This is a genomic window from Kosakonia sp. 1610, from assembly GCF_050435845.1.
Taxonomy (GTDB): domain Bacteria; phylum Pseudomonadota; class Gammaproteobacteria; order Enterobacterales; family Enterobacteriaceae; genus Kosakonia; species Kosakonia cowanii.
In genome coordinates this window covers 57,672-109,161 of sequence record NZ_JBNDKZ010000008.1, presented here as the reverse complement: position 1 = coordinate 109,161, position 51,490 = coordinate 57,672, and the positions used below count along the sequence as shown (strand labels likewise).

Genomic DNA, 51,490 nt, shown 5'->3' with positions numbered 1-51,490 from the left:
CTTTTTCTTTCTACAGACCTTACCGTCTGCGCCACCACAATAATCCCATCACCACCACGCCCGGCAGCCATACCCACATCAGCTCAGAGAGGATTACCTGATGCCCGTAGGGCGTGGTATAGCGTGACAGGGCGAACGGCGCGACTTTGATCACCTGCCACGGCGCGAAAAAGCGTTCATCAGTCCAGGGCCAGAGCCAGCCAACCCCTTTCCCGCCGGTAGTGATGGAGTCCAGCAAGCTGTGCGACAGCAGAGAGAGGGTTAAAAATGCCCAACAGCGCGCGAGGCTTGCCTTAAAGCGCTTATGCCCAAGCCAGGCGACCAGTAGCGGAACGACAAAGGCGAAGAGCAGGGAGTGGGTAAAACCGCGGTGGCCGAGAACATCGCCGTAGGCAACGCCGAATTTAAACGCCAGCACATCGGCGTCCGGCAGCATGGCAAGTCCCATTCCCGCCAGCAGCAAACCCCGAGGGATGACTTTACTGCCGAGCCCAAGCCCGAGACAGAGCGGGACAGCAGCGTGAGTGACGATAGTTGGCATAAAGTATCTCCCTGAGAAAAAAGGGATTATAGCCAAAACGCGCCCTCTTCACGCCTGATTTGCGCGTCAGGCGGATTCACGCACGATGAGCTGCCCTGAGAGGGTTATGCGCTGCGTCTGTAACTGCGGCTCCTTGAGCTTGCGCATCATCAGCCCGGCGGCCTGGCGTCCGCTCTCTTCACTGGCGGAGGAGACATAGGTAAACGCTGGCGAGGTGAGATTGATGTGCAGCATATCCTCAAAGCCGACCAGCGCCACCTGCTGGGTCAAAAAGAGATCTTTACCGACGGTGCGCCCGGTGTGATGAATGCCGCTTATCGAGCCAATCATCGCATCGGGTGAGTGGCAGAGCAGGGCGGTGATGGTGTTGTGCTGTTCCAGCAGCTGACGAGTCGCGCGGCTGGCGGCCTCCGTGTCGCCGTGGCAGGCGGGCGTCGCGCCGTCGCGCAGTACCAGGCCGTGCTGCGCCATGGCGTGGCGAAAACCGAGCAGCCGCTGCTGGCGGATCACATCTCCCTCAATACCGCCGATATAGGCAATATTGCGATGACCGCGTTCAATCAGGTAGCGGGTCGCCAGCGCGGCGGCCTGGCGGTTATCACGCATTACCAGATCGCAGGGCTCCTCCAGCAGCGATTGCGAGACCACCACCAGCGGCAGCGCGCACTGTTGCAGTTGCGCGGGCAGGGTGAGCGATCGCGTGTCGCAAGAGAGGTAAATGACGCCAGCCACGCCCTGCTGTTTAAAAGAGAGCAGGCTGCGCTCGAGGTGCTCGCCATCATTCAGCGGCTGGCCGAGAAAGACCATAAAGCCGTGCTTTTCCAGCTCCTGCACGATGCTGGCCATTACTTTGATTGAGAAGCTGTCGCTGAAGTCGCGCAGGATAAGACCGATAAGATTGGAGGTGTTGGCGCGCAGATTCGCCGCCGCGACGTTATGCACATACCCGAGTGCGGCAATCGCTACCTGCACTTTTTCGATGGTCGCGTCGGAGATTTTCCCTTTCTGGCGCAACACCAGCGAGACCGTAGAAACGGAGACGCCCGCGTGCTTTGCCACATCAATAATGCTGACTTTCTTCAACGCTGCTCCCTGTCGTTTACGCTGTTCAGCCGGGCCTGACACGCCGGTGCGTGCCAGGCCGTTATCTTATGCTTTGCCGATCTGTGTGGACATGCTCTGGGCAATAAATTGTGCCCTTGCGCCAAAAATGACCTGGATGCCGCTGTCGCCGACAAACACCACGCCGCGCGCGCCAAGATTATTCAGCCCATCTTTATCCACTCTCTTGCTATCGGCTACTTCCAGACGCAGACGGGTGATGCAGGAGCCGACGGAGGCGATATTCTGCTCGCCGCCCAGCAGGCCAATGATTTCACCGGCCAACTCGCTGTCGGTTTTATCATCTGCCGTCGCCGTTACGTCCGTGCGACCCGGAGTTTTGACATCAAAACGACGGATCACAAAGCGGAAGGTGAAGTAGTAGATCACCGCCATCGGGATACCGACAATCACTGCGTTAAGGTAGTTGGTTTGATAGCCGTTAAACGACGGCAGGATGCCGAACGACAGGTAGTCGATAAAGCCAGCGGAGAAGGATTTGGCGATATGCGCATGTAGCAGATACATCGACATATAGGCCAAGCCCGCCATGATGGCGTTAAAGACGTAGAGGATCGGGGCCACAAAGATAAAGGTGAACTCAACCGGCTCGGTGATGCCCGTCAGGAAGCAGGTCAGCGCGGCGGAGAAGAGAATACCGAAAGCGATCTTTTTGTTACGTGTATGCGCTTCGTGGTACATCGCCAGACAGGCCGCTGGCAGCGCAAACAGCATCAGCGGGAACTCGCCCTGCATAAACTTACCGGCGTCGTGGTAGCTGTCGCTGCTGAAGGATTTCACACCCTCTTCCAGCATTTTGAACCAGATTGTCTGATCGCCGTGGATCACCTGGCCTGCCTGAGTGGTGTAATCGCCAAATGAGTACCAGAACGAAGGGTACCAGATATGGTGCAGGCCCAGCGGGATCAGCGCGCGTTCGACCAGACCGAAGATAAAGGTCGATGCCGCCTGGTTATCGCCGTTGACAACTACTGACAGCGCATCGATACCGGCCTGAATATGTTGCCAGACATAGGGCAGCAGCAGGCCGAGTAAGAACGAGAGAAACGCGGTGGCGATGGCGACAAAACGCTTACCAGAGAAGAAGCCGAGAAACTCCGGCAACTGCAAAGTATGGAAGCGGTTATAGCACCAGGCAGCGAGAATACCGCAGATAAGGCCGCCAAAGACGCCCATCTGTAAGGTCGGGATGCCGACCACCATCGCGTATTTACCGCCCTGCGAGGCCATCTCCGGCGTAATGCCAAGCATGGTGCCGATAGTAATGTTGGTGATGAAGACCGAGACCGCCGCCGAGAGGGCAGCGATGCCCGATTCCGAGGCCAGACCAACCGCAGAGCCGATGGCGAAGAGCATGGGCAGGTTATCAAAGATGACGCCACCGGCATTCATCATTAACGGCAGGTGGAATTTATCGCCGAAGGCCAGTAACAGGCCCGCAGCGGGTAGCAGCGAGATAGGCAGCATTAACGCGCGACCAATCATCGACAATTTAGAGAGCGATTTAACAAATCCAGATATCAGACTCATGCTGACTTCCCCCGAAGTTGCGCGTTTTGCGCGTTATTTTTGTTAGTAGAACGTTTTAGTAGAACGTTCTACTTATCGTGAGATAACTCTTAAAACGCCGCAACAGAAATTTGGTGTTCAGCAAGAGGAATTGGTGATTCTTTGAGGTTGATCGGTAATTGACCGTTATCGGTGGAGGGGCATTGAGTGGGCATTGCCGGATGGCGGCTGCGCCTTATCCGGCCTACGCGGATCGGATCATCATGGGAGATCGTAGGCCCGATAAGCGCAGCGCCATCGGGCAGGCTTGCCGCAGAGGGTAAGCGGGGAAAGCGTAGGCCCGATAAGCACAGCGCCATCGGGCAGGCTTGCCGCAGAGGGTAAGCGGGGAAATTGTAGGCCCGATAAGCGTAGCGCCATCGGGCACAAGAGGTTACGCGGTGACGGTGACGCTCTGCCCGTCGAAGGTCACGGTTTGCCCGGCGACAATTTTGCAACGCTTACGCGTTTCAACCACGCCGTCGACCTTCACATAACCGTCGGCGATAACGATCTTCGCTTGCGCGCCGCTCTCGCTCCAGCCTTCCAGTTTCAGCAGATCGCACAGCTCAACGTGCGGGTGTTTACCAAGGGAAAATGTTGCCATCTTAATTGCCTTTTACATCGTGATATTCTTCACACGCCTGCAGCGTGTTCTGGATCAGGGTTGCCACGGTCATTGGACCGACGCCGCCGGGAACAGGCGTAATGTAAGCGGCACGCGCAGCGGCCTCCTCAAACACCACATCACCCACTACTTTGCCGTTTTCCAGCCGGTTGATCCCGACATCGACAACAATCGCGCCCTCTTTAATCCACTCGCCGGGAATAAAGCCCGGTTTGCCCACCGCGACGATCAGCAGATCGGCGTTTTCCACATGGTGGCGCAGGTTTTTAGTAAAGCGGTGCGTTACGGTGGTGGTGCAGCCAGCCAGCAGCAGCTCCATACTCATCGGGCGGCCAACAATGTTCGACGCGCCAATCACCACGGCGTTCAGACCGAAAGTGTCGATGTTGTAACGCTCAAGCAGGGTGACGATCCCGCGCGGCGTGCAGGGACGCAGACGCGGTGCACGCTGACACAGACGTCCGACATTGTAAGGATGAAAGCCGTCTACGTCTTTATCGGGCGCGATACGCTCAAGCACTTTAACGTTGTCGATGCCCGCAGGCAGCGGCAGCTGTACCAGAATGCCATCGATTGCGCTGTCGGCATTAAGCTTATCAATCAGCCCCAGCAGCTCGGCTTCGCTGGTGGTTTCCGGCAAATCGTAAGAGCGGGAGATAAAACCAACCTCCTCGCACGCTTTGCGTTTACTGCCGACATAAATTTGTGAGGCCGGGTTGCTGCCAACCAAAACGACGGCCAGACCGGGCGCGCGAAAACCGGCGGCAACGCGGGCACGAACTTTTTCAGCAACCTCAGAGCGCACCTGCTGCGCAATCGTTTTACCATCAATAATTTTTGCTGCCATCAGAGAGAAGATCCATCTGTTAAATTGCCTAAAGGGGATGCGCGCTATTCTGTCAGAAGCACGCCGCGCTGTCAGTTACCGTTTGCGGATTTCACTGGCCAGCCTGGAGGAGGCAGAGGGTTCCGTTCATGAATTAACAAAAAAGAAACAACTCATCACCCCTAGGAAACGTAAGGTTAAGCCTGCATCTATGCGGTATTCGCCGCTATTTCATAAGCCCTCAATAAAATATGGCAGGGCTGTTTCTTAGCTCTTCTTAAGAAACCACTTAGGGGAAATGCAGCATTTGTGTCTATTTAAAAATTTGCGACAGGGATAATTTAATAGCGCAGCAAGAAATAATGATAATTACATAACTTTAATTCGTTTTGCTTGACCTGGGGGGCATACGAATGAGGAGTACTTCGTAATATTTTCATGGACGAGAATATCTTTCGGGCAGTTAATGCCTTCAGTCATCGGCGAAATTCAACAGGATGATGAACATCGCCAGACTAATTATAAGGATATGATATGAACACCAGACCCATAGTTATTTCGCTTGCAGCGAGCATGATGCTGTTATCCGGTGTAGCGCAGGCCCGCGGGCCAGTCGTTATTCCGGGTGGTAATATTCATTTTGAAGGTGAACTGGTACAACTTGCCTGCGCAGTTAGCGTGCAGTCAAACACCCAGACCGTTGCCATGGGCCAATATCATACGACCTTGTTTAGCAATGTCAGTGATACGACGCCTCTGGTGCCGTTTACACTCACGGTAAATGACTGCGATCGCAGCGTTGCCACGCAGGCATCTGTCGCTTTCGCAGGCAAGGCTGATGATGTCGATCCGACGTTGTTAGCACTCACTGCGGGCGATAGCGGCGCCAGCGCGAAAGGGGTTGCTATTGAGATCCTCGACAGTAATTCCCAAAAGCTGAAACCCGACGGTGCAACTTACTCTGTTGCGCAAAACCTGGCGACCGGAAGCAATACGTTGCAGTTCGCCGCCCGCTATAAAGCAACCTCGGCAGAAGTGACGCCGGGTTCGGCCAATGCTGACACGATGTTTATTATGAAGTACGAATAAGGAATGGGGGACAGGAGGCTACACTCTCAGGGATGAGTTCTTGTGGACATCTGTTTATTTTGTCTTGAATATTCTTATTACAAGAAAGTTGACCATGCAGAATTTATTACGAATGGGTATTGCGGCTATATTTATTATTTCCAGTGCCGTAAGTGCGGAAGGTGGGATTTCTTTAGGTGCCACGCGTGTTATATATCCGGCCGAGGCGAAACAGACTTCTCTCGCGGTAAATAATAGTGACAAGAAATCCCGTTTTTTAATTAATTCATGGGTTGAAAATGAGCAGGGGCAGAGAGTAAAAACATTTGCTGTCACCCCGCCATTATTCGTTAGTGAACCGAACAGTGAAAATACGTTACGAATTATTTATGTCGGCCCACCGCTGCCCGGCGATCGGGAATCGCTGTTCTGGCTCAATGTCAAAGCGATCCCCTCAGTGGATAAGGAGACCATGGCGGGCAAAAACGTGCTGCATCTGGCGATTTTGTCCCGCATTAAGCTCTTTGTGCGCCCCTCAACGCTCGTCGATCCGGCAAGAGATGCCCCGGCGGCACTGAGCTTTGCCCACGAAGGGAACACGCTGAAGATCACCAATAAGTCGCCCTACTATATTTCGCTGGTGAATGTGCATATCAACCAGCGGAAGTTAAACAACGTCATGGTTGCGCCAAAAAAGAGTACGCAGGTGGCGTTGCCGCCCGATGCCCGGGGCGATCTCACTTTTCAGACAGTCAATGACTACGGTGCCGTTACGGCAGTAAGAAGGGTTAGCCTGCGTTAGACGGGCGAGTGGTAAACATTTATGACCATAAAATATCCTCCGCGCCGGTTCGCGCTCCCCATGCTGGCCGCGCTATGCCCGCTGGATCTCTATGCTGAACGCTACTTCAATCCAGCGTTCTTATCTGACGATCCCGGCTCGGTGGCTGATTTGTCGCTGCTGGAAAAAGGGTTTCAGCGCCCGGGCAGTTACCGCGTCGATATCTGGCGCAACGATGAATTTATTACCACACAGGATATCCGCTTTGAGCGTGAGGCCAACAGCGCTGCTGGTAAAGCATCGGGCGGGTTAACGCCCTGTTTCTCAGCAGCGCTATTAGCGCGCCTGGGCGTCAATATGGCTGCATTTCCTGCGATGAAGCTCCAGCGAGATCGCGACTGTATTGACATAAGCCAGGCTATCCCCGGGGCACAAACTGCCTTTACCTTTTCAACGATGCGGCTCGATATCGGCCTGCCGCAGGCCTCAATGCATCTTCACGCCCGCGACTACATTCCGCCTGAATCATGGGATGAAGGCATTCCCGCCGCGTTGTTTAATTACAGCTTTAGCGGTAACCATGGCACGCAGCGCGACAGCTATTTTGTGACCCTGCAGAGCGGGCTGAATTATGGCCCCTGGCGGCTACGTAACAGTGGTGCCCTGCGCAACGCAGGCACCGGCAACCGACGCTGGGAAAACATTGCCAGCTGGCTACAGCGGACGGTTGTACCGCTGAAAAGCGAGCTGGTGATGGGGGACAGCAATACGCAGAATGCACTGTTTGATAGCATTGGTTTTCGCGGCCTGCGCCTCTTTTCAGCGGACGCCATGTACCCCGATAGCCAGCAGGGCTATGCGCCCACCGTACGCGGCATTGCACGAACGCCGGCGAGACTCACCATTCGCCAGAATGGCTATGTCATCTATCAAAGCACGGTTGCCGCCGGGCCTTTTACCATCACCGATCTCAATCCGACCTCCTCCAGCGGCGATCTTGACGTTGTGCTGGAGGAGAAAGATGGCAGCGAACAGCGTTATAGCGTGCCCTATTCGACGTTACCGCTGCTGCAGCGTGAAGGACGTATCAAATATGATGTGGTGGCCGGGCGCTATCGCAGCGGCAACCGTCAGTACGCTTCGCCCTTTTTTACCCAGGGGACGATCGTGGCCGGTCTGGCTCATGGTTATACCCTTTACGCGGGTACCCAACTTGCCAGCGATTACACGGCGTTTGCCAGCGGTGCAGGCGTGAATCTGGGCGATCTGGGGGCGCTCTCACTCGATCTTACCCATGCGCGCAGCCGCCTTGCCCGCGACCACAAAGAGCAGGGTGAGTCGCTGCGCTTTATGTACGCCAAATCCCTCAATCAACTCGGCACACACTTTCAGTTTCTGGCATGGCGCTACTCGACGCGCGGTTTTCATACGCTAGACGAGGTGGCGTATCCGGCCCGCGAAAACGCCGTCGGCGAAGTAAAACCATCAGGCGAAGAGAGCGCGAACAAAAAGCGGCGCTTGCAGGCCAATGTCACGCATAGCTTCACCGATTATGGATCGCTCTATCTCTCCGGCATGCAGCAGACCTATTGGGATAAATCGCGTAGCCGGCGCTGGTTGCAGCTTGGCTATGCCGATGGCTGGCGAGGGATGAGCTACGCCCTGTCATGGTCGTGGAGCTACGCTTCCGGCGACCGGCGGGCGGAACGTATCGCAGCGCTCAATATCTCGGTTCCCTTTAGCGCCCTCGGCTTTGGTGCGGGCGGCAGTGCGGCGCAAAACGTCTACGCCAGCGCCAACTTCAACCGCAGCAGCAGCGGGCAGTCCAGCTGGCAGACCGGCATTGGCGGGACACTACTGGAGGAGGGCAACCTCAGCTACAACCTCAATCAGGGGAGCAGTAATTCCCGCGGGTATAACGGCAGTGCCAATGCTCACTGGCAGGCAGCATGGGGCAGGCTTAATCTCGGCTACAACTACGATAAACAGCAGCGTGACTATAACTGGCAGTTCGGTGGCGGCGCGGTAGCCCATGCCGATGGCCTCACATTTGCCCAGCCGCTTGGCGATACCAATGTGCTGATAAAAGCGCCGGGCGCGCAGGGGGTACGCATTGAGAGTCAGCCCACAATTACGACCGACTGGCGCGGTTATGCCGTCGTACCTTATGCCACCGTTTATCGCCATAACCGCGTTGCGCTCGATACGGCTACGCTCAGCGATCACACCGATATTGAGAGTAATGTCGGCAGCGTCGTTCCTACCCAGGGGGCATTAGTGCGCGCCAGCTTCACCACCCGCATTGGTGTACGTGCGCTGCTTACCGTCATGCGCGGCGACCGCGCGGTTCCCTTTGGCTCGCTGGTCACTGAACGCGGCAGCGGCGTCAGCAGCATGGTGGGCGAGGAGGGACAGATCTTTTTAAGCGGATTACCGCTGCGTGGAGAGTTACTGGTGCAGTGGGGAGCGCGCGATCACGAACGCTGTTTCGCCCCGTACACCTTGCCGGAAGCCAGCCTGCAGCAGCCCATCACCCTCGCCAGTGCACACTGTGTCAGTAAAGGATAACGCGATGCGACCGATTTTTGCCGGCGTGTTATGGCTTGCGGCAACGCAGGCCTTCGCCGCCAGTTGTTACAACGCCAAAGGCACCCCTACAGATATTAGTTACGATTTGTCGGAGAGCTTCGATAGCAACAGTAACCAGCTTAATAAAGTGGTTATGCGATCGGAGAAATCAGCGTGGATCGGCGTACGGGCAATCTGCCCCGCGGGAACCCGACAAACCCATACCTACCGAAGTTACGTGACCCGTTTCCCGGTGGAATTTACTGCACACGGATACCGTTATCTGCAAATCTCCCCGCATTTGCAGGCGGCAATGCGCATTAGCGATAGCTACGCCGGTGAGTTTTATCCACCGGGTAACTATATCCGCATGGGGCAGGAGCCGAATGTGGCGAAGCATCGCCCGTTTGGCGTGATGGACTCGCAACTGCTGCTCAAGCTGCGGGTGACCGAACGTTTTATGGACCGAGTGACTATCCCGCAGCAGACTCTTTTTACCGTTTATGTCACCACCGGGGTAAACGATCCGCTGATCACGCCGGTCTATACCATCAGCCTTGGCGGCGTGGTGGAAGTGCCGCAGCGCTGCGAGGTGAATGCCGGGCAGGTGGTGGAGTTTGATTTTGGTGATATTCGCGCCGCACTGTTTAGCGAGGCCGGCGCGGGGAATCGTCCGCGTGGTGTGACGCCGCAAAGCCAGACGGTTTCAATCAGCTGTACCAATGTTCACGCCCGGGCGCACATCTCGGTGCGGCTCGAAGCGGAGAAGTCGGACAACCACATTCTGCTCTCAGATAATCCGGATCTGGGCTTTGTGGTCGCCAATGAATCGGGCCAGCCTTTTATGCCCAATAATATTTTCAGTGTTATCCCGCTTCAGCTCGATAAGAATGCTGCGGCACAGGTCGGTATTCGTGCCTGGCCCGTTAGCGTTACCGGCAAGAAACCGGCAGAGGGGCCCTTCAGCGCCCGCGGATTTTTACGCGTGGAATATAATTAAGGAGCCGTAATGCCCCGGTTTTTACACTTTTTCTTGCTGCTCGGCTGCGGGATCAATGTTGCCGCTGCGCAAAGCAACATTGAACTGCGCGCGAGGGTTATTCACGCCGGATGTGCGGTGGAAAGCAGCGATAACCACAAAACCGTTTCGTTAGGACGCTGGCCGGTCAGGAAGTTGCAAATGGCAGGGAGTATCACCACCCCGGTCGCCTTTTCGTTGAAACTGAAGGGGTGCCCGCCGGGAAGTGTTTCGATAACCTTTTCGGGAAAAGCCGCCAGCAATCCTGCATGGTTAGCGCTCAGCGACGATAAGATGGCACATCAGGTGGCGATCCAACTGCGCGACCACGATCTGTCGCCTTTAGATCTTGAGGCACCCAGCCAGGCCATTAGCGTGGATGGTAATGGCAATTCGCTTTTGCAGTTCTTTGCCAATTACATTGCGCTGGTGAATAACCCTACGCCTGGCATTGCTAAATCAGATGCCACGTTTACCATTAATTATTATTAAGCTTTCTTTTTACGCGAGTGTTTATAAAAGGCCGCAGCTGTTGCGGCCTTTTTTATAAGAGTTCATGCGCCTTGGCATAATCAATCAGCTCAACGATAGTATGAACGCCCAGTTTAGAGAAGATATTTGATTTATGGGCGCTGATGGTTTTGTTGCTGAGAATCAATTGTTCCGCAATCTCTTTGTTCGAAAAACCGTTAGCCAGGTAGCGTAATACCGTGACTTCGCGATTAGAGAGCGGCATATCCCGCGTTTCCCCTTTACGTTTTCCAGGGTGATTAATGTAATTGAGCGTTTCGGAAGGAAAGAAAGAGTATCCGGCAAGAATCATCTTTACCGCATTATAAATATCGTTGAGATCTTTTCTTTTACTGACGAAACCATTCGCGCCTGCGCGGATTGCACGTGCGGCATAAAACGACTCTGATTTTGAAGAGAGAAAAAGCACGTTGACATCTTCGCGTACTGCTTTGATTTTTCTCAATAAAGTAAAGCCGTCAGTCTTTGGTAATTCAATATCCAGAATAACCAGATCAACTTTATTAGCGCGAATAAAATCAAGCGCGCTGCGGCTGTCATCTGTTTTCAGAACGACTTTTACATTCTGGCTTTTCTGTAACAGAACTTCTATCGACATCCTGACGATAGGATGTTCATCCATAATAATGACGGAAGCCGGTTTCATCTTTTTTAGCCTCTGATTGTTTTTTTATGCCTCGTCTACGCAGGTGTGCCACAGACGTTAAGAAGAGTAATTGCCGTTGACGTTTTCTGTGACGAAGATAATTTTCATGGGAAAACCGGTAGCATCCTGGTGTCTGCCAGACTATTTCCCCTCGCAGACTGCGAAGGGGAGAAATAATCTATTCCGTATTAACGCAAGAGAAATGGCGTGCGAGTTAATGCGCTAGATCAATTATACCTGGTAAATATGTATGGAGAGGTCTTATGAGTTAGCGTGAGTTATTTGCCGACAGGAAATCCTGAAGAGTAAAAGAGCATAAAAGATATTTGAATCTATCTGTTATCAATTTTTATTGTTTTAGTGAATTATCATTTTTACGGCGAGCAAAACAAAATAACAAACTGATTGTTTTCAGCGTGTTAAGAAGATGAGTGGCACATTATTCGCGGCCTGAGTGGGTAAAGCATTGTGGAGAGCGGATACCAGAGAAAGCCAGGGGCTCTCTCTGGTACCAGGATTAGTTTGAATTGTTATTGTCTTGTGAAAAAATCACTGCCGAACTGCGCGTTCTTCTCTCTTTTTACCCTGAAGGCAAGATGAGGAGTGGTTTTATTCATAGCGTCTGGTGATGCCTGTTAAGGGTCAGACGATGCAGGAGATGAATAAGACTCTGTCGATCGGGAAGGCCAAGCAGCTTAAGTTGGGTATTGAGTCGGTAAACAACGCGGTGATAGGGAAGGTTGAGTTGTCGTGCGATGCGTTTCATGGTTAATCCTCGCGCCAGAGAAGAGAGAATTTTCCACTCTGTGGCCGGAAAGAGCGGAGCGTGAATACTTCTTTCAGGAGGCACCAACAGCGCCTGGCGGAACGGAACAACGGAGAGATCGCGGGCAATAACATGAAAAGGGCCCGCGGCGCGCAGAAAGCTCATTTGCGCCGGATCGTCTTTTGACGTTAAGAGATAGATATGCAGGCCGCGATTACATAAGTTGGGCTGCCGCAGGGTTTCCAGCGCCTCCAGCCGGGAGGTAGTCAGGGTCTCCATATCGACAATTAAGTGCGACAGATAGGGTTCGCAAAGCTGATGATTTGCCATCTCAAGCGATGGAAAGACCGCATTGCGTTTACCGGAGAAGAGGCAACTGCGCCAGGCATAACTCAAGTAGTGATCGGTGGAGATTAGCGTCTGGCTAATCATATATTCCGGTAGTGCGAAATTGAGCTGCTGAACGAGTTGTTCCAGCGTATCGAAAAGGGGAGGCGTTGCGCCCCGGTAAGGTAGAACCCGATGTGTCGGTTTATCGCTGCGATGTTTTTCTCTACGGATACGTTTTCGCATTTTTCCCTCGCCAACGTATTTTATTTTTCGGCTAAAACGCCCTGTCCATTGAGGCTTTGTCAGCAGCAAACCCACGCTGCATGTCCTGTTTTATGCCCTGTTAAGAGCAACATTTTTACAATCTGATTCATGCAGAAACAGGTACAGATACTTAAAGCCATCTGCGACATTTCCCAAGAAGTGGGGCAGGGTTAAGGCGGGGACGTAGGCGTAACGGCGCATAAACTGGCGGATTGCCGGGAAAACGCGCAGGCGCGTTCACTTCGCAGGCAACCAGCCTAAAATACATTGACTCACCTGGTGCTCACCGTATAATTCCAGGCGTTTCCACCGTAAAGGTGGTGACATTCGCGCAATGCGCCCTTAGCTCAGCTGGATAGAGCAACGGCCTTCTAAGCCGTAGGTCACAGGTTCGAACCCTGTAGGGCGTACCATTTAAAATCAGTATGTTACGCTAATTTTAATCCAGCCTGATTTCCTCCTTGTGTCATGTTTGTGTCATCGCTGCCAAAAATGGCGTCAATTTTCCGTGCATGCTCGGTGAGATGATTCGGCGCGAGGTGTGCATAACGCCTGACCATTTCGATAGACTCCCAGCCGCCCATTTCCTGCAGAACAGACAAAGGCACGCCAGACTGTATCAGCCAGCTCGCCCAGGTGTGCCGGAGGTCGTGAAAGCGGAAATCTTCAATCCCGGCTTTCCTCAGCCCGATGTTCCATGCCTGGTTATCGTCAACGCGCATTTTCCTGACCGCCGGCGTTACCGTTCCGTCTGGCCGGTGCTTTGGCTTGGTGTGAACGAAAACCCACTTCGAACTTTTCCCGATCTGATCCCTTAACACCCTGCATGCGGTATCATTCAGAGCGACGCCGATAGCCTTGCCCGCTTTTGCGTTCTCTGGATTTACCCATGCAACCTTTCTCTGCATATCGACCTGCTGCCACTCCAGATCAAGAATGTTGGAGCGGCGCAGGCCGGTAGCCAGGGCAAAGATAACCACCGGCTTTATGCTTTCCGGCATGCACTCAATCAGCCTTTCGGCCTCATCTCGCGTGAGCCAGCGTATGCGTTTACTGACAGGCTTCTTTGTCTTGATGACCGGAGCGGTCTTAATCCAGCCCCAGTCATTCGCCACAGCACGCAGCAATCCGCGCATAAAGGACAGGTGCTGGCTCTTTGTTGCCTGGCTCACCGGCTTCGCTACGTATGGAGGCGGCTCCTTTCCTTTCCGCACCGCAGAATCACGTCGCGTTTGCCAGATGCGAAGATGTCGGCGGTTGATCATCTTCGAGACCGCATCATTAACCTGTTCGGCAGTAATGGTGGAGATGTCACGCCCGGCGAAGTGTTGCAGGAAAAACTCGATCTTAGTCCTGTCATCGTCCAGGGATCGCTTATCTTCCTTCTCGCGCAGCCATCTGATGCAGCACTCCTCAAACGTCCTCGCCGGTAAATCACCAATCTGATCCACCCGCCACGCTTCAGCCTTTAACTTGTCGTGCAGCTCCTGCGCTTGCTTTTTGTCCCCCGTACCAAGAGATCGTCTAATTCTTTTCCCTGACGGCGTAACGAAATGACAGTGCCAGACGCCGCCCCTGAGGGTGATTGACATAAAAACTCTCCTTTATGTTCACCCGCGCTCGCTGCAACAGGATCGCGCCGGGCGTGTAAATACGCAATACAGGCCGCATCGGTTGTGCGGTATTTGTTCCCGATCTTCTGCCCGGCCAGCTGGCCGGAATCAATCAGCCGGTAGATGGTGCGAGGAGACACGATCAGGAATTCCGCCGCCTGCTGCGCGGTGATTGGCTTTTCAGAAACCATGGTTTACTCCAGGCAAAAAAGAAGCCGCCCGCAGGCGGCAAACATCAAGGGATGATAGATAGGTCTTATCGGTGCTCAGCACCCAACAGGCGACTCAGTGAATCGCCTGTAAGTTGCGTCATTTCAACAAGCCAAGGTCGTAGTTAAGGTGCTCAAGGCATTCACGGTCCTGCTCAAAGCAGTAGTCATATTGCGCTTCCCATCCGTGGTATTCCCGCACAAGTTGCCACTTCCAACCACCCGCGTGCAGAACCCGGCGCACCTTCCTTTTTACCAACCGATCAATATCGAATATCACTCCGCCGCCACTGCCTATCCCATTGCGTAAAACGTCCAGATCAACTTCAATCACACGATACAGCCTTGGCAGTTTTGGCAATTCGTCTATTCGCATCACATGCCCCTTTGCTTGCGCTTCAGTTCGATAATTCCCTGGCACTCGGCGCACATCTGGCAGCCCGGCATCGCCGCGCGCCGCGGTGCGGGAATTTCCTCCCCACACTCCTCGCAATGCTCAGCCGATACCGCGCTGTGGTCGATGCGGAGAGCGGAAAGGGCAGCGTTACGCTGAAGCTCTTCAATCTCTGATGCGTTATCGATGATGTCAGCCATTGCGTGCTCTCCTGCGTTTCTTGGCGGCCCGGCGCGCTGCTGCGATGCCAGTTTTTCCGCTGCTCACCGGATAGCTAAATCCGGCATAAAGGGAAGGGGACAGGGTGGCGTTGCTCCACGATTTAACGGATGCCAACGTCCCGGCCGTTAAGGCTAGAATGATTGATGCTCGATTCATAGATAATCCCGGAACTGTTGGTTAATACGGTTGAAGGTGAACGCAAGCAATAAAAAAGGCCGCTTTAGCGACCTGGTGATTTTGGCTTTCATGCGCCACCGCCTTCGATGCGTTTAAATTCGATAACCCAAACCCACGGATTAGCCTGCCAGCTGTCTTCGCCGTAGATGGATTGCCACAGCACGCCATAACAATCCCGCATTGATAAATGGGACCAGTCACTTGGCTCACCTGGGAAAAGCTCAGGAAGAGCAGATGTTGGATAATCGCCAGCAAAACCCTCAGCATCTACGTCCTCATCACTGATGTTCTGCAACCGCTCCACCCGCACGCCGGTAATCTCCAGCGTGATGCGGCTGGCCCAGCGCGGCATATGGATTGAAGGTCGTAACGTTCCAGGAGGAACTTCAGATCTGCTTGCTGGGTAGATAACGTTAGGCCAGGGACCATCTTTTAGGTCGTGAGGTCTGCCCGGGAATTTCCAGTCTGCATCAAAAGCTGCAAACGTCTCCCGCACCCAAATGCGATCGCCCACATCGCCAAAGTGGCAAGCATCACCAACTAATCCGCCCCAGCCGCCTTTTCCGTTCTGCATCTCTTCTTCGATATGAAGCATTGTTTTAAATACGTTACTAGGCCACCAATGCCCGCCCTTCTGAAGAGTGCAAGGAGTTGGCTGAGGTTTCATAATCCGCCGCGTCTGCGTCTTCCGTCCGTCGAGAATGGCGCGCACCATCTCAGCGTTGAAAATCATTGGGCGTTCTTTCATGACTTAACCCACCCATTACCCGTCACATTGCGGATAACGCCAAGCTTACGCAGCGCCTGCAATCTGCGGTCGAGAATGCGGAACGGCTCGGGCTTGCTCTTTTCTGTACCCGCAATCAGCCTGCATTCCTGCGCAACATCTCGCACAAAAATTCCTGAAAATGTGATTGGACTGTCACCGATGATCTGCAAGATTGCATCGTCCAGTTTTGCGTATTTAGTCACGACTCCACTCCATAGCGCCCATTCATGCGCCCAATTCGGCTAACGAATGCCACAAGGCTGACGCCCATAGGCTCTATCTTTGCGTGATGCTTTTTGAGGATCGGAGGCACCACTGAATTCCATTTCGGCTTTGGCCGGGCTTTCATGGCCTGGCGGATTTCGTCCACGCATTTACGGCCCTGCGCGCGGATGGCGTTTTCGATTTCTGGTGTCATGACGCCTCCGTTTTCACAACGTCGATGGCGCAGCCGGGAAGCAGTTCTACAGCGGCGGTGGTGCACTGATTTCCCCAGTGATGCCAGCCTGGCGCCGCGCTGCGGCTAAACAGCTCAATGCGAGGCACATCGCCGTACAGCAACTCCAGCCGGTGGCGTACTTCCCACGGTTTTTCGCTATGCGCGCCGAGCGGGCTGTATACCACCTGCTTAATCCCGGCATGCTTTCGCTCCAGCCCGGCGCCGCGGGTGGCAATCAAGAGGTCTTCGGTATTTGCCCGGGTGTGGTTGCCTCCATTCATGCGCGTCTCGGCGTTAAGCAGATCGAGGAAGTCGTAAAAGTCGCTGACCTCACCCTCGGCCAGCGCCTTGTTGATGCGTAGCTCGGCATTCTGATTCAGCTTCACCCAGGTAAAGCCTTTCATCGTGCGAACGGTAAAGCCCCACGCCTCGGCCAGTTCTATCGCCTCCCGGTTATGCGTGCCGGTGTACCACATCGCCAGCACAGCGTTTTCGGCAGATAGCTCCCACACTGGCAGGCGCTTAATGTCGATTAACTTCATGGTGGAGTAGTGATCGGCTGCGGCGCCGTTGCTGATGGTGTTTCCGTAAGACCAGGGTGGATCGGCGTAGATGAGTGAATATTTAGCCGTCATGACTCACGCTCCGGGTCGAACTCAGGCCAGTTATTTCGCTCGTAGTTGGCTTTCAAACGACGGTCCCCAACTTCCTCAACGCTGCGCCCGGTCATTTCAGCGACCTGCTCATTGTTGTAACGCCAGAGCAGGGCGAGCTCTTCGCGTGTCCATTCAGACATAATTTTTCCTCCTGACTTTCGTGCCAGTGAGTTGCGCTTATTGCGCACGGAGATAATCGAACGACCGGTAGCTACTGCTATCTCTTCGATGCTGAATTGACCAAAGAGGAATAGCTCAGCATCGGTCCATGTCCTGCCGTTCATTCGACTGAGAAGAGACGCGCCGATGCGCGATGCCTGCCGGGTGATTGCTGATTCCGATCGCTCAAGCTTCGCTGCTATCTCGGGGAGGGGCATCTTTGCCCCAACCTCATGCAGGAACAGGTTTTCAAATGGTTGCCATCGCTCAGCCATCACCCGGACTCCTTGAGTCGATAAACCACACCCCCAATGCCACCGTTACCCCAGGGTTCCGCAACTAGATGGGGCATGACCTGCGATAACTGCGCGGCGCCAATGAACGTTTCCTGCATCTCAAGCGCAGGAGCCCACCCCTCGTAATAAGGTTCGTGGTAGTTGAGGGTGATGCCCCCGATATGCGCCAGCGCGCCACGGGTGGTTTGTGAGCGGTGAAATTCGGTGATGTGGTTGCGAGTATCTTTACGGAGGGTGGACAAAATCTGCTCTGGATTCATTCTCCCTCCGCTAAGCCGTCTTATTTATCAACTCTTTACCGCGTGTTTTGTAGGCTTCAGTGGCTCGCTCTTCATGATCCTTCGATCCACCAAATCTCGGCCACGCCTCTTTGTAGGCGACCTGAAGCTCACTCACTGACTGGCAAAGAGCGGCTTTATCGGCAAACTCACGCAGCGCTTCTTCTGCCGACTGTGGCGAGACTTCATGGACCTCGTTATCTGCGTCTACTGCTGTTTGTTCAGTAGGAATACAGAAGGTCTGGAATGCGGCATATTTGTAGGCGATCGACATCGCTTTATTGGTTGCCTTATCGCCGCTGTCCATTGCTTCGCCGTAGGTGATCACAGTGTGCAGGCTGCCATCTTCAGTACTCACAAAATCAAACTCAGCTCTGACGACAACATAAAACAACACGCCGCCGCGCTGTGTGGTGCGCTCGGTAACGGTGCGCTCAGTGATTCTCGGCAGTATCACCAGTCCGTGCTTTGCCAGCATCGGCGCCAGGGCGTTATACACCTGGTCAATTCCACGAAAGGCGAACTGCTGTTGCTGATTGACGCGATCCTTACTTATGCCGACAGTTGCCATTTCCTTGGCTACAGCACTGATGGCTGCATAAACTTTCTTTTCGCTCACTGGAAATCTCCTGAAAATTCCTGCCAGCTGATTGCCGGATTTTCGCGCTCAGCAGCAAGGTTAACGGGTGGCTCAGTGTCATCTGGTGGCGTTGCGATCACATCACGCATCAGGCGGGCAAAAGCCTCATCATCCCAACGTTCGACTGCGCTCATTTAGCCTGCTCCTTCATGGATATGCATTTGCGCTCGATAGCTGCGCTGCGGAGGTAGTAGGCAGCCTCGCGGCGCCAGCCGAGAAGACGCGATTCGCGGGCTTCGATAATCAGGGAGCGGTGACTTGCCAGCATCGTTGGCTTTGTTCTTGGCAGCCGGGGCTGCTGAATTGGATGTTTCACAGGCACCTCAGTAGTGAATTTTTGCGCGCGGTACCAGGCCGTCTTTCAGTGCCGTCAGCACTTCAATGGCCTGCTCGCGGGTGAGGGAGGTATTCGCCAGAAGGGCGGTGACAATTTCGGTACCGACAGTTTTGCGGTGCTTAACGTCGGCTTCGCGTTTCGCTGTTTCGTCTGCTTTGCGCTGCTCTTCAGCCAGGCGGGCAGCTTCTTTGGCTTCGGCCTCGCGCTTGATGCGATCGGCTTCTTCCTGTGATTTGCGCTGCTCGGCGGCGATAGCGGCCTGCTTTTCACGCTCAGCGCGCAGGCGTGCCTCTTCGGCTTCACGTTGCGCACGCTGTTCGGCTTCAATGCGCTGACGTTCGGCGGCTTCTGCGCGGGCTTTCACTTCAGCTTCGCGGCGGGCTGCTGCTTCAATCTCTGCACGATGGCGCTCTTCCGCTTCGCGCTGAGCCTTCTCGGCGGCTTCGCGTTTCAGCTGCTCATCACGTTCGCGCTGTGCCTGTTCAGCCTGGCGGCGCTGCTCTTCGCGTTCGCGGTCAAAAGCATCGTTCATGAGCAGTGCCATTTCATGGTCGGCAGCGATGCGCGCGGCGAGCTGGCGATCGAACTTGTCGTTCATCTCCAGCGCTTCGACGTGCAGCGCGTTCATGGCTTCCTCTGCCTTGATGCGCTCCTGCTCGGCTTCCCATTCGGTGAGTGGGCGGCGGGTCGCATCGCGCAGCTCGTCACAGGCATCAACGAAACGCTTTATCTCGGCCTCAGCGGGGCGCACAGCCTCTTTCAGCCGTTTCAGGTACTCACGCCCTGGCTTTTCAATCGCCGTCTTGCTGCGCGATACCTGCGCCGCCAGCGAGGCGACACGGTCACGGCCTTTTTTGGTGCTCAGGTCAGGCACTTCATTAACCGCCTGGCGAATCTGGTCGAGATAAGAATCAAGCCCGTTCGGGACATAAAGCGCCGGAGCCATGTCCGGTTTAATTTCGATAACAGCTAAATCCGTTACTTCGCTCATGGCATCTCCTGAAATTTGGTTGTGCATCGCCCGGCTGCGTGAAGCCAGCCAGTCGGTTGATAAAGGGGGATCAGTGGATCAGCGGTTGTGCCAGTCGTTACAAATATTCATTGCAGCGTGGCACTGGTCGACCGTAAACCATCCGAAGTGGCATTCATGGGTGGGTATTCCCATCTTTTCAGCCAGCCACTGATAAGCTTCGGTGCGAGTCATACCGCCAGACTTCCAGATCCGCTCGAAGGGTAGTTTGCAGTTTTTGCGGGCGTCGCGAGTTTGCTTATCTGCCAGGGTGCCGAGTGGTATAGCTGTGAAAGGGTGAAGCCCAACATAAGCACCGCAACATTCGCAGAGGTAGACATAAGGCCAGTCGCTAAAATCACGCCCATACAACTCTTGATGCGTGCCAATTCGCACATTGCCGCCACACAAGCGGCATGCCGAAGGCGCTGGCAATGGATTCTTTACTCTGGCAGTGGCCTTTCTGCTTGGGTTAGCGGGAGTTTTGATTTCCATATCTACCTCAGTGGATAAGCGGTTCACCGCGGCCATCGAGCAACACGTCGATAACGCAGTCGTTAATGCGGAGAACTTCAGCGTCGGTGTGCAGGTAAACCCAGCAGCGCTGATGAATGACGGCTGAAACTCGGTAGGTGCGGCCGCCGAAGATCGCCATCATGCCAGGCTTAAGACACTGGCGGATGAGTGGGGTAGTGCCGTAATGAGCGATCATCGCTTGACCCCCTCTACATGACCGAAGCCAGCAAGAATCATGTTTTCACGATTCATGGTGAAAGCGTTGCGCGGGCAGTCCACTTGTGACAGCCGCCAGGTATAACCGCAGCCAAGTTTGGTTACTGAGTACTGCTTGCCTTTGTGAGTGACAATTTGCTGCATAATTTCCTCCCGGACTTTCCCGGCGTCAGAGCTATTAACCTTTGCGCATAAAAAAAGGCGCTGGATGGGCGCCTGTGGTTGGCATAACTAAGCCGCCTCGGTGAAGCGACTGAGGTATGAAAAAGCTGCTGGTTAGACTGCTATTGGGTTGTTTACATAATGCTTTGTGCTATGAAAGGATTGACTTAGACTAAAGTTCCAACTCTTGAAAAAGGCATTCAAATGATTAAATTCACTGGAAAAGAAGCTGCTCTCGCATACATGACTGCAAATGGGGAAGGGTTAAGTCCTGAAAAATTTTTTAGCCGACTTGCTGAATTGGAAACGAAATTCACTAGCATGATTGTTGAAGCTGATAAAAATGCTCAGCAAGAGAGTATGGATAAGATAACTAAAAGTTTGATTTCTTAATTATATCTAAGAATTGATAAGGGCTGCGGTTCTGGCCTAGCCCTTAACTTTCTAAAAAAACTAAAAAAAATAGATAGATAAATTTACCCCGATGTTCAGGGCGACTGAGCAACCAACCATCACCGAACCGGATTCCTCTGCGTGTGCTATACCCGCCGCGCGTTACACACCTGCCTCAATCCTATTGGGCGCTCTGTTCTATTTGCCAGGAGCGATCCGGGTGATTCGTTGCTTATCTGATTTGTTAAAGAAGCAGGCTGACTCATGTCTGCCGCGGCTTAACTTCCGGTGGCCGCATCGCTGTGTTGTCGCGATGGGTTGAATATAACCTTAGTTATGAGTGCTGGCAATAACTTAATTTATAGTTATCATTATATAAGTTATAATTCGCTGATAACTAAATGAATTTATTTTTGTAAAAAATTTGTCGGGGGGATTTTTGGCAATAAAAAACCCCGCATTGCGGGGCTTTCAATCAAGGCTGGGTTTAGAAATAACCGCTGTCTTTGCAGACGGATAGCGTTGACAAGGTCTCGGCATCATCTCCGCCCATACCTATAAAGCCAGCGTGAGGTTTGCCATTATTGATAAGCATGACCATGAAAGGAGTGTTTCCAGCATAACCGCCGTATGAGTTTTTGGAGTTAACTAAGCCGCAGTATGCGCCTTTTCCGTTGCTCACAAACTTAGAGTGCTTGAATCTGGCGCTTTCTGGATCCTTTAATTGGTCTTTCACTGCTGCCTCAATAGCATTTATCTCCTGCTTCGTGAGAGATCTATATTTCCAGGCAGTTGCCGATTTCTCGTTATCTGAAGTGTTGAGCGTTGGACTTACATCAATACAGTTAGCCCATTGCTCAGTGATTCGAGCAATTCGGTCAGAGATAGCGAAATCAGTTTTAGAAAGGCTTGCTGCGAACACTTTTGTCTTATCATCAAGAAAAAGCATTCCGTTTTTTTGTTCATTGATTATTGGCGAAATGATCACACCACCAGTTGGACGTGTGGCTTTAAATGATTTGCCATCAAATTCAACAGTACCTTTTCCGCCAGGAATCATTGGAGCATTAGCTCCCTTGCTTATGTCGGACTTGGCATAATCGCAACTCAGAGTGCTAGAGCCGATTGCGTTCGTTGTTAAAGCCAGTAAAGATAATGCTATCAGTTGTAATTTCATCCCTGCCCCCTGAATTACCAGATAGTAGATGTCCAGAACATGCGCCCGAGAATCTCTACGCTTTCAATATCAGCCTCTTCATCAGGGTACTCTTCACTGTTGAAGCTGCGTATTACTATGCGAGTAGGACTCACACGATAAATGGATTTTAGCCTTTTCCATCCGTCCTGGCTGATTGCGTAAACTTTGCCATCAACGATTTTTTTATCGTTCGTGTTAATAGCGACCGTTGTACCCTCTGGGATCATCGGCTCCATGCTATTTCCTGATGCCGGGAAGCACAACACGCTATCTTTCTGAGCCCCAACTTTACGCAAGGTAGACTTCGCAAAACGAAGTTTGAAACCGTTGTAGTCATCCTCAATGCACGATCCATCACCGCAGGCAAGTTCTATGTCTTTCAGATATGGCACTTCGACCTCGTCATCTGGCAGGTCTGTTTTGCTATCCCAAGCATCAATTTTACCCCATTCCGATTCAGGCGGGACAGCAGCGTCCTTCCGTCCTTCACCCTGCATTGGGCCGATGCCGGAACTTAGCCATTCAGGACGCACATTCAATGCATGAGCAAGCTCAACCATCTTACGGCTGCCTGTTGTTTTGCCTGATGTCATTTTCTGAATTGCAGGTTGCGAAATACCTACCTTCTCAGCCAGCTGCCCTTGGGATATGCCTGCGGCGCTCATAGCCGCGTTAAGTCGATCTGCGAATGTTTTCATAGCGACAATATATAACTCAGGTTATGCAGAGTAAAATAACAAAGGTTATGGACAATGGTCATAACTTGAGTTATCTTTTTCATTAAGCCAGTAATCGGATAGGTAAAATCCATGAACAAAGTTATTCAACGAGCTTTAAACATCGTTGGCAGCCAAAGGCGACTTGCAGACATTTGTGGTGTCAGCCAGCCAGCAGTACACAAATGGCTGAATGGCGGTTCTGTTTCACCAGAAAAGGTGAGTGCAATCGTCAATGCCACGGGCGGGGAGATTAAGGCGCACGAAATCAGGCCGGACCTCCCAGAGTTGTTCCCACACCCAAATTCTTAATTTGGCTGTCTGGCACCGCCGCTCTTTAACAATCAAAACTCAAATTTAAACCGGCTGATTCTTCAGCCGAATCAACTAATCACAAAGGAAGTATCGCAAATGGAAAGTTCAACAACACGCAACAAAGCGGAGGCGCGGCGGATAGAGAGCTGGTTACACAGCCAGATCGCAGAACTGGGCGCGACTCGCATCGCAGAGCTGCTTGGCGTCAACAAATCGACCGTGAGTCGGTGGCGGGAGAACCTGGTGCCGAACATGTCGCTTCTGCTGGCAATCCTGATTTCTAACCGTGAAGGGGTGAAAGGGGACTTCGAGGCATGAGAGTTACAAAAATGGCGAAAGCCGCGGTGCGCTAACACCAACGGCCTTCTAAGCGAATTAACTGGATCAATTCACAGGAATAATTATGAGTTCACTATCCCAGCTTTACAAGCAAAAAGACAAGAACGGCACAGAGACTACGGTCAAAAAGACCTTTCTTGTTCCACTTTCAGAAATCTACGTCGAGCCGGGCTTTAACGTCCGCGAAATCGACGAGCAGCACGTCGAAGAGTTCCGCGATGCGTTTATCGCTGGTGAGTTTGTGCCGCCGCTGGCCGTTCAGGTGACAGAGCAGGGCGTAAAAATCATCGACGGTCACCACCGCTACTACGGCGCGCTGGCAGCCACTGCCGCCGGTACTGAAGTCCTGCGCATCGAGTGCAAAGACTTTGTCGGGTCAGAAGCTGATCGCATCGCCTTCATGATCACCAGCAGCCAGGGAAAAGCGCTGTCTCCGCTGGAGCGCGCGGCAGCATATCAGCGACTGGTGAATCAGGGCCGCACGCCGAATGAAATCGCAAAGATGGTCAAGCGCTCTGTCGGCGATATCGATCACCACCTCCAGCTGCTGTCGTGCGGCGATGAGCTAATCGACATGGTGAAGTCCGGTGATGTCTCGGCTACCACGGCCGTTGCGCTGACCCGCGAGCACGGCGCTCAGGCGGCAACAGTGGCAACCCGCCAGTTGGACAAGGCCAAAGCCGCCGGTAAGAACAAGCTCACCCGTAGCGCTGCCATTCCTCAGCTATCCCCGGCGCGCGCCCGTCGTCTCGCCGAGCTTCTGGCAGATGCAGAAATCGAAAATAACCGCCTCACAGTGCCCGCTACGGCTCTCGAAGAGGTTATGGCAATCATCGGTGAGCAAAAAGCTCTGCTGCGTGACAGCGGCTGGGAGGAAGCGTGAACACTGCAAAAATTCTCAACTTCCCCGGTAATGATCCGGGGCAACTCAGGAGCAACCGGATGGAGAACCAGAGAACCGGTTTCATCCCGTTGTACCGGAGTGTGCTTAAGCAATCCTGGTCGAAGGACGTATTCCTGCGCACGTTGTGGGAAAACCTGCTGTTGTCTGCCGCCCGTCAGCCTTACACAGCAAACTTCAAGGGTCGCCAATGGCCGCTGCTAACCGGACAACTGGTAACTACCTCAGCCGACCTCGGGCTGAATTTATGCGACAGGGAAGGGAAGCCATGCAGTCGTCACACCGTAGACAGGATGCTGGATGTTTTCGAGCGCGAAGGGATGATTTCTCGCTCAGGAGAAAAGAGAAAAGGCTCTGTGATAACCATCACAAATTATGCTGAATATGCTCAAAAAATGGACGATTCACCCGCGCATTACCCCGCGCAAATCTCCGCGCTTAATGCCGAGCATGGCGAAGCCAGTAATGGCGCGGCTTCCGGTTGTGGTGCCGCGCATAAGGCCGAGCATTTAGCCGAGCGTTTCCCCGAGAATCATGAACAACAAAGTAATAACAACAATAAAAACATTAAAAGATCTTCGTCGAAGAATTCTCGCGAATTCACCGACGACCGTCTGAATAAATTTTTATCTGCTCATCCCGAAGCGGTGATTTACACACCGACAGGTGCCAAGTGGGGAACCGCTGACGACCTGAGAGCCGCAGAGTGGATCGCCATTCGCGTGAAGAAAATAAACCCGACCTGCAAAGAGCCTGACCTGAAAGCCTGGGCAAATGACGTTCGCCTGACTAACCAGATTGACGGGCGGACACACCGTGAGTTTTGCGACCTGTACGACTGGGCCAGCAAGCACCACTTCTGGCAGACCAATATTCTCTGTCCGTCCAGCCTGCGCAAGCAGTGGGACAAGTTGACGATGCAGCGCGCTGCATCAGGAACTGAGGTTTCCACCGCTGGTAAACCGAAAGTTGACCTGAACAACACTGACTGGATTCACGGGGTAAAACTATGAAAAGCCTTGCTGAGCAGATGCACAACTTTGACCGCGAGCAGATGCGCCGCTTCGCGCACAACCTGCCTGAACAGTACCAGGAAGAGTCACCTACTGAGCAGGTAGCACAGATCATTAACGGAGTTTTCACACAGCTCCTCGCGGCATTCCCCGCGGCCATGGCTGGCCGTAGCCAGGATGAGTTTGATGAGATACGCCGTCAGTGGGTTAAAGCGTTTGCCGAGAATGGAATAACAGACATGGAAACTGTTGATCGGGGTATGCGAGTTGCCCGCCGTCAGGCAAAACCATTCCTCCCGTCGCCAGGGCAATTCGTCGCCTGGTGCAAGGAAGAGGCGCAGGCGTTCGGAATCACCGCTGACGACGTGATGACCGAGTTCTGGAAGTGGAGAAAGATGGTTTTCCAGTACCCGAGCAGTGAGCAGTACCCATGGCCGCAGCCGGTTCTTTATCACATCTGCCTGGAGCTGCGACGCCGCAGTACTGACGGCCAGTTAAGCCAGAAAGAGTTGCAGAACGCCGCTGCTGATGTACTGGTCTACTGGGAGAAACGCGCCGCTGAAGGGCATCCGGTGCCACCTGTACGCCGCGCCCTGCAGGCGCCGAAGGCAGAGCACGGGCCAACTCCCGCGCAGTTACTCAAAGCCCGCTACGAACGCATGAAGAACGACGGGAAGGTGTGAGATGACAGGCAGAGAAGCAATTGAGCAGTACATGGAGCAATACGGTTTTTTCACCTGCGAACTGGTGGCGGATGCGTATGGGCTCAAGCGTTCAGTGATCAACGGCGCTTCACACAAGATGCGGCAGAACGGTGAAATAGCTCTCGACCGCCGGGTGTGGCGCACTCACTTCTATGTACCGGTTCATCAGGATGATGACGAGAAATCGGTTAGCCGTACCGGTACCAACACCGTATTCGAAGAGTGCCGCCGTAACTGGCAAGGCTATTACATTCACAAAATTTTCGGGAGTGCGCGGGCATGAAAAAACCAACGATCGAAGAGTTAGAAGCGCAGGTTAAGCAGCTGGCTGCGGAGCGCGATGCTGTGGTGGCGGAGAATGCGGCGTTGAAAGTAGCAATACCTCCATTGCGGATGATTAATGATGTAACCGAATCATGGGATGACGTATCGCTTGCTGAGGAAGTCGGGTTCAACCATGCGATACACACAATCATGAAAAACATTCCAGAAACCCCCGCCACCGACGCCATCCTCGCCTCCCTGCGCGCAGAAGGGGTTCAAATATATGCAGAAAAAGTGTTAGCAGAAAACATGATGCTCGCAAAAAAGGCCGGCATGGAAACCACTTCAGCTGTATTCGCACACCTCAAGCATGAGGCTGAATCCTTCGCCGCCCAGCTCCGCAGCAAATCGGAGGTGCAGAATGACTAACAACGACGAGCTGGCGCTGAATCTTAAATCAGCGGCTGAGATGGCTACTCCGGGAGAGTGGGAGCGTGGCGACGGTAAGCATGGCGGTGAATTACTGGTGTACTGTGACGATGCGCTAGGCTCGGCAGTGTGTGAGGCTACAAGCACGTATAACTCCATACCGAAATTGCAGCGCATCAGCAATCTCACTTTCATCGCCACGGCAAACCCATCAAACATCCTCGCCCTGCTGGCAGAGCGTGACGCCGACAAGAAGCGGATCGCTGAGCTGGAAGCGCTTACCGCAGAGCAAGACAAGCGGCTGATAGCCTACGCCGCTATTGCTACGAAAAACGCCTCAGAAGCGCGGACGGTGAGCGTTAAGTTGAATAGTCCGGGCATCATCAAATCGCCAATGGGAATTCAATTTGAAGTATGGGAAAGAGTAGAAGTTGAATCTGCAATCGGCGCCGCTGGCATCAAACTGGAAGTGGGGGAGTAATTATGTTGTTGAATGAAGCAATCGAAAAAATTACTGAAACGATAGACGATGCTGAGAAACTCTATGGAGAGAGATGGGATTCTGCCTTGGTGGGAGGGGATTCGTACCATCACGCCATAACATCCGAGCAAACTCAGGACGTTGTCGTTAGAGCTGCTGACGACTCCCTAAATTCTTCCTGGTTATGCGACTACCTTGAAGCGGTTTCACCAGGGAATGTGCGCTTATTGCTGGCGAGGATTAAAGAGTTAGAACAGCGGGAAATGGCTTGCAGTTCCTTTCATGCAGCAGGATGCGAGCCAGTGGCGTGGCGGTGGCGCTGGTCTGACGACGAGGATGGATGTTGGCGATACACGGAACAGCAACGCGAAAATCGCGGCAGTGTAACAGCACAGCCGCTTTACACCGCACTTAAGCAGAATAGTACCGATAGTTAGGTTTTATTTTGATTGTTGTAAGTAACAATTATCCCCAACTCTTTACCTATGGCATTGAGAGAATTGTAAACAGTGCTGTAGGAACTTGTGGGGATTTTATTACTTGCCTGTTCCAAAATACTCGCTATAAGGTTCAGGTTTCGCGATGCCTCAAGTACTTTTTTATGCTGAGGAAGTATACGTAATTTAGCGAAAAATCCGTAAAATGGTACGGCGTTAGACTCTGCAAGAAGTAGGGCTGAAGCATGTTTTATCTCGTTAACTGCATCACTGCCAGCAGTTAAGTTAATAATTTTGCTTTGCTCCCGCAGAAGAATTGCTGAGACCATCCCTAAATGCTTTTTGAAGGAAAGGTAAGGATCCAGTACGCCTTTTACCAAAATGTGACCCGTCACAAAGACAAAAACACCAGTAATGATAGTGGTAAATATCATGCTGCTCATAATTCATCTGGCTCATTAGTTTTTTGTGTCGACATTTTAATCCAAAAAATGACCGGCAGGCGAGATTAATAATCAACCTTTACATGAGTCCTGATCGTTATTAAATCAGGTGTAAAGAATACCGATAACTGGCTGAGTAAGCACCCCAAAAAAACAAGCTTTGCGTATGGTCTTATTCGCACATTGATATTCCATTATCAACCCGCCATAATATCAATGCCGCCGGATTGAGCCCTGGCGGTACCTTTGCGCTAAACGGGGACGTTTATGCGCACACACAACGAGCAAATCACCTTGTCACAGATGCAGAAATGCACCTGCGATTTTCTGCATTCTGCGGTTTCCGTTAAGGAGGCCGTATGAACCTGCCAGCAGACGGCATCAAACTTCATCGTGGCAACTTCGCCTCCATCGGTCAGCAGATTCAGCCACTGCTTGATGCAGGCCAGTGCTTCCGCCTTCAGGTCAAACCGTGGCGCGAGAAGCGCAGCCTCTCTCAAAATAGCATTTCACATTTATGGTATGCCGAAATAAGCGCATATCTCATTACACGCGGCAAAGCGTTTGCCACCCCCCAGTGGGTTAAGGACGCGATGAAGCACACCTATCTCGGATATGAGAGCAAAGACCGGGTGGACGTCGTATCCGGCGAGGTGACTTCAGTTCAGTCCCTTCGTCATACCTCCGATCTAGAAACTGGTGAGATGTATATCTTCCTGTGCAAAGTTGAAGCTTGGGCGATGAACATCGGCTGCCACCTGACCATCCCGCAGAGTTGCGAGTTCCAGCAGCTGCGCGATAAGCAGGAGGCGTGATGCACAGTCCCCTCGCTAAAGTCATTGAGCGCGCAATCTTCCGCATGCCCGCGCGCCGCCGCAAGGCCGCTCCTGCACCTTCCGAAATACCAACCCTTAAGGGCTACACCGCCCGTCTTGTCGATCAGAAATGGCTGCGCCTGGCAGCGAGGAGAAAACATGCATAAGTTACCTCGCCGCAAGTGCAAGGTTTGCAACGAATGGTTCTTTCCGGCCTACGCCAATATCCGCTGGTGCTGCCCGGAGCATGGCGCAATCTACGCTATGGAGCTGCGAGCCAAAGAGAAGGTGAAAGTCGAGGCGAAGCGCATCAAGGCTAAACACGAAGCTGATAAAGCTGATCGCAAACGCCAACAAGCAAAGCGCGAGTCTTTCAAGACTAAAGCTCAGTGGGATAAAGAGGCTCAATCAGCCTTTAACCGCTACATCCGGATCCGTGATGAAGGCAAGCCATGCGTCAGTTGTGGCAATCCACTTGTCGGCAAAAGCAACTACCTCACTGGAAGCGCCATTGACGCCAGCCATTACCGCTCCCGCGGCGCTGCCTCACACCTCAAATTCAACGTTTTCAACGTCCACTCTGCTTGTACCCGCTGTAATAGGCAGTTGAGCGGTAACGCTGTCGAGTACCGGATACGCCTGATTGAGCGCATCGGCCTGGACCGTGTCGAGCGAATTGAATCCGACAATGAACCCCGCCGGTTCGATATCCCATACCTGCAGCGCATCAAATCCATTTTCACACGCAAAGCCCGCCAGCTTGAAAAACGTCGTGCCGGTAAACAGGAGGCAGCATGAGTACAGATACCGAAATTGAACTGGGCAAGGTTGTCGCATTCCCGACGAAGAATAACGACCCGCAGGATGGGCTGGTTATTCAGCGGGAAGGACGGAAGGTAATGTGCATGCACTCCACTGTTTGGGTGAACGAAAAGGACAGAACACTACGTTGCCGGAAGTGCGAAACGTTGATCGAACCTTTTGACTTCTTGATGACGCTCTGCGACCAGGAGTCTCGCTACATGGAGAACGTGAAATATCTCCGCCGGGAAGAAAAGCAGCGCCGTCAGAATATCGAGAAGCTCATTCAGATAGAGAAGAACGCCAAGTCCCGCATTCGCCGCGCCGGGGATAAGTCTCCGCTCCCTCTCTGGCAGAACGAGAGGGTTGACGAATGACAAGTGACCAGATTATGCGGTACCAGGCAGAAAGCGTTAAGCGCGCCAGCATGCCGCCAGTAGCAAAGCACAGCCAGACCAACACCAACCAGCCACAGAAGGAAGCCGCATGAACAGTCAGCAACTGGAATACGTCCGTCAGCAGCTCATTGTGGCGACCGCAGATCTGAGCGGGGCGACAAAAGGGCAGCTGGTAGCGTTTGTCGAGAACGCGCAATTCACAGCGACGGCGCGCAGCCGTGGGCGTAAGAAAATCACCGACCCGGCAACCGGACGCATGGTTAACCCGTCCAGCCCGCCAATCCCCGGCCAGCAGTCCCGCGCTAAAGGTTCGTCTATCGCCCTGGTCAGCCCGGTTGAGTTCGGAACCGCATCATGGCGGCGCGCGCTCATGTCGCTCGACGAGCATCAGATGGCCTGGCTGATGTGGAGCTACAGCGAAAACCTCCGTTTCGAATACCAGGTGGCGATCACTCAGTGGGCATGGGATGAGTTCAAAGCGCAGCTGGGTGCGCGCAAGGTTGCTGGCAAGACGATTAAACGGCTGCAGGCACTTATTTGGCTGGCGGCGCAGGATGTTAAGGCAGAGCTGGCAGGGCGTGACGTTTATCAGCAGCAAGACCTGGCCGCGCTTTGTGGCGTTAAGCCGGACAACTGGAGCCACAACTATGCTGATTACTGGCGCGCCATGTGCACCATATTTAAGCGCCTTGACGGCGATTCTCTGTTGAATACTGTGAGAACACGATCACAACAAAAGGCGACTTTTTCGCAGCAAGGTATTGCAAAAGTCAATTAATTAGGCCATATTTGAGTCTACTTTGATATGCTGCCAAAAATATATCGGCGGCAAGAAGAGATAGACCAACATTAAGCACAAAAGAAGCCTCAGCATCCCGCTGGGGCTTTTTCGTTTCAGGGCCGGAAGCTCATTTGGTATGAGCGGTCCCCTCATAAGGGAAGGGTAGACAGGTTCGAATCCTTCACGGCCCACCAAATTTGCCTGTAGCTCAGAGGAAAGAGCAACCGCCTTCTAAGCGGTTGGTCGCTGGTTCGAATCCAGCCAGGCGAGCCAAACCCAGCCAGGGTATCTTCGGACACAGATCCGACATTGCCACACCCTCATATTCCCGCCTTGTGCGGGTTTTTTATTATCAGGCTCCGGGAATCAACTTCAGATGGCTTCGTTGTTAAATGCAGCCCGAGAGCCTGACCCTTTTACTTACGCACAGCACCCCGACTTAATCGGAGGTGAGAGAAATGTCTTCTATGAGCAAGCTCGTAACCGGTGTTGCCCTCGGCACCTCAGGAGGAACCATCCTGAACGGCGTCCTCACAAAGCTGAGCCCTGACGAATGGAGCGCCATCGGCGTGCTTGCCGGTATTGTCGGCATCGTCGTGACCGGGCTTATTAACTGGTACTTCAAGCGCAAGGTCGCTAACGCACAGGTTAAGGCGCTGGAGAAATATGGCCCTGCTGTGAAAGTGGGAGATGATTAAATGCCTATGAGCAGCAGTATGCGCAATAAATTAATAGGCGCAGCAGGCGGGGGTGCCATGCTGATTGCCACTATTTTTCTCGGCGGTAAAGACGGTGTTGAAGGCCGGAAATATGAAGCCTACAAAGACGTCGCCGGAGTGTGGACGGTGTGCGACGGTCATACCGGCAGCGACATAATACGGGGCAAGACATACACCGACCGAGAATGCGATCGCCTGCTGTGGAAAGACCTGCAGCCAGCGAAACGCACTGTCGACAGCCTGGTTAAAGTTCCCTTGAGCGAGTACCAGCGCGCCGCGCTTTACAGCTTCGTCTTTAACGTCGGTTCGGATTCCTTTTCCAAATCAACTCTGCTCCGCAAGCTGAACCGCGGGGATCAAGAAGGCGCGTGCGAAGAAATGCGCCGCTGGGTTTACGCTGGCGGGATGAAGTGGAAAGGATTGCAGAACCGGCGAGAGATGGAACGCTCTATGTGCCTGGCGGAAAGCGAAGATGATATCTAACTGGAAAGCTATCGCTGCTCTGCTCCTGCTCGCCAGCGTTCTGTCTCTCGCCTGGGCAGTTAATCATTACCACGACAACGCCATCACCTACAAAGACCAGCGCGATAAAGCCGCTCACAGCCTGAAGCTGGCTAACGACACAATAGCCGACATGCAGACCCGCCAGCGTGATGTTGCTGCACTTGATGCCAAATACACCGGAGAACTGGCGGATGCTAAAGCCACTATCGATCAGCTTGAACGCGATGTTGCTACTGGCAAGCGTCGGTTGCAGCTCAACGCCAGATGTCCAGCGACAGGAACGCCCGGCACCGGCGGCATGGGCGATGCTTCCGGCCCCCGACTTACAGACTCCGCTCAACGGGATTATTTCACCCTCAGAGAGCGAATCGAAACAGTGACCAAACAGGTTGGTTATCTGCAGGAATATATCAAAACCCAGTGCCTGAATTAATTGGTGGAAATATTTATGCCAGTAAATTATTTGCAACTTCAAAAAGAAGCCCGCGCTAATCGAGTTAGGCGCGCGTTGGGGCGAGTAACTAACCCCTTAGCTCGTGAAAGGATTATCCGTAGTAAGTGGGCGATGAAATGATTTGTGTAACCCCGTAACGATGGTGATCACATCTTAATGGCTGTGACGACAGCAAGTGGCTAAGCACTTCTGAGAAGCAGAGCAAACGCTGCGCATCAGTCATTACCGCGCCGTATCGTCGCCGTTCACCTGTATCAGCAATGACTGTAGTTCTCCCTTCTGCAAGAGCGTACAGGCTGAGTCAAAAACGATAAATACCAGGTTATACGATTTCCCTTCATAGTCGCCCACTCAAGCGACGGTAGAAGAATTGAGATTTATAAAATTCTGCAAATGGTGTCAGTAAAGCGCCATTGACAGAGCTTTATATAAGTTTTGAGGTTAAGTGGTATCGGCTATCGCCGGTAGGATATCAAACCAACCAGCAGGAAATTCCAAAATGACCAAGCGTGCTATGTCTACCGGTGGCTACCCAATCGAAGTTGTGACGCCAACTGACCCGGTAACAATTCCGGCTGCCACCACATCAGCAATTGGTGGTGTAAAGAAAATGACCAACCAGGCAGCATCGACCGCAACTGATGTTGCTGGCGTGGTGACCGACCTGAACGCGTTAATCACGAAGTTGAAAGCAGCGGGGATGATGTGATGCCAAAGGTAATCGAAAAGGTTGCCGTCATTGCTCACTACATCGACGGCAATAGTGACTACGGTTTCGTCCGGTTGCCTGTTAGCGCTGCTGGTCAGGCTTCCGGTGAATATTTCTCACTCACTCGGGAAGATGGTACTGAAGTGCTTGTTAACCTAAGGCACGTCATCCGGGTAGAGCAGAGCATCATCTACAAAGAGTAAATAACATGGCAAAGCTCACCGACAAACAAGAGCTGTTTGCCCGTGAGTTCATCAAAGACCTCAACGCCACTCAGGCGGCCATAAGGGCGGGATACAGCGAACGTTCATCCCGTAACCAGGGCGCGAGGATGATGGCTAATGATGACATCTTGAAGCGTATCGCAGAACTCAACCAGGAGCGTTTAGAGCGAGTCCAGATTGATGCCGATTACGTCTTGCGCCAGGCGGTTAAGCTTCACGAGCGATGCATGCAAGAAGTCGAGCCAATCACCGACCGTCGTGGCGAAGAGATAACTGACGAGCAAGGGCGCACAATTTACGGCTTCGATGCTAAAGGTGCTGCCGCTGCCCTGAAGCTTGTAGGTGAGCACATCACTGTTCAGGCGTTCAAGACCAATGTCAAAGCCGAGCATGTTGGCAAAGATGGTAAGCCGATTGAAGTCGTGAACTACTCCCCCGCCGATTACAAGGCAGCCCAATCTCAGCTTGAGGGGAAACTAAAAGGCCTGGACTGATATGAACGAAATCCTCGAATGGGATGATTTATCATTCCCTGAGCGCGTCATCATTCGTTCAAAGTCCACCAAGTCGTTTCTAAACTTCACCCGGCTGTGGTTCGAACTGATTCAGGGCGATCGGCTTCTGGTTAACTGGCATCACCGTCTGATGGCATCGAAGATTGATGACCTGATTGCGGGACAGCTTGAGCCAGGCAACCTGATAATCAACATTCCGCCCGGCGGCACGAAGACAGAGTTCTTCTCCATTCACTTTCCTGCCTACGTCAATGCACTTGTGCAGGAAGGGAGATTAAAGCGCTTTCGCAACCTGAACATCTCTTTTGCTGACACGCTGGTTAAGCGCAACTCGCGCCGCACCCGCGACATCATCGCCAGCAAAGAGTACCAGGAGTTCTGGCCTTGCTCGTTTGGTGTCAACCAGGCTGAAGAGTGGGAGATAAAAGACGATCGCGGTCGCTCAATCGGGCAGACAGTATCGCGCTCCAGCAACGGGCAAATCACCGGTGGTCGTGGCGGCTACTTCGGGCCCGAGTTCTCCGGCATGGTTATGCTGGATGACTACAACAAGCCGGTCGACATGCTCAGCGAGACCAAGCGGAATAGCGCTAACACGCTTCTGGTGAACACCATCCGCTCTCGTCGTGGTGATAAGTCGAAAGACCACCCGACGCCATTCGTGAGCATTCAGCAGCGCCTGCACACTGACGACGCAACCGGCTTCATGCTGTCAGGCGGCATGGGCGTTGATTTCCATCACGTCGCTATACCTGCGTTGATTGACGAAAAATACATTCAGTCCCTGCCCGAGCCATGGGGCTCACTGTGCTGGGAAACGGTTAAAGACACCGAGTCGGTTGAGGTCTCCGGTACGCGCTACTGGTCATACTGGCCGCAGATGGAGGATGTGAACGACCTCGTCGCCCTGTGGGAGCGTGACCGTTACACATTCCTGTCGCAGTACCAGCAGAACCCAATGGCGCTCACCGGCGGCATTATCGAAACAGACTGGTTCCAGACATACACCACGCTACCAAAACTCACTCATCGCGCCGTATACGTTGATACCAACAGCGGCAAGGTAGAGGACTGGCTCGACTACACCGTGTTCACGCTTGTGGGGATGGGCGTTGACGGCAACCTTTACATCATCGATGTCGTGCGCGGGCGCTGGGACCCGGAAGACCTCCTGAAGAAAGCCGAAGAGGTTTGGGAGAGATGGCGCATGCAGGGATCGCTTCGAATCATGCCAATGCGTCACATGGCAATTGAAGAGAAGCAGGCCGGACAGGGCCTCATCACTACGCTCAAAAAGCGCAACAGCATCCCGGTTAAAGAGATTCCCCGTGGCGCAGGTCAGAACAAACTGGTTCGCTGCCTTAACGTTATTCCGCAGATAAAGACCGGCAAGGTTTACGTGCCAGCCACGCATGATGCCAACGGCGCAGCAGTGCTTCACACCCGTTACGAAGACGGCACCATCGCCGGCACAACCTCATGGGTTATCACCGCCATGACCGAATGCGCTGCGTTCTCAGCTGACGACAGTCACGACAATGACGACATCCTCGATACCTGGATGGATGCCATTGACGACAACCTCATTTCTGGTCGCCAGCCGATGGTCATCGACCCGAGCCAACTCAGGAGAATTTAAGTGTGGCCGTTTAAAAAGAAACAAGTCGCCGCGCCTGAGCCGGTGAAAGAGCCTGAGAAGGCGCAGATGAAGATTAAGGCCGAATCGGTCGCACAAATCACCCCGAAGCCGCCGAGAGAGTTTGCGCAGTACGTACCACCCAAAGGCGTCATCCCTGAGAGCATTGAGAAGGGCATCCTCGCTATGGACGCGACTCCATACGACACCCTGAACAACGCCTACATGGGTTACACCTACGGATACCCTGACAGCTTCCCTGGCTATCCCTATCTCGCCACGCTGGCGCAGAAGCCTGAATATCGCAAGATGGTCGGAACCATCGCCGAAGAGATGACCCGCAAGTGGGTGAAACTCAAAACAATCGGTGATGACGATAAAGCAGATCGCGTTCGCCAGCTCTACGCTGCGATGGAGAAGTTCCGCGTCAAAGAGAAGTTTCGCGAGGCCGCAGAGCACGACGGTTACTTTGGTGGTGGGCAGATTTACATCGATGTGAAGTCGGCGAGAAATGTCTCCGCTTGGACGGACTCGGTTGAGCTGCAGTCGAAGCTCTTCATCTCCGACAAGAAAATTACGAAAGGATCGCTTAACGGATTCACCGTCATTGAGCCGGTCTGGACTTACCCTGGTGTCTATAACACCGACAACCCGATGAGTCCCGACTTCTACAAACCAACAGAATGGTTTGTGATGGCGAAGACGGTGAATGCCAGCCGCATGCTGGACTTCGTATCGCGTGAGGTGCCTGACCTGCTCAAGGCGGCCTACAACTTCCGTGGGTTGAGCCTGACGCAAATTGCAGAACCGTACGTCAACAACTGGTTGCGCACGCGAGATAGCATTAGCGACCTGATCCACTCTTTTACCATCCCGGTGCTTTCAACCAACATGAGCACGGTATTGCAGGGGGGTGGGGCTGAATCGCTTATCAATCGCCTCCAGATGTTCAATCAGTGCCGCGATAACCGTGGAGCATTCGCTGTAGACAACGACGCCCAGCAGCCCGAGAAAGCCGAGTTCATCAGTGCCCCACTTGGCGGCCTTGATGCACTTCAGGCGCAGGCGTTTGAGCAGCTCTGCGTACCCTCCAGCGAGCCATTGGTCAAATATGCAGGGATTACTCCCAGCGGGCTGAATGCCTCTTCAGAGGGCGAGATTCGTGTCTTCTACGACTACATTCACGCCCTTCAGCAATCCATCTTCAAAGACAACCTCAAGCGTGTGCTGGACATCATTCAACTCTCTGAGTTTGGCGACATCGACCCGGACATCTACTTCGAGTTTGAGCCGCTGTACGAGATGAGCGAGAAAGAGCGCGCAGAGATTCGCAAGATGGATGCTGACACTGACGCGGTGTATGTCACGACAGGCGCTCTCACAAACAATGAGGTCAGGGAGAAGATTGCTGCTGACCCCGACAGCCCTTACCACTCACTGGACCTGAGCGATGACATCGAAATCGAAGAAGAAGTCGACGACATCGACAATGAAGACGACCCGCCCGATAAGGCCTAACGCTGGCGTTGAGGCCTGGTACCGGCGTCAGCTTGATAATCAGGTCAGGAAGATGCAGAAGTCCGTTGTCTACTGGCTGTCAGCTAACTACAAAGCGAGCGGCGCAGCGGTGGCAATGGACGCATCTCCGGCAGTATTCATGCGTGATGCCATGCGGAAGCTTGCAAGGCGCTGGACAAAGGCATTCGACAGCATCGCGCAGAAGCTCTCCGAGAGGTTTGCTGGCGACACGCTGAAGAACGCCGATGTGTCACTGCATAACGCGCTGGATAACGCCGGGTTCACCGTTGAGTTCAAGATGACTGCGCCGATGAACAACGCGCTACAGGCCACCATATCCGAAAACGTCGGGCTGATACGCTCCATCCCGGAGAAGTACTTCACCGAGGTCGAAGGTCTGGTCATGCGATCTGTGGCGCGCGGGCGTGACCTGTCATACCTCACCGATGAGCTGGAGAAGCGATACGGCATCACGCGTCGCCGGGCTGCACTCATCGCCAGAGACCAGAACAACAAGGCCACCTCAGTCATGCAGGCGGCACGTCAGCAGTCACTGGGCATCACGGAAGGCATCTGGCGTCACTCTCACGCAGGCAAAGAGCCTCGACCATCACACGTTAAAGCCGACGGGCAGAGATTTGACCTGTCGAAAGGACTTTATCTGGACGGCAAGTGGGTTATGCCCGGCGAAGAAATCAACTGTCGATGCACATGGAGTCCGGTCATTCCGGGGTTGTCAGGATAAAGCGAGCCAGATTTCAAATTAATGAATCATTTAGAGGTTTATATGAGCGACAAAATGACAGTGGAAGACGTTTACCTTGAGGAAGAAAAGGAAAAAGCCATTGTAGTGATGCAGGAGTATTTTCCAAATGGCGGCAGGGACTACGATTTCGTCTGCCAGTTATTCGAAGCTATTGCGAACGGTAAGGTTCCTGCCTTGGGCCTTGTATATCGTTAAACGGTAAAAGCAATGAAAGCAACTGAACGGTTGGCATTTGACCGCGCCTCCGTGCGCAAGCTCGATAATGTCGGCAGGCTTCAGGTAGCGGTTAGCAACATCAGTAAGGCGAATGTCTGCCCCTACTACGGGCGAGAGATTCCAGGGTGGGAAGAGTTAGGCCTTGAGCCTGACAAAATCTACCAGTTGTACCGCGACCCAGAAGAGTTAAAGAAAGCCGCCGAAACCTTCAACAACATCCCGATCCTCTGCATCCATACCCCCGACTTTCCCGGCGACCCGCCGCGCGAGTACCGGGTTGGCTCTACTCACTCAAGCGCTTCATTCGATGGCACATACCTGACCAATGGCCTGTCCATTTGGGACAACTCGGCTATCGCCGGCATCGAGACTGAAGAGCAAAAAGAATTGTCTTCGTCGTATCAGTACGTCGCTGACATGACCCCCGGCGAATCACCGGAAGGCGAAGCATACGACGGCGTCATGCGTGACATCGTTGGCAATCACGTCGCACTGGTCGAAACCGGCCGCGCAGGTCCCGACGTTGTAGTCGGGGATTCACTCCCACTGGAGCTTAAATACATGAAGTTAGACCGCAAAGGCGTCGCAATCCGTGCCGCGCTGGGAGCGTATCTGAAGCCGCGTCTGGCTCAGGATGCCGCACCCAAAGAACTGACCGCCATCCTGAACGCAAACAAAAAGCCTATGGCGATTGCGCAGGCAGTGGCGAAACTCTGCAAATCTCGTCTCGCTGCTGACATGGAAATCGAACCGGAAGAACTGGTCGAAATCATCGAAGCATCGGAGCAGGCCGTCGAGCCGGAAGAAGAAGTGAAAGTCACCGGCGACAGTGATGAAGAGGCGATCATCTCTCTGCTGCGTGAAGCAGGCGTCTCTGAAGAAGTGATCGCCAAAATCGCCGCTTCTCTCGCTCCCGCTGCTGCGATGGACGAAGACAAAGACGACGATAAAGACGACAAAAAAGAGAAAGACAAAGTGGACAAACCAGCAATGGATGCCGCTATCCGCCTCGCAGCTGATGCAGCAACCCGGAAAGCCGCAGAAAACTTCCGCGCCGTGCGTGAAGCAGAGCAGGCTGTTCGCCCGCTGATTGGCGACGTGGTAGCCATGGACTCCGCTGATGATGTCTATCGCACTGCTCTTGAGCAGACTGGCGTGGATATCGAGGGCGTTCACCCGTCGGCCTTCCCGTCAATGGTCAAGATGGCAATCAGCCAGAAAGAAAATCAACGCCCTGTCATCGCGCAGGATTCCGCATCATTCGGCGACTTCGAGAAGGCTTTCCCGACCGCTGGCAAACTGAAACGAGGGTTCTAAGATGCCTTTTCAGAGTGTAATTAATCAATACCCGGCTCCCGGCGTCGAAGGTGGCTTTGCGAGCACCAACCCACACGCAACCTTTCTCGCAGGTGAAGCGGCGCTGGTTGCTGGCACCGGCGGCCTGACAATCGGTCGATTTGCGTGGGCGGTTAATGGCGTAGCAACCAACACCGGCACTGGTGCGCCGTCCGGGTTCGTCCATCGCGACGGTCAGGCAGTCATCACCGAATGGCTGGGCGCTGCATCCAACGTTATCCAGGTCGGACGTGAAGTCACATTGATGGTTGCTGGCGACTTCTGGGCGCGCACTGCCACTGCTGCAACTCGCGGTCAGAAAATCTTCGCCGTACTGGCTGATGGCACCATTAAAACTGGCGCTGCTGGAGCAACCATTTCCGGCGCAGTCGAAACGCCTTTCTTTGCTGGTAGCGCTTGCGATGCAGGCGAACTGGTCAAAATCAGCACCTGGAGCAAGTAATGAACGAATTTCAGAAACACTATGCCGCGGCGAGCGGTAAATACGGCATTGTCCTGCCGGGCGCGAAAGACTACCTGAAGCCGGAATTTGCGGAAAACTTCGCACTGGCGATGGATGCGCAGCCGACCATGGTCACCACCGGCAGCGCTGGCATCCCGGCCTACTTCACCAACTACGTTGACCCGGAGCTGATCCGCATCCTGGTAACCCCGATGAAAGCCGCGCAAATCATCGGTGAAGTGAAAAAAGGTGACTGGACTACGCTGACTGCTCAGTTTCCGGTAGTTGAAAGCGCAGGTGAAACCAGCTCCTATGGCGACTTCAATAACAACGGCATGACCGCTGCTAACGTCAACTGGGTCCCGCGTCAGTCCTACCACTACCAGACCCACACCCGCTGGGGTGAGCGTGAGCTGGATATGTACGGCGCAGCGCGTATCGGTTACGCCGCAGAGCTGAACGTTGCTTCTGCTCTGGTACTGAACAAGTTCCAGAACAAGAGCTACTTCTACGGCATTCAGGGCCTGCAGAACTACGGCCTGTTGAACGATCCGTCTCTGCCGGCAGCAATTACGCCTAATGCCACAGGCACTGCCGGCGCGGTAACCTGGTCAACTAAAGACGGCCAGGCTGTCTATGACGACATCGCCAAGCTGTATGGCCAACTGGTTGCACAGACCAAAGGCCTGATCGAGCGTGATTCGCCGATGACGCTGGCTATGTCTCCGACCGCAGAAGTGAACCTGACCAAGACCAACATGTACAACGTGAACGTGTCGGACTTGCTGAAGAAAAACTTCCCGAACCTGAAGATCGAAACCGCCGTCGAGTACTCCACTGACGCTGGCGAGATGGTTCAGCTCATCGCCGACAAGCTTGGCGAAACCGACACCGCTTACGCTGCGTTCACTGAAAAGATGCGCGCGCACGCAGTTGTGGTCGAAGAGTCCAGCTGGAAGCAGAAAAAATCAGGTGGCACCTGGGGTGCAATCATTCGTCAACCTCTGGCTATCGCCAGCATGATCGGGGTGTAACAAATGGCAGAAACTATCGTTGTAGGCTGCAAGCTTCCTAACGGCCTGGTTGTTGAGCAGGATGGCTACACCGTAACGCTGAATGGCGCTAACTCATCCAATGTGGTTGGCGGCTACGGCCTGACGGAAGGCGTCGATAAAGACGCCTTTGAGAAGTGGCTGGAAGTGCATAAAAACCAGTTGTACGTCAAAAACGAACTGGTATTCGCTCAGGCCAAGGCCAACAGCGCGCAATCCAAAGCGAACGAGAATGCCGGCGTTAAAACTGGCCTCGAAGGTCTGCCGCAGGATAAGCCAGCGCCGGGCATCGAGAAAGCGGACGGTAAGTAATCATGGCGATCGTTGTTTTCGACATTAACGCATTCCGTGAGCGTTACCCCGAGTTTGACACGGTAAGTGACACGCTGCTGAATGCGTATTTCGTTGAGGCAACGGTCTACCTTGATAACACAGATTGCAGTCCCGTACAGGATGATGCTGTGCGGGCTGTTTATCTGAACATGCTCGTCGCTCACATTGGAGCGCTCAATTCCGGGGTGGGTGGTCAAAAGCCATCTGGCCTGGTCGGGCGCATTTCCAGCGCCTCTGAGGGCTCTGTGTCGGTCTCAACTGGCGATGTGCCTGTCAGCCAGGCGTCATGGTGGTATCTGCAAACGCCATATGGCGCCGCTTACTGGAATGCGACAGCCCAGTACCGGACGTTTAAATATGTCCCAGGCTCATCACCGTCACTCTACCCGGGTCATTATTACCGGAGGCCCGTCACGCGGAGGTAGCTATGACCACATTCAGCGGTGGCGATGCTCTGGAAGCAAAACTGGCAGAGATAGCGGCAAAGCTTGGAGGGGGTAAAACACTGCGCGTTGGCTTTCTCGAAGGGGCTAAATACCCGGACGGGCAATCCGTGGCGATGATCGCAGCGGGCAATGAATTTGGCGACCCGGCAAAGAACAGGCCGCCAAGACCTTTCTTCAGAAATATGATTGCCGACAAGTCACCTCAATGGCCTGACCAGATCGGAAGGATAGCCGAAGCAACCGGATATAACGCGCAAACGCTTCTTCCCCTGATGGGGGAGCACATCAAGTCGCAGCTTCAGGAATCAATCAGAGACTTCATGGAGCCTGCACTATCGCCGGTGACTATCGCCAAAAAAGGCTTTGCCAAGCCGCTTATTGAGACCTCTCACATGCTCAACTCAGTCGACTATGACATTAAGGACGGCGTATGAACCTGAGAGGGATAGCTAACAGCATCACGCAGGCCATTAACCCAAACACAGAAGGTGTATTCCGGGTTAACACAGGGTTCATGACACTTCCTGGCGGGAAAAAGGTTCCTTCATACAACGAGGTAGATGTGACCGTGCAGATGCAGGAGCTATCAACCACTGACCTGAGGAAAATCGATGCGATCAACATTCAGGGCATATTGAAGACTGCATACCTGAACGGCAACTTCAACGGTGTCAATCGACCCGAGCAGAAGGGTGGAGACATCCTAGAGGTAAATGGTCAGCAATGGCTGGTCGTGAAAGTTCCTGAGCTCTGGCCTGACTGGTGTCGAGTAATTGTCAATCTTCAGAGGTCTCCATGACAGCTACCGTCAACATCAAAGAGATTGACCTACGCATCGCGCTGCAAGCCTTTCTGATGGATGTTACTGGCCTGACTATCGACAACGTTATGGCTGGGCAGCAGAACCTCGTTCCGATGCCGCTTAACGACTTCATCATTTTCACACCGCTCAAACAGATCGCCATGTCGACCAACCGTGTCACCTACGACGACAACGGGGTTTATGGCGAAGGAAAGCAGCTTAACCAGCGCAGTACTCAGTGGCCTTGTCAAATTGACTGTTACGGCGAGGGTGCTGCGGATAACGCCTCAATAATCAGCGCGCTGATTCGTACAGACTTCGCCTGCGAATGGTTCAGGCAAAACGGAAATGTACTCATTCCCCTCTACTGCTCAGACCCTCATCAGACAACGATGATCAACGGCGAGCAGCAATACGAAGGCCGCTGGACGATGGATTTTAACGGGCAGTACAACCCGTCAGTAACCACACGTCAGGATTTCATGGACAACATTCAAGTCGGCACTGTCGCCGCAGATTTAAAATACCCACCGGAGAGTGCATAAATGGCAATCCCATTACGCAAAGATATCCAGATCAACCCTGGCGTCCTGCCTGCTGGCGGTTCAGCGCTTGACCTGAATGGCCTGATCCTTACCGACAGCGCATACGCTCCGGTTGGGAGTGTTATCAAGTTCACCAACAAAGAAGATGTCTCGTCTTACTTTGGTAGCGCGTCAGCCGAATACAGCATGGCCGAGGTGTATTTCCAGGGCTTTGACAATTCATCCAAGACGCCGGGCGCGCTGCTCTTTGCCCGATACAACACTGAAGATGCTCCAGCTTGGCTCCGCTCTGGCTCGATGGCATCAGTAACCCTCGACCAGCTCAAACTGCTGAGCGGCGTACTGACGTTGACCGTTGACGGCACCGCGCACACATCAGCAAGCATCAACCTGAGCAGCGCAACCAGCTTTGCGCAGGCTGCCGACCTGATTGAGACTGGCATTGGTTCCAGTGTCACTGTCGAATTCGACACCACACAGAAGCGTTTCATTATCACCAGCGCGACAGACGGCGCAGCAAGCACCATTACCTACGCAACCGGCACCCTGTCAGCCGGCCTGAAACTGACCGCAGCCACCGGCGCGCAGTTGTCGCAGGGCGCAGATGCTGCCATGGCAACCAATGCGATGCAGGCAGTGCTGGACAGCTCACAAAGCTGGGCGATTTTCACCACTGCATTCGCGACGACCGAGCAGCAGGCTCTGGATTTCTCTCAATGGGTTAATGGCGAGAACTTCCGCTTCGGCTATGTGCCTTTCACCCTGGACGAATCCGCGCTGGTTGCTGGCTCGACTGACACGCTGGCCTACAAAATCATCACGACCTACAACTACGCGAGCGTAGCGCCGGTGTACGGCGATCAGACGCACGCAGCCAGTGTTCTCGGTTATGCCGCATCGCTGGACTTTGATCGGCAGGAAGGGCGTGTTCCTCTGAAGTACCGCTCGCTTGGCGGCCTGCTGCCAGAGGTTACCACGTCAGCTAATTACGACGCGCTGATCGCCAACGGCTACAACTTTTACGGCGCGTACACGGCTAACGCCTACGATACGCGTTACTGGGCTGACGGCACCGTTACCGGCGACTTCAAGTGGTTTGACTCCTTCTGCTTCCAGATCTGGCTGAATGCCAACCTGATGCAGGATGCAATTGAGCTTTTCCAGTCTAACCGCAGCATTCCGTACAACGCCCCAGGCAAGGCAATCATTGAGGCGTCATTCGCTGACACACTGAACCAGGGCGTTGTATTCGGCGGCATCCGTACTGGCGTAACGCTGTCATCGTCACAGATTTCGGAAATCAAAAACGCAGTCGGCGCCGACATTTCAGCATCGCTTATCGCAAAGGGTTACTACCTGCGTATCGCTGACGCGACTCCTGCGCAGCGTCAGGCGCGCACAAGCCCAAGCATGACGCTCTGGTACTGCGACGGCGGCTGCGTACAGAAAATCACTCTCGCCAGCATTGAGGTGCAATAAATGTCCAACACGATTACTTCAGCTGATTCCATTTTTGCCCTCGCCGTCACCAACCTTTTCCCCAGCGCACAGACGCTGGAAGGTTACGCAGCTGACGCAATGTTCGCCCTGGGCGATACCGAAATGGCGGTGTCTGTCCGTGGTGCTGACGGCAAGTTGTCTGCAGGTTTCGTTTTCGGCGAGTACCTGCAGACCATCACGATCATGCCCGACAGCCCGTCGCGCGAACTGTTTGAAACCTGGCAACTCACGTCGCTGACCTCGAAGGCGGTTTTCCGCTGCAACGCGACAATCATCCTGCCAGCCATCGGGCGCAAGTTCACGCTGACGAACGGCGTGCTCCAGCGCGTGAAGGCCATCCCGGACGCGCAGCGCGTTCTTCAGGCAATGACCTTCCAGATCAACTGGGAAAGCGTCGTAGGCGAATCGTACAACCCATAAGGTGAAACATGGCACGTAAAGAGATTTTCTATACCGTCGACGGTAAGGGTCGTGACAATGGCAAGGTTTTTTTCATTCGCGAAATGGCTGCTTCTCAGGCTGAATGGTGGGCAATCCGTGCCGGACTGGCGATGGCTAAAAACGGCGTTAATCTTCCGGACAATTTTTCTGATATGGGCATGGCAGGCATGGCGAAAGTCGGCCTCGAAATGGTGGCTCAGATCCCTCCAGAGGATGCACGGCCTCTACTGGACGAGCTGATGAAATGTGTCCAGGCCGTTCCGGATCCGTCCAACCAGAGTGTCAGACGCCCGCTTATCGACGATGACACGGAAGAGGTTATGACACGCCTTAAACTGCGTAGCGAAGTATTCAAGCTTCACGTTGATTTTTTCACAGCCACCGCCAGCTAGACATCCCCCCTGTGATGGGCCAGGGAATATTTGGCCTGGCAGAGTACACCAACGTGCCAAAAACAATCGCTACTGTTCTCTCATCGGGTAAATGCTCATTGACAGAATTAAGCACGACACTTGGCGTGCAGGATATGTGGTGGTGGCTTGAAATTATCACCATTGATAATTACAACCAGATGGTAATCGACAGAGCAAGCGAGGCCCTGTAATGGCAACAGTTATTGATTCCCTGATTGTCACTCTCGGCCTTGACACATCCGACTTCAGGCGCGGGCAGGGAGAAGCCACTGAAGGGATGGAAGAGACCAGGGCAAAGGCAGAGTCGACAGCAAAAGACATGGAGGTTTACGGGAAGAAGGCCTCCTCGTTCTTTACCAGTATTGGTAAAAGCATGCTGGCCCTTGCTGGTATCGCGCTGAGCGCCAATGGAGTTAAAAACTTCATCACTGACACCACTAAGTCGCTTGTCGATCTCGGTGTGCAGGCATCAGCAATAGACACCTCAGCAAAAGCGCTTGATGGATGGGTAAAATCTGCAGATGCAGTGGGTTCATCTGCTTCTTCGATGAGCGCGAATTTACAAAAATTCCAGAGTTCAATTTCTCAGTTTAACTCTGGCTTTGGCGCAGATGACACGCTCAACACCCTTTTCGCCTTCAGCGCCCAGACTGGCACTAAATTCGATACCAACCAAAATGCCAGCCAGGTCATGCAATATCTTGCACAAAACTGGAACAAGCTAAATACCAACCAGCAGCGTATGTATGGGCAAAGGCTTGGTCTTGATAACGCAACCGTGCAAGGGCTGTCCAGTGGGCGACTTCTTGACCTGCAAAAATCATTCGAAAGTTCCTCCCGCCAGACCGACTCGCTGACAGATAAGGCGAGAAGGCTTAATGAGCAGTTTGTTCGCGTTCGCCAGTCATGGGAGTCTACCTCCCTGACGCTTTACGAAAAATTGCTTCCTGCAGTATGGAAAATCATCGACGCGCTCAATTCTATGAGTGCATGGGTGGAAAGCCACGGTCCTGAAATAAACGCATCATTCGATGAACTCGGAAAGACGTTCTCAATTCTCTGGAAGGATGTGACGGATGCATCGAAGGCGATAGGTGACCTTCTTAATGTCGATACCAAGAACTGGACGCTATCGGGCGACATTAAAAATCTCAATGAAAACCTGAGCGAAGGTCGACAAACCGTAGATCTCATTATTGATGCCTTCAAAAGCCTGTTTAACCTAGACTTCTCAGCTTTTGGTGACAAGGTAAAAAGTCTTTTCCAGATGGGGAATGGAAAGAACTCCCTCCCGGGTGTTACTGACAGCGCAAATGCTACTGCTGACTGGATTAAAGATAAAACAGGGTTTGATACGCGCAATGTTGGACGCTGGCTTGGTGAAAAAGCCGAAGGGCTGAGAGACCTGCTTTCAGGGGAAACAACCAGGCTTGAAAAACAATATGGCCTGCCTGAGGGGTTGTTAGATGCTCAGGTGACGCAGGAATCAGGGTGGGACTCTGGTGCCATTTCAGGCGCTGGAGCTAAGGGTTTGATGCAATTCATGCCCGAAACCGCAAAGGAATTCGGTATTCATGGTAATGAGATGGATCCGGTCAGCTCTCTGAGGGCTGGAGCAAAATATATGGCATCCTTGCTTCAGCGGTACGGTGGTGACCTGCAAAAAGCCCTGACTGCGTATAACTGGGGAATGGGAAATCTTGAGCGAAAGGGAATGGAAAATGCACCAACTGAGGCCAGGAATTACGCTCCTCAGATCATCGCAAGAATGCAGGCTTCTCAGCGTTATTCATTACAGCCGGCATATAGCTCTGGAGCAGGTGGCACAAACATTACTTTCCAGAACACCACGATAAAAACTGAATCCCGAAATCTTGAGAGCATGGCAAAAGAGGCTGCAACAAAAGGAATGGCTCAGAGCAGCCTGACTCAAACATTCCTCACGGGGCAAAATAACTGATGTTCAGTTTAAACGAAACCACAATCCTCAGCGCTATAAACAGCGGCAACATTTTCTCAATAATTAACAGCATACTTCAGCCAAGCTATGGTGTTTACCTCAAGTCTGGACTTAAGGCACTGTCTCCGACATCTTTTCTTGCGATTGAATATGGTGCAGATGCATCCATTGTTTCTGCACCGATTGAAATGGGGTCTTATAGCTCATTCAATAAGGTAAAGAGACCAGCCGTAATTCGGGTGCTGTTTACCCTTGAGGGCTGGACAGGTTACAGCGGCAGCATACCCAATCTGACCAACTTCACGCTGACGAGTAGATCGGACATGCTCGCCGCGCTTGATGCGATGGTTGCCGACGCTCAGGTTTATGACATTGAGACACCGGACACGACGTACGAGGATTACGACCTTGTGCGTTATAACTACCGGACATCAGATCGCGATGTCACGCTGCTGACCGTTGAAGCCATCTTTCAGGCTGTTCTGCAAGAGGCAGAGGTTGGACTGTCAAACACTACAGCCAATAATCAGCCATCTCAGAACGGCATATCGAAGGGTGGTGCAGTCGATGCAAAACAGGTTAATGCAAATGCTGCAGACAGCACTCTTGATGATGTAAAAGGCGCACTTGCAGGGCTGAAGCAATCCGTGAGTAGCGCTGCTGTAAAAGTGGCTACATCTGTTAGTCAGGCTGTCAGTGGTGCGACATCTGGTGTTACAAGCACTATCAATGGCGCAGCAAGCTCAGCTATTGAGAATCTTTCAACGTCGATAGATGAACTGGTTAAGGGGCTGTCCTGATGAAGACAATCTCACTTCAGCCAGTTAAGGGCCAGACATTGCAGGTCTCTCTTGGGGGGCAACGCGTAAGTTTAAGGATTAACCAGAGAAGCACCGGGCTTTTCATTGATGTGGCCTTGAATGAAGCATGGATAGCGCGAGGTATTCTCTGTCTCAACTGCAATAAAATAATACGCTACCCATACCTGAGGTTTAAGGGCGAGCTTTTCTTTGCTGACACAAAGGGCGATCTGGACCCTGTGTATGATGAGCTGGGTTCAAGGTTCAAACTTTTCTACGCCACAGAAGAAGAGATGAACAATGTCCTATAAAAAACGCAGCATTAAAATCGAGTTCACTTTGACTGATCAGGTGTTCGATGGAAATCAGGGGCCGACAAGGGATAACGTTCTTACCATAGAAAACGCCAAGGCTATTGTTGAATACAACGGCTATGGTGGTTCAGCACTGACAACGCTGTCGTGCCGTGTTTACGGCCTGAGCCTGAGCAATATGGCGAAGCTTAGTTATGCTGGGAACCTGAGGGGGCCGACCAAAAATAATTATATGAAGGTATGGGCTCAGGATGAGTTGATTTTTGCCGGCACGATAACATTTGCGACGACTGACTATAACGAATCTCCTGAAGCTCCTCTTGTAATTGAAGCTCACGCGCTTGGTGCTGAGAGGTCTTTGCCGTCGCCACCATTTTCAGTGGAAGGAAGCGTTGATGTTATTGATGCTATCAGGTCCATTGCCAACCCTTTAGGAATAATGGTTTCCGTGCTTGAGGATATTAAATTTCCCCTCAGCAATCCCCACGTGGTAGGGGACCCGATATCTCAAATAATCCAGCTCGCGAAATCAGCCAATCTTAATATTGACTGCAGCACAGGAGTTATCCGCATCTGGTCAATCAATGGGGCATGGGAGGATATCGTTCCTTTTGTCTCAAAAGAGCATGGATTGGTTGGTTATCCGACGTGGACCAGAGATGGTCTTTATCTCACCACTATGTTTTCATCAAACCTCATCGCCCCAAGAAAAATGAAGCTTGAAACCGACCTGCCCGGTGCGTCTGGTATGTACACCATAAACACCGTGAGACACATCATCTCTGCATGGGTCGAAGGCGGCCCTTGGTTTTCATTTGTAGTAGCCAACCAGGAAACGGAGCTGTAGATGGCGAAGAAAGGTGAATTTTCTTTTAAGCCTCAGGATGTGAATTGTGAGGCGAATATCAATGAATTTATCTTCAATACACTAATGTCACGAAGGGCATTTATACAGCTTGTGATCGTCAATAAAGTAAAAGATGGCCCTTTGCTGGATGTAACCCCGCTTGTGAGCGGTTTTTCTGCTGATGGCTCAAGAACTGGAAACTCACCCGTTTTCAATATCCCTGTGTGGCGACTTCAAAGAGGAGCAAGCGCACTAATTATGGATCCGGTTGAAGGTGACATAGGACTGATGCTTTGTTGTGACAGGGATATCACTAACGTCAGAAACGAGAAAAAAGAATCTCTTCCTGCGTCCCTGCGCGTGAATAACAAATCTGATGGCATCTATCTTGGTGGCGTGCTGAACGCTGAGCCAAGCCAGTATGTGAAGTTTGCCAACGACGGCATTGATATCGTCTCGCCCCTGGTGGTTCAGGTGAACGGTAACACCGTCATCATGAACGCCGAAGATAAGATTTCACTCAATGCGCCGGTGATCGAGATGAACGGTCAGTTCGCGCAGGGAGGCGGTAGCTTCTCCGGGAATGCGACGTTCGGCGGCACCATGACCGTTGTCGGTGAGGTAACTGCTAACGGCATACCGGTGTCAACGCACCGTCACGGCGGCGTCGAGAGCGGAAGCTCGCAGACAAACACCCCGACCCCATAACCCGCTCCGGCGGGTTTTTTATTGCCCGGAGTTCGCATGATCACCAAATCACTTCTACTGACCGACCAGTGGGATATCACGCTGGACGATTCGGGAAATATCGGCAGCACTGCCAATCCCTATGCAGTCGCTCAGGATGTAGCGTGCGCCTGCTCAACCTTCCTGGGTGAGGCGTGGTACGACACGACGCTCGGCATCCCGTATTACGAGCGCATTCTTGGGCACTGGCCTGGCACTCAGCTGATCAATACAAAAATGCAGAGCGAGGCGCTCAGGCTTCCTTATGTCCAGTCTGCATTCTGCACAACAGTTGTTGGCAAAACTGACCGCAAAGCCTCAGGCGTCATGACCATCACCGACACGAATAACATTCAGACAACTATTAACTTCTGAGGTAGCCAATGGCTGAAGTAACCGTTAACACAGCCGTCCCCTCCGTCACTCTTTCCGACTCCGGCATTGCCGTCCCCGATGAAATTGACATCCTCAATGGCAGACTGACGGATCTTGATACCGCCATGGGCGGCGGCATGAGTAAAAGCCTGACAACACCTCAGGGGCAGATCGCCATGAGTGACACGGCGATTATCGGCGACAAGAATGACAATTTGGCCTGGCTGGTAAACCAGATCAACCCGGACTACGCGTCGGGCCGCATGCAGGACGCCATCGGTCAAATTTACTTTATTGATCGCATTGCTGCTGTCGGTACCACCGTCACGGCAACATGCACAGGACTGGTCGATACGCGAATCCCGGCGGGCAGTGTCGCCCAGGATTCAGCCGGTTATCTCTATTATTCCCTCGCAGATGCAAGAATTGGCGCCTCTGGCTCCGTCGACATCGTTTTTCAGAATCAGGCAACGGGACCGATTGCATGCCCGATCGGCGCGCTGAACACCATTTATCGAGCTGTGAATGGATGGTCGGGGATCACCAACGCGACAGCCGGCGTGCTGGGTAACGAAGTAGAAAGCCGCGCCAATTTTGAGTATCGCCGCAAGCAGTCGGTGGCCGGAAACTCTAATAACCAACTTGGCGCGGTTTATGCCAACGTGCTTGCCGTACCTGGTGTAACTGACGCCTATGTAACGCAGAACAACACCGGCTTAC

At 53.1% G+C, this 51,490-nt stretch carries 77 protein-coding genes and 3 tRNA genes (1 of these 80 running past the window's edge); 53 read left to right on the top strand and 27 right to left on the bottom strand.

Features of this window, described 5'->3' with window-relative positions; genetic code table 11:
* Positions 1-19: 19 nt before the first annotated feature.
* The 5 genes from ABIC80_RS19270 to folD all read right to left on the bottom strand — a co-directional run bounded on the left by ABIC80_RS19270 (position 20) and on the right by folD (position 4,686).
* The gene (locus tag ABIC80_RS19270; protein ID WP_429178313.1) at positions 20-541 is read right to left on the bottom strand and encodes a metal-dependent hydrolase; all 522 of its coding nucleotides are present in this window, start codon (positions 539-541) and stop codon (positions 20-22) included.
* 66 nt (positions 542-607) lie between these two features.
* A complete protein-coding gene (locus ABIC80_RS19265) occupies positions 608-1,624 on the bottom strand; it encodes a substrate-binding domain-containing protein (RefSeq protein ID WP_023479039.1) in 1,017 nt (338 codons plus the stop codon).
* 66 nt (positions 1,625-1,690) lie between these two features.
* Positions 1,691-3,193: a PTS transporter subunit EIIC gene (locus ABIC80_RS19260; RefSeq protein WP_128483459.1), complete on the bottom strand. Its 1,503-nt coding sequence runs from the start codon at positions 3,191-3,193 to the stop codon at positions 1,691-1,693.
* A 412-nt stretch (positions 3,194-3,605) separates the two neighbouring features.
* A complete protein-coding gene (gene ybcJ, locus ABIC80_RS19255) occupies positions 3,606-3,818 on the bottom strand; it encodes a ribosome-associated protein YbcJ (RefSeq protein ID WP_023479056.1) in 213 nt (70 codons plus the stop codon).
* A gap of 1 nt (position 3,819) precedes the next feature.
* Positions 3,820-4,686, bottom strand: a complete 867-nt coding sequence (gene folD, locus ABIC80_RS19250) for a bifunctional methylenetetrahydrofolate dehydrogenase/methenyltetrahydrofolate cyclohydrolase FolD (protein WP_042717786.1) — start codon at positions 4,684-4,686, stop codon at positions 3,820-3,822.
* A 513-nt stretch (positions 4,687-5,199) separates the two neighbouring features.
* Between folD and fimA the strand changes: the two genes are divergently transcribed.
* The 5 genes from fimA to sfmF all read left to right on the top strand — a co-directional run bounded on the left by fimA (position 5,200) and on the right by sfmF (position 10,592).
* Positions 5,200-5,754 carry a type 1 fimbrial major subunit FimA gene (gene fimA, locus ABIC80_RS19245; protein WP_429178311.1) on the top strand — a complete coding sequence of 185 codons (555 nt, stop codon included), beginning with the start codon at positions 5,200-5,202 and terminating at the stop codon, positions 5,752-5,754.
* Positions 5,755-5,848: 94 nt separating this feature from the next.
* The gene (fimC, locus tag ABIC80_RS19240) at positions 5,849-6,535 is read left to right on the top strand and encodes a type 1 fimbria chaperone FimC (protein WP_429178310.1); all 687 of its coding nucleotides are present in this window, start codon (positions 5,849-5,851) and stop codon (positions 6,533-6,535) included.
* 21 nt (positions 6,536-6,556) lie between these two features.
* The gene (fimD, locus tag ABIC80_RS19235) at positions 6,557-9,082 is read left to right on the top strand and encodes an outer membrane usher protein FimD (RefSeq protein ID WP_429178308.1); all 2,526 of its coding nucleotides are present in this window, start codon (positions 6,557-6,559) and stop codon (positions 9,080-9,082) included.
* Positions 9,083-9,086: 4 nt separating this feature from the next.
* Positions 9,087-10,082 (top strand): type 1 fimbria D-mannose specific adhesin FimH, encoded by a 996-nt coding sequence (gene fimH / locus ABIC80_RS19230; protein ID WP_429178307.1) that lies wholly within the window; start codon positions 9,087-9,089, stop codon positions 10,080-10,082.
* Positions 10,083-10,091: 9 nt separating this feature from the next.
* On the top strand, positions 10,092-10,592 hold the full coding sequence (gene sfmF, locus ABIC80_RS19225) for a fimbria assembly protein (protein ID WP_094419578.1): 501 nt from the start codon (positions 10,092-10,094) through the stop codon (positions 10,590-10,592).
* Between the two features lie 52 nt (positions 10,593-10,644).
* Here the strand turns inward: sfmF and fimZ are convergent, their stop codons facing one another.
* Together fimZ and fimY are read right to left on the bottom strand one after the other, a co-directional pair.
* Positions 10,645-11,277, bottom strand: a complete 633-nt coding sequence (fimZ, locus tag ABIC80_RS19220; RefSeq protein WP_042717797.1) for a fimbria biosynthesis transcriptional regulator FimZ — start codon at positions 11,275-11,277, stop codon at positions 10,645-10,647.
* Positions 11,278-11,890: 613 nt separating this feature from the next.
* The gene (fimY, locus tag ABIC80_RS19215; RefSeq protein ID WP_042717839.1) at positions 11,891-12,616 is read right to left on the bottom strand and encodes a fimbria biosynthesis regulator FimY; all 726 of its coding nucleotides are present in this window, start codon (positions 12,614-12,616) and stop codon (positions 11,891-11,893) included.
* A gap of 357 nt (positions 12,617-12,973) precedes the next feature.
* On the opposite strand from fimY, the gene ABIC80_RS19210 reads away from it, so the two are divergent.
* Positions 12,974-13,050 (top strand) — tRNA-Arg (locus ABIC80_RS19210).
* 15 nt (positions 13,051-13,065) lie between these two features.
* Here the strand turns inward: ABIC80_RS19210 and ABIC80_RS19205 are convergent.
* The 17 genes from ABIC80_RS19205 to ABIC80_RS19125 form a co-directional block, all read right to left on the bottom strand.
* Entirely contained in the window at positions 13,066-14,223 is a 1,158-nt protein-coding gene (locus ABIC80_RS19205) for a tyrosine-type recombinase/integrase (RefSeq protein ID WP_429178372.1), read from the bottom strand.
* Positions 14,106-14,441, bottom strand: coding sequence for a helix-turn-helix domain-containing protein (locus ABIC80_RS19200; RefSeq protein ID WP_094193182.1), 336 nt, complete (start codon positions 14,439-14,441; stop codon positions 14,106-14,108). The genes ABIC80_RS19205 and ABIC80_RS19200 overlap by 118 nt, the downstream gene beginning before the upstream one ends.
* A gap of 118 nt (positions 14,442-14,559) precedes the next feature.
* Complete coding sequence (locus ABIC80_RS19195; protein WP_429178305.1) at positions 14,560-14,835, bottom strand: hypothetical protein; 276 nt, start codon at positions 14,833-14,835, stop codon at positions 14,560-14,562.
* On the bottom strand, positions 14,835-15,053 hold the full coding sequence (locus tag ABIC80_RS19190; protein WP_429178303.1) for a TraR/DksA family transcriptional regulator: 219 nt from the start codon (positions 15,051-15,053) through the stop codon (positions 14,835-14,837). The genes ABIC80_RS19195 and ABIC80_RS19190 overlap by 1 nt, the downstream gene beginning before the upstream one ends.
* Positions 15,054-15,319: 266 nt before the next feature.
* Entirely contained in the window at positions 15,320-16,000 is a 681-nt protein-coding gene (locus tag ABIC80_RS19185; RefSeq protein ID WP_429178302.1) for a hypothetical protein, read from the bottom strand.
* Positions 15,997-16,224: a hypothetical protein gene (locus ABIC80_RS19180; RefSeq protein ID WP_429178301.1), complete on the bottom strand. Its 228-nt coding sequence runs from the start codon at positions 16,222-16,224 to the stop codon at positions 15,997-15,999. Before ABIC80_RS19180 ends, ABIC80_RS19185 begins: the two co-directional genes overlap by 4 nt.
* Positions 16,221-16,439, bottom strand: coding sequence for a hypothetical protein (locus ABIC80_RS19175; RefSeq protein ID WP_045343381.1), 219 nt, complete (start codon positions 16,437-16,439; stop codon positions 16,221-16,223). Before ABIC80_RS19175 ends, ABIC80_RS19180 begins: the two co-directional genes overlap by 4 nt.
* On the bottom strand, positions 16,436-17,095 hold the full coding sequence (locus ABIC80_RS19170) for an MT-A70 family methyltransferase (RefSeq protein ID WP_429178299.1): 660 nt from the start codon (positions 17,093-17,095) through the stop codon (positions 16,436-16,438). The genes ABIC80_RS19175 and ABIC80_RS19170 overlap by 4 nt, the downstream gene beginning before the upstream one ends.
* Positions 17,092-17,550 carry a hypothetical protein gene (locus tag ABIC80_RS19165; protein WP_429178298.1) on the bottom strand — a complete coding sequence of 153 codons (459 nt, stop codon included), beginning with the start codon at positions 17,548-17,550 and terminating at the stop codon, positions 17,092-17,094. Before ABIC80_RS19165 ends, ABIC80_RS19170 begins: the two co-directional genes overlap by 4 nt.
* Complete coding sequence (locus ABIC80_RS19160; RefSeq protein WP_429178296.1) at positions 17,550-17,831, bottom strand: hypothetical protein; 282 nt, start codon at positions 17,829-17,831, stop codon at positions 17,550-17,552. Before ABIC80_RS19160 ends, ABIC80_RS19165 begins: the two co-directional genes overlap by 1 nt.
* A gap of 10 nt (positions 17,832-17,841) precedes the next feature.
* Complete coding sequence (locus tag ABIC80_RS19155) at positions 17,842-18,468, bottom strand: ERF family protein (RefSeq protein WP_429178295.1); 627 nt, start codon at positions 18,466-18,468, stop codon at positions 17,842-17,844.
* Entirely contained in the window at positions 18,465-18,623 is a 159-nt protein-coding gene (locus ABIC80_RS19150; protein ID WP_429178293.1) for a hypothetical protein, read from the bottom strand. The genes ABIC80_RS19155 and ABIC80_RS19150 overlap by 4 nt, the downstream gene beginning before the upstream one ends.
* A complete protein-coding gene (locus ABIC80_RS19145; protein ID WP_429178291.1) occupies positions 18,620-18,805 on the bottom strand; it encodes a hypothetical protein in 186 nt (61 codons plus the stop codon). Before ABIC80_RS19145 ends, ABIC80_RS19150 begins: the two co-directional genes overlap by 4 nt.
* A gap of 7 nt (positions 18,806-18,812) precedes the next feature.
* Positions 18,813-19,817: a hypothetical protein gene (locus ABIC80_RS19140; RefSeq protein ID WP_429178289.1), complete on the bottom strand. Its 1,005-nt coding sequence runs from the start codon at positions 19,815-19,817 to the stop codon at positions 18,813-18,815.
* 78 nt (positions 19,818-19,895) lie between these two features.
* Entirely contained in the window at positions 19,896-20,330 is a 435-nt protein-coding gene (locus ABIC80_RS19135; RefSeq protein WP_429178287.1) for a zinc-finger-containing protein, read from the bottom strand.
* Positions 20,331-20,337: 7 nt separating this feature from the next.
* Positions 20,338-20,547 (bottom strand): cell division protein FtsZ, encoded by a 210-nt coding sequence (locus ABIC80_RS19130; protein WP_054803801.1) that lies wholly within the window; start codon positions 20,545-20,547, stop codon positions 20,338-20,340.
* Positions 20,544-20,711, bottom strand: a complete 168-nt coding sequence (locus tag ABIC80_RS19125; protein WP_429178285.1) for a hypothetical protein — start codon at positions 20,709-20,711, stop codon at positions 20,544-20,546. The genes ABIC80_RS19130 and ABIC80_RS19125 overlap by 4 nt, the downstream gene beginning before the upstream one ends.
* Positions 20,712-20,933: 222 nt before the next feature.
* On the opposite strand from ABIC80_RS19125, the gene ABIC80_RS19120 reads away from it, so the two are divergent.
* A complete protein-coding gene (locus ABIC80_RS19120; RefSeq protein ID WP_429178284.1) occupies positions 20,934-21,122 on the top strand; it encodes a hypothetical protein in 189 nt (62 codons plus the stop codon).
* Positions 21,123-21,609: 487 nt separating this feature from the next.
* On the opposite strand, the gene ABIC80_RS19115 is transcribed toward ABIC80_RS19120, so the two are convergent.
* Positions 21,610-22,299, bottom strand: a complete 690-nt coding sequence (locus ABIC80_RS19115) for a hypothetical protein (RefSeq protein WP_429178282.1) — start codon at positions 22,297-22,299, stop codon at positions 21,610-21,612.
* A 14-nt stretch (positions 22,300-22,313) separates the two neighbouring features.
* Positions 22,314-23,018, bottom strand: a complete 705-nt coding sequence (locus tag ABIC80_RS19110; RefSeq protein ID WP_429178280.1) for an XRE family transcriptional regulator — start codon at positions 23,016-23,018, stop codon at positions 22,314-22,316.
* 111 nt (positions 23,019-23,129) lie between these two features.
* Between ABIC80_RS19110 and ABIC80_RS19105 the strand changes: the two genes are divergently transcribed.
* The 9 genes from ABIC80_RS19105 (at position 23,130) to ABIC80_RS19065 (ending at position 27,919) form a co-directional block, all read left to right on the top strand.
* Entirely contained in the window at positions 23,130-23,348 is a 219-nt protein-coding gene (locus ABIC80_RS19105; RefSeq protein ID WP_429178278.1) for a transcriptional regulator, read from the top strand.
* A 99-nt stretch (positions 23,349-23,447) separates the two neighbouring features.
* Positions 23,448-23,669, top strand: coding sequence for a CII family transcriptional regulator (locus ABIC80_RS19100; protein ID WP_054803813.1), 222 nt, complete (start codon positions 23,448-23,450; stop codon positions 23,667-23,669).
* Between the two features lie 85 nt (positions 23,670-23,754).
* A complete protein-coding gene (locus tag ABIC80_RS19095; protein WP_429178276.1) occupies positions 23,755-24,573 on the top strand; it encodes a ParB/RepB/Spo0J family partition protein in 819 nt (272 codons plus the stop codon).
* A 59-nt stretch (positions 24,574-24,632) separates the two neighbouring features.
* Positions 24,633-25,604, top strand: coding sequence for a replication protein (locus ABIC80_RS19090; RefSeq protein ID WP_429178370.1), 972 nt, complete (start codon positions 24,633-24,635; stop codon positions 25,602-25,604).
* Positions 25,601-26,287, top strand: coding sequence for a replication protein P (locus tag ABIC80_RS19085; protein ID WP_429178274.1), 687 nt, complete (start codon positions 25,601-25,603; stop codon positions 26,285-26,287). The genes ABIC80_RS19090 and ABIC80_RS19085 overlap by 4 nt, the downstream gene beginning before the upstream one ends.
* 1 nt (position 26,288) lies before the next feature.
* The gene (locus ABIC80_RS19080; RefSeq protein ID WP_429178272.1) at positions 26,289-26,591 is read left to right on the top strand and encodes a hypothetical protein; all 303 of its coding nucleotides are present in this window, start codon (positions 26,289-26,291) and stop codon (positions 26,589-26,591) included.
* Positions 26,588-27,001: a hypothetical protein gene (locus ABIC80_RS19075; RefSeq protein WP_429178271.1), complete on the top strand. Its 414-nt coding sequence runs from the start codon at positions 26,588-26,590 to the stop codon at positions 26,999-27,001. The genes ABIC80_RS19080 and ABIC80_RS19075 overlap by 4 nt, the downstream gene beginning before the upstream one ends.
* Positions 26,994-27,482: an ead/Ea22-like family protein gene (locus ABIC80_RS19070; RefSeq protein WP_429178270.1), complete on the top strand. Its 489-nt coding sequence runs from the start codon at positions 26,994-26,996 to the stop codon at positions 27,480-27,482. The genes ABIC80_RS19075 and ABIC80_RS19070 overlap by 8 nt, the downstream gene beginning before the upstream one ends.
* 2 nt (positions 27,483-27,484) lie before the next feature.
* Positions 27,485-27,919, top strand: coding sequence for a hypothetical protein (locus ABIC80_RS19065; RefSeq protein WP_429178268.1), 435 nt, complete (start codon positions 27,485-27,487; stop codon positions 27,917-27,919).
* Here the strand turns inward: ABIC80_RS19065 and ABIC80_RS19060 are convergent.
* Positions 27,916-28,362: a hypothetical protein gene (locus tag ABIC80_RS19060; protein ID WP_429178266.1), complete on the bottom strand. Its 447-nt coding sequence runs from the start codon at positions 28,360-28,362 to the stop codon at positions 27,916-27,918. The two genes, ABIC80_RS19065 and ABIC80_RS19060, sit on opposite strands and share 4 nt — an antisense overlap.
* Before the next feature lie 359 nt (positions 28,363-28,721).
* On the opposite strand from ABIC80_RS19060, the gene ABIC80_RS19055 reads away from it, so the two are divergent.
* The 37 genes from ABIC80_RS19055 to ABIC80_RS18875 form a co-directional block, all read left to right on the top strand.
* Positions 28,722-29,177 (top strand): YbcN family protein, encoded by a 456-nt coding sequence (locus tag ABIC80_RS19055; protein WP_429178264.1) that lies wholly within the window; start codon positions 28,722-28,724, stop codon positions 29,175-29,177.
* Positions 29,177-29,344 (top strand): NinE family protein, encoded by a 168-nt coding sequence (locus ABIC80_RS19050; RefSeq protein WP_047740632.1) that lies wholly within the window; start codon positions 29,177-29,179, stop codon positions 29,342-29,344. Before ABIC80_RS19055 ends, ABIC80_RS19050 begins: the two co-directional genes overlap by 1 nt.
* Positions 29,337-29,975 carry a recombination protein NinG gene (locus ABIC80_RS19045; protein WP_429178262.1) on the top strand — a complete coding sequence of 213 codons (639 nt, stop codon included), beginning with the start codon at positions 29,337-29,339 and terminating at the stop codon, positions 29,973-29,975. The genes ABIC80_RS19050 and ABIC80_RS19045 overlap by 8 nt, the downstream gene beginning before the upstream one ends.
* The gene (locus ABIC80_RS19040; protein ID WP_429178260.1) at positions 29,972-30,355 is read left to right on the top strand and encodes a hypothetical protein; all 384 of its coding nucleotides are present in this window, start codon (positions 29,972-29,974) and stop codon (positions 30,353-30,355) included. Before ABIC80_RS19045 ends, ABIC80_RS19040 begins: the two co-directional genes overlap by 4 nt.
* A complete protein-coding gene (locus ABIC80_RS19035; protein ID WP_429178259.1) occupies positions 30,352-30,468 on the top strand; it encodes a hypothetical protein in 117 nt (38 codons plus the stop codon). The genes ABIC80_RS19040 and ABIC80_RS19035 overlap by 4 nt, the downstream gene beginning before the upstream one ends.
* A complete protein-coding gene (locus ABIC80_RS19030; protein WP_429178258.1) occupies positions 30,465-31,154 on the top strand; it encodes a bacteriophage antitermination protein Q in 690 nt (229 codons plus the stop codon). The genes ABIC80_RS19035 and ABIC80_RS19030 overlap by 4 nt, the downstream gene beginning before the upstream one ends.
* Before the next feature lie 119 nt (positions 31,155-31,273).
* Positions 31,274-31,351, top strand: a tRNA-Met gene (locus tag ABIC80_RS19025).
* A gap of 3 nt (positions 31,352-31,354) precedes the next feature.
* Positions 31,355-31,430 (top strand) — tRNA-Arg (locus tag ABIC80_RS19020).
* 194 nt (positions 31,431-31,624) lie between these two features.
* Positions 31,625-31,855, top strand: coding sequence for a class II holin family protein (locus ABIC80_RS19015; RefSeq protein ID WP_313355027.1), 231 nt, complete (start codon positions 31,625-31,627; stop codon positions 31,853-31,855).
* Between the two features lie 6 nt (positions 31,856-31,861).
* Positions 31,862-32,359 (top strand): lysozyme, encoded by a 498-nt coding sequence (locus ABIC80_RS19010; RefSeq protein ID WP_313355025.1) that lies wholly within the window; start codon positions 31,862-31,864, stop codon positions 32,357-32,359.
* Positions 32,349-32,813: a lysis protein gene (locus ABIC80_RS19005; RefSeq protein ID WP_429178256.1), complete on the top strand. Its 465-nt coding sequence runs from the start codon at positions 32,349-32,351 to the stop codon at positions 32,811-32,813. Before ABIC80_RS19010 ends, ABIC80_RS19005 begins: the two co-directional genes overlap by 11 nt.
* A 520-nt stretch (positions 32,814-33,333) precedes the next feature.
* Positions 33,334-33,543, top strand: coding sequence for a head fiber protein (locus tag ABIC80_RS19000; RefSeq protein ID WP_429178255.1), 210 nt, complete (start codon positions 33,334-33,336; stop codon positions 33,541-33,543).
* Positions 33,543-33,746 (top strand): hypothetical protein, encoded by a 204-nt coding sequence (locus tag ABIC80_RS18995; RefSeq protein WP_429178253.1) that lies wholly within the window; start codon positions 33,543-33,545, stop codon positions 33,744-33,746. The genes ABIC80_RS19000 and ABIC80_RS18995 overlap by 1 nt, the downstream gene beginning before the upstream one ends.
* Positions 33,747-33,751: 5 nt before the next feature.
* Positions 33,752-34,261, top strand: coding sequence for a terminase small subunit (locus ABIC80_RS18990; RefSeq protein ID WP_429178252.1), 510 nt, complete (start codon positions 33,752-33,754; stop codon positions 34,259-34,261).
* Between the two features lies 1 nt (position 34,262).
* Positions 34,263-35,921 carry a phage terminase large subunit gene (gene terL, locus ABIC80_RS18985; protein WP_429178250.1) on the top strand — a complete coding sequence of 553 codons (1,659 nt, stop codon included), beginning with the start codon at positions 34,263-34,265 and terminating at the stop codon, positions 35,919-35,921.
* Positions 35,922-37,436, top strand: coding sequence for a DUF1073 domain-containing protein (locus tag ABIC80_RS18980; protein WP_429178248.1), 1,515 nt, complete (start codon positions 35,922-35,924; stop codon positions 37,434-37,436). It begins immediately after the preceding gene.
* A gap of 52 nt (positions 37,437-37,488) precedes the next feature.
* Positions 37,489-38,181, top strand: a complete 693-nt coding sequence (locus ABIC80_RS18975; protein WP_429178246.1) for a phage minor head protein — start codon at positions 37,489-37,491, stop codon at positions 38,179-38,181.
* 42 nt (positions 38,182-38,223) lie between these two features.
* Entirely contained in the window at positions 38,224-38,397 is a 174-nt protein-coding gene (locus ABIC80_RS18970) for a hypothetical protein (RefSeq protein ID WP_429178244.1), read from the top strand.
* 12 nt (positions 38,398-38,409) lie between these two features.
* Positions 38,410-39,735, top strand: a complete 1,326-nt coding sequence (locus ABIC80_RS18965) for a DUF2213 domain-containing protein (protein ID WP_429178242.1) — start codon at positions 38,410-38,412, stop codon at positions 39,733-39,735.
* Between the two features lies 1 nt (position 39,736).
* A complete protein-coding gene (locus ABIC80_RS18960) occupies positions 39,737-40,216 on the top strand; it encodes a structural cement protein Gp24 (RefSeq protein ID WP_429178240.1) in 480 nt (159 codons plus the stop codon).
* Positions 40,216-41,250, top strand: a complete 1,035-nt coding sequence (locus ABIC80_RS18955; RefSeq protein WP_429178239.1) for a DUF2184 domain-containing protein — start codon at positions 40,216-40,218, stop codon at positions 41,248-41,250. Before ABIC80_RS18960 ends, ABIC80_RS18955 begins: the two co-directional genes overlap by 1 nt.
* Positions 41,251-41,253: 3 nt before the next feature.
* Complete coding sequence (locus ABIC80_RS18950; protein ID WP_429178237.1) at positions 41,254-41,580, top strand: hypothetical protein; 327 nt, start codon at positions 41,254-41,256, stop codon at positions 41,578-41,580.
* Between the two features lie 2 nt (positions 41,581-41,582).
* Positions 41,583-42,026: a DUF4054 domain-containing protein gene (locus ABIC80_RS18945; RefSeq protein WP_429178235.1), complete on the top strand. Its 444-nt coding sequence runs from the start codon at positions 41,583-41,585 to the stop codon at positions 42,024-42,026.
* A 2-nt stretch (positions 42,027-42,028) separates the two neighbouring features.
* Positions 42,029-42,481, top strand: coding sequence for a hypothetical protein (locus ABIC80_RS18940; protein ID WP_429178233.1), 453 nt, complete (start codon positions 42,029-42,031; stop codon positions 42,479-42,481).
* Positions 42,478-42,846: a hypothetical protein gene (locus ABIC80_RS18935; protein WP_429178232.1), complete on the top strand. Its 369-nt coding sequence runs from the start codon at positions 42,478-42,480 to the stop codon at positions 42,844-42,846. The genes ABIC80_RS18940 and ABIC80_RS18935 overlap by 4 nt, the downstream gene beginning before the upstream one ends.
* Entirely contained in the window at positions 42,843-43,394 is a 552-nt protein-coding gene (locus ABIC80_RS18930) for a phage neck terminator protein (protein ID WP_429178230.1), read from the top strand. The genes ABIC80_RS18935 and ABIC80_RS18930 overlap by 4 nt, the downstream gene beginning before the upstream one ends.
* The gene (locus ABIC80_RS18925) at positions 43,395-44,873 is read left to right on the top strand and encodes a DUF3383 domain-containing protein (protein ID WP_429178228.1); all 1,479 of its coding nucleotides are present in this window, start codon (positions 43,395-43,397) and stop codon (positions 44,871-44,873) included.
* On the top strand, positions 44,874-45,314 hold the full coding sequence (locus ABIC80_RS18920) for a phage tail fiber protein (protein WP_429178226.1): 441 nt from the start codon (positions 44,874-44,876) through the stop codon (positions 45,312-45,314). It abuts the gene before it with no gap.
* 8 nt (positions 45,315-45,322) lie between these two features.
* Positions 45,323-45,727: a hypothetical protein gene (locus tag ABIC80_RS18915; RefSeq protein WP_429178224.1), complete on the top strand. Its 405-nt coding sequence runs from the start codon at positions 45,323-45,325 to the stop codon at positions 45,725-45,727.
* 14 nt (positions 45,728-45,741) lie between these two features.
* On the top strand, positions 45,742-45,939 hold the full coding sequence (locus ABIC80_RS18910) for a transglycosylase (protein WP_429178368.1): 198 nt from the start codon (positions 45,742-45,744) through the stop codon (positions 45,937-45,939).
* Positions 45,939-47,708 (top strand): lytic transglycosylase domain-containing protein, encoded by a 1,770-nt coding sequence (locus ABIC80_RS18905; protein ID WP_429178222.1) that lies wholly within the window; start codon positions 45,939-45,941, stop codon positions 47,706-47,708. The genes ABIC80_RS18910 and ABIC80_RS18905 overlap by 1 nt, the downstream gene beginning before the upstream one ends.
* Positions 47,708-48,508, top strand: a complete 801-nt coding sequence (locus ABIC80_RS18900; protein WP_429178220.1) for a hypothetical protein — start codon at positions 47,708-47,710, stop codon at positions 48,506-48,508. The genes ABIC80_RS18905 and ABIC80_RS18900 overlap by 1 nt, the downstream gene beginning before the upstream one ends.
* Entirely contained in the window at positions 48,508-48,819 is a 312-nt protein-coding gene (locus ABIC80_RS18895) for a phage baseplate plug family protein (protein WP_429178218.1), read from the top strand. The genes ABIC80_RS18900 and ABIC80_RS18895 overlap by 1 nt, the downstream gene beginning before the upstream one ends.
* Positions 48,809-49,669, top strand: coding sequence for a hypothetical protein (locus tag ABIC80_RS18890; RefSeq protein ID WP_429178216.1), 861 nt, complete (start codon positions 48,809-48,811; stop codon positions 49,667-49,669). Before ABIC80_RS18895 ends, ABIC80_RS18890 begins: the two co-directional genes overlap by 11 nt.
* Positions 49,670-50,377 (top strand): oxidoreductase, encoded by a 708-nt coding sequence (locus tag ABIC80_RS18885; RefSeq protein WP_429178214.1) that lies wholly within the window; start codon positions 49,670-49,672, stop codon positions 50,375-50,377.
* 36 nt (positions 50,378-50,413) lie between these two features.
* The gene (locus ABIC80_RS18880; RefSeq protein ID WP_429178212.1) at positions 50,414-50,770 is read left to right on the top strand and encodes a hypothetical protein; all 357 of its coding nucleotides are present in this window, start codon (positions 50,414-50,416) and stop codon (positions 50,768-50,770) included.
* An 8-nt stretch (positions 50,771-50,778) separates the two neighbouring features.
* Positions 50,779-51,490, top strand: partial view of a baseplate J/gp47 family protein gene (locus tag ABIC80_RS18875; RefSeq protein WP_429178210.1) — the 5' portion only. Its footprint extends 521 nt past the window's final position; 712 of the gene's 1,233 nt are visible here — the first part of the coding sequence; it begins with the start codon at positions 50,779-50,781; its stop codon lies off the right edge, out of view.

Excerpts from the sequence above, each read along its gene's own strand:
- ABIC80_RS19270 (WP_429178313.1), bottom strand. The coding sequence starts at position 541 with ATGCCAACTATCGTCACTCACGCTGCTGTCCCGCTCTGTCTCGGGCTT.
- ABIC80_RS19260 (WP_128483459.1), bottom strand. The coding sequence starts at position 3,193 with ATGAGTCTGATATCTGGATTTGTTAAATCGCTCTCTAAATTGTCGATG.
- ybcJ (WP_023479056.1), bottom strand. The coding sequence starts at position 3,818 with ATGGCAACATTTTCCCTTGGTAAACACCCGCACGTTGAGCTGTGCGAT.
- folD (WP_042717786.1), bottom strand. The coding sequence starts at position 4,686 with ATGGCAGCAAAAATTATTGATGGTAAAACGATTGCGCAGCAGGTGCGC.
- fimA (WP_429178311.1), top strand. The coding sequence starts at position 5,200 with ATGAACACCAGACCCATAGTTATTTCGCTTGCAGCGAGCATGATGCTG.
- fimC (WP_429178310.1), top strand. The coding sequence starts at position 5,849 with ATGCAGAATTTATTACGAATGGGTATTGCGGCTATATTTATTATTTCC.
- fimD (WP_429178308.1), top strand. The coding sequence starts at position 6,557 with ATGACCATAAAATATCCTCCGCGCCGGTTCGCGCTCCCCATGCTGGCC.
- fimH (WP_429178307.1), top strand. The coding sequence starts at position 9,087 with ATGCGACCGATTTTTGCCGGCGTGTTATGGCTTGCGGCAACGCAGGCC.
- sfmF (WP_094419578.1), top strand. The coding sequence starts at position 10,092 with ATGCCCCGGTTTTTACACTTTTTCTTGCTGCTCGGCTGCGGGATCAAT.
- fimZ (WP_042717797.1), bottom strand. The coding sequence starts at position 11,277 with ATGAAACCGGCTTCCGTCATTATTATGGATGAACATCCTATCGTCAGG.
- fimY (WP_042717839.1), bottom strand. The coding sequence starts at position 12,616 with ATGCGAAAACGTATCCGTAGAGAAAAACATCGCAGCGATAAACCGACA.
- ABIC80_RS19200 (WP_094193182.1), bottom strand. The coding sequence starts at position 14,441 with ATGGTTTCTGAAAAGCCAATCACCGCGCAGCAGGCGGCGGAATTCCTG.
- ABIC80_RS19195 (WP_429178305.1), bottom strand. The coding sequence starts at position 14,835 with ATGCGAATAGACGAATTGCCAAAACTGCCAAGGCTGTATCGTGTGATT.
- ABIC80_RS19190 (WP_429178303.1), bottom strand. The coding sequence starts at position 15,053 with ATGGCTGACATCATCGATAACGCATCAGAGATTGAAGAGCTTCAGCGT.
- ABIC80_RS19185 (WP_429178302.1), bottom strand. The coding sequence starts at position 16,000 with ATGAAAGAACGCCCAATGATTTTCAACGCTGAGATGGTGCGCGCCATT.
- ABIC80_RS19175 (WP_045343381.1), bottom strand. The coding sequence starts at position 16,439 with ATGACACCAGAAATCGAAAACGCCATCCGCGCGCAGGGCCGTAAATGC.
- ABIC80_RS19170 (WP_429178299.1), bottom strand. The coding sequence starts at position 17,095 with ATGACGGCTAAATATTCACTCATCTACGCCGATCCACCCTGGTCTTAC.
- ABIC80_RS19165 (WP_429178298.1), bottom strand. The coding sequence starts at position 17,550 with ATGGCTGAGCGATGGCAACCATTTGAAAACCTGTTCCTGCATGAGGTT.
- ABIC80_RS19160 (WP_429178296.1), bottom strand. The coding sequence starts at position 17,831 with ATGAATCCAGAGCAGATTTTGTCCACCCTCCGTAAAGATACTCGCAAC.
- ABIC80_RS19150 (WP_429178293.1), bottom strand. The coding sequence starts at position 18,623 with ATGAGCGCAGTCGAACGTTGGGATGATGAGGCTTTTGCCCGCCTGATG.
- ABIC80_RS19140 (WP_429178289.1), bottom strand. The coding sequence starts at position 19,817 with ATGAGCGAAGTAACGGATTTAGCTGTTATCGAAATTAAACCGGACATG.
- ABIC80_RS19135 (WP_429178287.1), bottom strand. The coding sequence starts at position 20,330 with ATGGAAATCAAAACTCCCGCTAACCCAAGCAGAAAGGCCACTGCCAGA.
- ABIC80_RS19130 (WP_054803801.1), bottom strand. The coding sequence starts at position 20,547 with ATGATCGCTCATTACGGCACTACCCCACTCATCCGCCAGTGTCTTAAG.
- ABIC80_RS19125 (WP_429178285.1), bottom strand. The coding sequence starts at position 20,711 with ATGCAGCAAATTGTCACTCACAAAGGCAAGCAGTACTCAGTAACCAAA.
- ABIC80_RS19120 (WP_429178284.1), top strand. The coding sequence starts at position 20,934 with ATGATTAAATTCACTGGAAAAGAAGCTGCTCTCGCATACATGACTGCA.
- ABIC80_RS19115 (WP_429178282.1), bottom strand. The coding sequence starts at position 22,299 with ATGAAATTACAACTGATAGCATTATCTTTACTGGCTTTAACAACGAAC.
- ABIC80_RS19110 (WP_429178280.1), bottom strand. The coding sequence starts at position 23,018 with ATGAAAACATTCGCAGATCGACTTAACGCGGCTATGAGCGCCGCAGGC.
- ABIC80_RS19105 (WP_429178278.1), top strand. The coding sequence starts at position 23,130 with ATGAACAAAGTTATTCAACGAGCTTTAAACATCGTTGGCAGCCAAAGG.
- ABIC80_RS19100 (WP_054803813.1), top strand. The coding sequence starts at position 23,448 with ATGGAAAGTTCAACAACACGCAACAAAGCGGAGGCGCGGCGGATAGAG.
- ABIC80_RS19095 (WP_429178276.1), top strand. The coding sequence starts at position 23,755 with ATGAGTTCACTATCCCAGCTTTACAAGCAAAAAGACAAGAACGGCACA.
- ABIC80_RS19090 (WP_429178370.1), top strand. The coding sequence starts at position 24,633 with ATGGAGAACCAGAGAACCGGTTTCATCCCGTTGTACCGGAGTGTGCTT.
- ABIC80_RS19085 (WP_429178274.1), top strand. The coding sequence starts at position 25,601 with ATGAAAAGCCTTGCTGAGCAGATGCACAACTTTGACCGCGAGCAGATG.
- ABIC80_RS19080 (WP_429178272.1), top strand. The coding sequence starts at position 26,289 with ATGACAGGCAGAGAAGCAATTGAGCAGTACATGGAGCAATACGGTTTT.
- ABIC80_RS19075 (WP_429178271.1), top strand. The coding sequence starts at position 26,588 with ATGAAAAAACCAACGATCGAAGAGTTAGAAGCGCAGGTTAAGCAGCTG.
- ABIC80_RS19070 (WP_429178270.1), top strand. The coding sequence starts at position 26,994 with ATGACTAACAACGACGAGCTGGCGCTGAATCTTAAATCAGCGGCTGAG.
- ABIC80_RS19065 (WP_429178268.1), top strand. The coding sequence starts at position 27,485 with ATGTTGTTGAATGAAGCAATCGAAAAAATTACTGAAACGATAGACGAT.
- ABIC80_RS19060 (WP_429178266.1), bottom strand. The coding sequence starts at position 28,362 with ATGAGCAGCATGATATTTACCACTATCATTACTGGTGTTTTTGTCTTT.
- ABIC80_RS19055 (WP_429178264.1), top strand. The coding sequence starts at position 28,722 with ATGAACCTGCCAGCAGACGGCATCAAACTTCATCGTGGCAACTTCGCC.
- ABIC80_RS19050 (WP_047740632.1), top strand. The coding sequence starts at position 29,177 with ATGCACAGTCCCCTCGCTAAAGTCATTGAGCGCGCAATCTTCCGCATG.
- ABIC80_RS19045 (WP_429178262.1), top strand. The coding sequence starts at position 29,337 with ATGCATAAGTTACCTCGCCGCAAGTGCAAGGTTTGCAACGAATGGTTC.
- ABIC80_RS19040 (WP_429178260.1), top strand. The coding sequence starts at position 29,972 with ATGAGTACAGATACCGAAATTGAACTGGGCAAGGTTGTCGCATTCCCG.
- ABIC80_RS19035 (WP_429178259.1), top strand. The coding sequence starts at position 30,352 with ATGACAAGTGACCAGATTATGCGGTACCAGGCAGAAAGCGTTAAGCGC.
- ABIC80_RS19030 (WP_429178258.1), top strand. The coding sequence starts at position 30,465 with ATGAACAGTCAGCAACTGGAATACGTCCGTCAGCAGCTCATTGTGGCG.
- ABIC80_RS19015 (WP_313355027.1), top strand. The coding sequence starts at position 31,625 with ATGAGCAAGCTCGTAACCGGTGTTGCCCTCGGCACCTCAGGAGGAACC.
- ABIC80_RS19010 (WP_313355025.1), top strand. The coding sequence starts at position 31,862 with ATGAGCAGCAGTATGCGCAATAAATTAATAGGCGCAGCAGGCGGGGGT.
- ABIC80_RS19005 (WP_429178256.1), top strand. The coding sequence starts at position 32,349 with ATGATATCTAACTGGAAAGCTATCGCTGCTCTGCTCCTGCTCGCCAGC.
- ABIC80_RS19000 (WP_429178255.1), top strand. The coding sequence starts at position 33,334 with ATGACCAAGCGTGCTATGTCTACCGGTGGCTACCCAATCGAAGTTGTG.
- ABIC80_RS18995 (WP_429178253.1), top strand. The coding sequence starts at position 33,543 with ATGCCAAAGGTAATCGAAAAGGTTGCCGTCATTGCTCACTACATCGAC.
- ABIC80_RS18990 (WP_429178252.1), top strand. The coding sequence starts at position 33,752 with ATGGCAAAGCTCACCGACAAACAAGAGCTGTTTGCCCGTGAGTTCATC.
- terL (WP_429178250.1), top strand. The coding sequence starts at position 34,263 with ATGAACGAAATCCTCGAATGGGATGATTTATCATTCCCTGAGCGCGTC.
- ABIC80_RS18975 (WP_429178246.1), top strand. The coding sequence starts at position 37,489 with ATGCAGAAGTCCGTTGTCTACTGGCTGTCAGCTAACTACAAAGCGAGC.
- ABIC80_RS18970 (WP_429178244.1), top strand. The coding sequence starts at position 38,224 with ATGAGCGACAAAATGACAGTGGAAGACGTTTACCTTGAGGAAGAAAAG.
- ABIC80_RS18965 (WP_429178242.1), top strand. The coding sequence starts at position 38,410 with ATGAAAGCAACTGAACGGTTGGCATTTGACCGCGCCTCCGTGCGCAAG.
- ABIC80_RS18960 (WP_429178240.1), top strand. The coding sequence starts at position 39,737 with ATGCCTTTTCAGAGTGTAATTAATCAATACCCGGCTCCCGGCGTCGAA.
- ABIC80_RS18955 (WP_429178239.1), top strand. The coding sequence starts at position 40,216 with ATGAACGAATTTCAGAAACACTATGCCGCGGCGAGCGGTAAATACGGC.
- ABIC80_RS18950 (WP_429178237.1), top strand. The coding sequence starts at position 41,254 with ATGGCAGAAACTATCGTTGTAGGCTGCAAGCTTCCTAACGGCCTGGTT.
- ABIC80_RS18945 (WP_429178235.1), top strand. The coding sequence starts at position 41,583 with ATGGCGATCGTTGTTTTCGACATTAACGCATTCCGTGAGCGTTACCCC.
- ABIC80_RS18940 (WP_429178233.1), top strand. The coding sequence starts at position 42,029 with ATGACCACATTCAGCGGTGGCGATGCTCTGGAAGCAAAACTGGCAGAG.
- ABIC80_RS18935 (WP_429178232.1), top strand. The coding sequence starts at position 42,478 with ATGAACCTGAGAGGGATAGCTAACAGCATCACGCAGGCCATTAACCCA.
- ABIC80_RS18930 (WP_429178230.1), top strand. The coding sequence starts at position 42,843 with ATGACAGCTACCGTCAACATCAAAGAGATTGACCTACGCATCGCGCTG.
- ABIC80_RS18925 (WP_429178228.1), top strand. The coding sequence starts at position 43,395 with ATGGCAATCCCATTACGCAAAGATATCCAGATCAACCCTGGCGTCCTG.
- ABIC80_RS18920 (WP_429178226.1), top strand. The coding sequence starts at position 44,874 with ATGTCCAACACGATTACTTCAGCTGATTCCATTTTTGCCCTCGCCGTC.
- ABIC80_RS18915 (WP_429178224.1), top strand. The coding sequence starts at position 45,323 with ATGGCACGTAAAGAGATTTTCTATACCGTCGACGGTAAGGGTCGTGAC.
- ABIC80_RS18910 (WP_429178368.1), top strand. The coding sequence starts at position 45,742 with ATGGGCCAGGGAATATTTGGCCTGGCAGAGTACACCAACGTGCCAAAA.
- ABIC80_RS18905 (WP_429178222.1), top strand. The coding sequence starts at position 45,939 with ATGGCAACAGTTATTGATTCCCTGATTGTCACTCTCGGCCTTGACACA.
- ABIC80_RS18900 (WP_429178220.1), top strand. The coding sequence starts at position 47,708 with ATGTTCAGTTTAAACGAAACCACAATCCTCAGCGCTATAAACAGCGGC.
- ABIC80_RS18895 (WP_429178218.1), top strand. The coding sequence starts at position 48,508 with ATGAAGACAATCTCACTTCAGCCAGTTAAGGGCCAGACATTGCAGGTC.
- ABIC80_RS18890 (WP_429178216.1), top strand. The coding sequence starts at position 48,809 with ATGTCCTATAAAAAACGCAGCATTAAAATCGAGTTCACTTTGACTGAT.
- ABIC80_RS18885 (WP_429178214.1), top strand. The coding sequence starts at position 49,670 with ATGGCGAAGAAAGGTGAATTTTCTTTTAAGCCTCAGGATGTGAATTGT.
- ABIC80_RS18880 (WP_429178212.1), top strand. The coding sequence starts at position 50,414 with ATGATCACCAAATCACTTCTACTGACCGACCAGTGGGATATCACGCTG.